64 protein-coding genes and 2 pseudogenes (1 of these 66 running past the window's edge) are annotated in these 55,313 nt (G+C 48.1%); 26 read left to right on the plus strand and 40 right to left on the minus strand.

The annotated features are described in order from the left end of the window. Window positions 1-389, plus strand: partial view of a nicotinate phosphoribosyltransferase gene (locus NWE92_07570; protein MCW4029489.1) — the 3' portion only. Its footprint begins 1,015 nt before the window's first position; only the last 389 of its 1,404 coding nucleotides appear in the window; its start codon lies off the left edge, out of view; its stop codon occupies window positions 387-389. Window positions 390-391: 2 nt separating this feature from the next. On the opposite strand, the gene NWE92_07575 is transcribed toward NWE92_07570, so the two are convergent. Further along, complete coding sequence (locus NWE92_07575) at window positions 392-535, minus strand: hypothetical protein (protein ID MCW4029490.1); 144 nt, start codon at window positions 533-535, stop codon at window positions 392-394. Between the two features lie 134 nt (window positions 536-669). On the opposite strand from NWE92_07575, the gene NWE92_07580 reads away from it, so the two are divergent. Together NWE92_07580 and NWE92_07585 are read left to right on the plus strand one after the other, a co-directional pair. Then, on the plus strand, window positions 670-1,875 hold the full coding sequence (locus tag NWE92_07580) for a thiolase family protein (protein MCW4029491.1): 1,206 nt from the start codon (window positions 670-672) through the stop codon (window positions 1,873-1,875). Continuing rightward, complete coding sequence (locus NWE92_07585) at window positions 1,872-3,380, plus strand: hydroxymethylglutaryl-CoA synthase (GenBank protein MCW4029492.1); 1,509 nt, start codon at window positions 1,872-1,874, stop codon at window positions 3,378-3,380. Before NWE92_07580 ends, NWE92_07585 begins: the two co-directional genes overlap by 4 nt. A 38-nt stretch (window positions 3,381-3,418) precedes the next feature. On the opposite strand, the gene NWE92_07590 is transcribed toward NWE92_07585, so the two are convergent. Then, window positions 3,419-3,949, minus strand: coding sequence for a hypothetical protein (locus tag NWE92_07590; protein MCW4029493.1), 531 nt, complete (start codon window positions 3,947-3,949; stop codon window positions 3,419-3,421). A gap of 258 nt (window positions 3,950-4,207) precedes the next feature. Here NWE92_07590 and NWE92_07595 point away from each other — a divergent pair, with 258 nt between their 5' ends. Then, entirely contained in the window at window positions 4,208-5,275 is a 1,068-nt protein-coding gene (locus NWE92_07595) for a pentapeptide repeat-containing protein (GenBank protein ID MCW4029494.1), read from the plus strand. Between the two features lie 320 nt (window positions 5,276-5,595). Here NWE92_07595 and NWE92_07600 read toward each other — a convergent pair whose 3' ends face one another. From NWE92_07600 to NWE92_07695, 20 genes are all read right to left on the minus strand, one after another. After that, entirely contained in the window at window positions 5,596-5,721 is a 126-nt protein-coding gene (locus NWE92_07600; GenBank protein ID MCW4029495.1) for a hypothetical protein, read from the minus strand. Between the two features lie 436 nt (window positions 5,722-6,157). Continuing rightward, entirely contained in the window at window positions 6,158-6,673 is a 516-nt protein-coding gene (locus tag NWE92_07605) for a hypothetical protein (protein MCW4029496.1), read from the minus strand. 82 nt (window positions 6,674-6,755) lie between these two features. Beyond that, entirely contained in the window at window positions 6,756-7,079 is a 324-nt protein-coding gene (locus NWE92_07610; protein ID MCW4029497.1) for a hypothetical protein, read from the minus strand. Between the two features lie 2 nt (window positions 7,080-7,081). Further along, on the minus strand, window positions 7,082-7,765 hold the full coding sequence (locus NWE92_07615; protein ID MCW4029498.1) for a hypothetical protein: 684 nt from the start codon (window positions 7,763-7,765) through the stop codon (window positions 7,082-7,084). A gap of 99 nt (window positions 7,766-7,864) precedes the next feature. Next, window positions 7,865-8,032 carry a hypothetical protein gene (locus tag NWE92_07620; protein ID MCW4029499.1) on the minus strand — a complete coding sequence of 56 codons (168 nt, stop codon included), beginning with the start codon at window positions 8,030-8,032 and terminating at the stop codon, window positions 7,865-7,867. A gap of 10 nt (window positions 8,033-8,042) precedes the next feature. Further along, entirely contained in the window at window positions 8,043-9,629 is a 1,587-nt protein-coding gene (locus NWE92_07625; GenBank protein ID MCW4029500.1) for a hypothetical protein, read from the minus strand. A 1-nt stretch (window position 9,630) separates the two neighbouring features. Next, window positions 9,631-10,173, minus strand: coding sequence for a hypothetical protein (locus NWE92_07630; GenBank protein ID MCW4029501.1), 543 nt, complete (start codon window positions 10,171-10,173; stop codon window positions 9,631-9,633). Then, the gene (locus NWE92_07635) at window positions 10,170-10,538 is read right to left on the minus strand and encodes an HK97 gp10 family phage protein (protein ID MCW4029502.1); all 369 of its coding nucleotides are present in this window, start codon (window positions 10,536-10,538) and stop codon (window positions 10,170-10,172) included. Before NWE92_07635 ends, NWE92_07630 begins: the two co-directional genes overlap by 4 nt. A 51-nt stretch (window positions 10,539-10,589) precedes the next feature. Continuing rightward, a complete protein-coding gene (locus NWE92_07640; protein ID MCW4029503.1) occupies window positions 10,590-11,063 on the minus strand; it encodes a hypothetical protein in 474 nt (157 codons plus the stop codon). A gap of 9 nt (window positions 11,064-11,072) precedes the next feature. Further along, entirely contained in the window at window positions 11,073-11,930 is an 858-nt protein-coding gene (locus NWE92_07645) for a phage tail tube protein (GenBank protein MCW4029504.1), read from the minus strand. 5 nt (window positions 11,931-11,935) lie between these two features. Then, a complete protein-coding gene (locus NWE92_07650) occupies window positions 11,936-12,907 on the minus strand; it encodes a hypothetical protein (protein MCW4029505.1) in 972 nt (323 codons plus the stop codon). Beyond that, window positions 12,904-14,319, minus strand: coding sequence for a hypothetical protein (locus tag NWE92_07655; protein MCW4029506.1), 1,416 nt, complete (start codon window positions 14,317-14,319; stop codon window positions 12,904-12,906). Before NWE92_07655 ends, NWE92_07650 begins: the two co-directional genes overlap by 4 nt. Before the next feature lie 2 nt (window positions 14,320-14,321). After that, window positions 14,322-14,675, minus strand: coding sequence for a hypothetical protein (locus tag NWE92_07660; GenBank protein MCW4029507.1), 354 nt, complete (start codon window positions 14,673-14,675; stop codon window positions 14,322-14,324). Window positions 14,676-14,904: 229 nt separating this feature from the next. After that, entirely contained in the window at window positions 14,905-16,977 is a 2,073-nt protein-coding gene (locus NWE92_07665) for a hypothetical protein (GenBank protein ID MCW4029508.1), read from the minus strand. A 2-nt stretch (window positions 16,978-16,979) separates the two neighbouring features. Further along, entirely contained in the window at window positions 16,980-17,210 is a 231-nt protein-coding gene (locus tag NWE92_07670) for a hypothetical protein (protein MCW4029509.1), read from the minus strand. Continuing rightward, window positions 17,203-18,420: a hypothetical protein gene (locus tag NWE92_07675; protein MCW4029510.1), complete on the minus strand. Its 1,218-nt coding sequence runs from the start codon at window positions 18,418-18,420 to the stop codon at window positions 17,203-17,205. The genes NWE92_07670 and NWE92_07675 overlap by 8 nt, the downstream gene beginning before the upstream one ends. Beyond that, window positions 18,417-18,638: a hypothetical protein gene (locus NWE92_07680; protein ID MCW4029511.1), complete on the minus strand. Its 222-nt coding sequence runs from the start codon at window positions 18,636-18,638 to the stop codon at window positions 18,417-18,419. The genes NWE92_07675 and NWE92_07680 overlap by 4 nt, the downstream gene beginning before the upstream one ends. Window positions 18,639-18,726: 88 nt before the next feature. After that, window positions 18,727-19,680: a phage major capsid protein gene (locus NWE92_07685; protein MCW4029512.1), complete on the minus strand. Its 954-nt coding sequence runs from the start codon at window positions 19,678-19,680 to the stop codon at window positions 18,727-18,729. Between the two features lie 5 nt (window positions 19,681-19,685). Further along, window positions 19,686-20,117, minus strand: a complete 432-nt coding sequence (locus NWE92_07690) for a DUF2190 family protein (protein ID MCW4029513.1) — start codon at window positions 20,115-20,117, stop codon at window positions 19,686-19,688. Window positions 20,118-20,164: 47 nt separating this feature from the next. Then, window positions 20,165-21,325: a DUF2213 domain-containing protein gene (locus tag NWE92_07695; protein ID MCW4029514.1), complete on the minus strand. Its 1,161-nt coding sequence runs from the start codon at window positions 21,323-21,325 to the stop codon at window positions 20,165-20,167. A gap of 130 nt (window positions 21,326-21,455) precedes the next feature. Between NWE92_07695 and NWE92_07700 the strand changes: the two genes are divergently transcribed. Continuing rightward, window positions 21,456-21,653 carry a hypothetical protein gene (locus NWE92_07700; GenBank protein MCW4029515.1) on the plus strand — a complete coding sequence of 66 codons (198 nt, stop codon included), beginning with the start codon at window positions 21,456-21,458 and terminating at the stop codon, window positions 21,651-21,653. Between the two features lie 228 nt (window positions 21,654-21,881). On the opposite strand, the gene NWE92_07705 is transcribed toward NWE92_07700, so the two are convergent. Together NWE92_07705 and larA are read right to left on the minus strand one after the other, a co-directional pair. Further along, window positions 21,882-22,361: a GNAT family N-acetyltransferase gene (locus NWE92_07705; protein ID MCW4029516.1), complete on the minus strand. Its 480-nt coding sequence runs from the start codon at window positions 22,359-22,361 to the stop codon at window positions 21,882-21,884. A 105-nt stretch (window positions 22,362-22,466) separates the two neighbouring features. Then, window positions 22,467-23,738, minus strand: coding sequence for a nickel-dependent lactate racemase (gene larA, locus NWE92_07710; protein ID MCW4029517.1), 1,272 nt, complete (start codon window positions 23,736-23,738; stop codon window positions 22,467-22,469). Between the two features lie 287 nt (window positions 23,739-24,025). Here larA and NWE92_07715 point away from each other — a divergent pair, with 287 nt between their 5' ends. The 7 genes from NWE92_07715 to NWE92_07745 all read left to right on the plus strand — a co-directional run bounded on the left by NWE92_07715 (window position 24,026) and on the right by NWE92_07745 (window position 34,762). Beyond that, window positions 24,026-25,201 (plus strand): thiolase domain-containing protein, encoded by a 1,176-nt coding sequence (locus NWE92_07715; GenBank protein ID MCW4029518.1) that lies wholly within the window; start codon window positions 24,026-24,028, stop codon window positions 25,199-25,201. Continuing rightward, a complete protein-coding gene (locus NWE92_07720; GenBank protein MCW4029519.1) occupies window positions 25,201-25,602 on the plus strand; it encodes a Zn-ribbon domain-containing OB-fold protein in 402 nt (133 codons plus the stop codon). The genes NWE92_07715 and NWE92_07720 overlap by 1 nt, the downstream gene beginning before the upstream one ends. Before the next feature lie 649 nt (window positions 25,603-26,251). After that, window positions 26,252-27,037 (plus strand): DUF1724 domain-containing protein, encoded by a 786-nt coding sequence (locus NWE92_07725; protein ID MCW4029520.1) that lies wholly within the window; start codon window positions 26,252-26,254, stop codon window positions 27,035-27,037. Window positions 27,038-27,096: 59 nt separating this feature from the next. Further along, window positions 27,097-27,903: a UbiA family prenyltransferase gene (locus tag NWE92_07730; GenBank protein MCW4029521.1), complete on the plus strand. Its 807-nt coding sequence runs from the start codon at window positions 27,097-27,099 to the stop codon at window positions 27,901-27,903. Window positions 27,904-28,028: 125 nt separating this feature from the next. Continuing rightward, window positions 28,029-28,283, plus strand: coding sequence for a hypothetical protein (locus NWE92_07735; GenBank protein ID MCW4029522.1), 255 nt, complete (start codon window positions 28,029-28,031; stop codon window positions 28,281-28,283). A 76-nt stretch (window positions 28,284-28,359) separates the two neighbouring features. Then, the gene (locus tag NWE92_07740; GenBank protein ID MCW4029523.1) at window positions 28,360-28,980 is read left to right on the plus strand and encodes a DUF1638 domain-containing protein; all 621 of its coding nucleotides are present in this window, start codon (window positions 28,360-28,362) and stop codon (window positions 28,978-28,980) included. 130 nt (window positions 28,981-29,110) lie between these two features. Beyond that, entirely contained in the window at window positions 29,111-34,762 is a 5,652-nt protein-coding gene (locus tag NWE92_07745; GenBank protein MCW4029524.1) for a DUF3320 domain-containing protein, read from the plus strand. A 4-nt stretch (window positions 34,763-34,766) separates the two neighbouring features. Here NWE92_07745 and NWE92_07750 read toward each other — a convergent pair whose 3' ends face one another. Together NWE92_07750 and NWE92_07755 are read right to left on the minus strand one after the other, a co-directional pair. Beyond that, entirely contained in the window at window positions 34,767-35,462 is a 696-nt protein-coding gene (locus tag NWE92_07750) for an HAD family hydrolase (GenBank protein ID MCW4029525.1), read from the minus strand. Window positions 35,463-35,580: 118 nt separating this feature from the next. After that, on the minus strand, window positions 35,581-36,552 hold the full coding sequence (locus NWE92_07755) for a zinc-binding dehydrogenase (GenBank protein ID MCW4029526.1): 972 nt from the start codon (window positions 36,550-36,552) through the stop codon (window positions 35,581-35,583). A 106-nt stretch (window positions 36,553-36,658) separates the two neighbouring features. On the opposite strand from NWE92_07755, the gene NWE92_07760 reads away from it, so the two are divergent. Next, a complete protein-coding gene (locus tag NWE92_07760; protein MCW4029527.1) occupies window positions 36,659-36,874 on the plus strand; it encodes a hypothetical protein in 216 nt (71 codons plus the stop codon). Between the two features lie 116 nt (window positions 36,875-36,990). Beyond that, complete coding sequence (locus NWE92_07765; GenBank protein ID MCW4029528.1) at window positions 36,991-37,197, plus strand: TOBE domain-containing protein; 207 nt, start codon at window positions 36,991-36,993, stop codon at window positions 37,195-37,197. A gap of 54 nt (window positions 37,198-37,251) precedes the next feature. Here the strand turns inward: NWE92_07765 and NWE92_07770 are convergent, their stop codons facing one another. The 5 genes and pseudogenes from NWE92_07770 to nrdR form a co-directional block, all read right to left on the minus strand. Beyond that, window positions 37,252-37,530: a DNA-directed RNA polymerase subunit H gene (locus NWE92_07770; GenBank protein ID MCW4029529.1), complete on the minus strand. Its 279-nt coding sequence runs from the start codon at window positions 37,528-37,530 to the stop codon at window positions 37,252-37,254. Beyond that, window positions 37,510-37,791 (minus strand): annotated as a pseudogene (locus NWE92_07775) (hypothetical protein). Before NWE92_07775 ends, NWE92_07770 begins: the two are co-directional and overlap by 21 nt. Window positions 37,792-38,232: 441 nt before the next feature. Further along, window positions 38,233-38,910, minus strand: coding sequence for an anaerobic ribonucleoside-triphosphate reductase activating protein (locus NWE92_07780; protein ID MCW4029530.1), 678 nt, complete (start codon window positions 38,908-38,910; stop codon window positions 38,233-38,235). Between the two features lie 17 nt (window positions 38,911-38,927). Beyond that, window positions 38,928-41,054, minus strand: a complete 2,127-nt coding sequence (locus NWE92_07785; protein ID MCW4029531.1) for a ribonucleoside triphosphate reductase — start codon at window positions 41,052-41,054, stop codon at window positions 38,928-38,930. Further along, complete coding sequence (nrdR, locus tag NWE92_07790) at window positions 41,051-41,500, minus strand: transcriptional regulator NrdR (GenBank protein MCW4029532.1); 450 nt, start codon at window positions 41,498-41,500, stop codon at window positions 41,051-41,053. Before nrdR ends, NWE92_07785 begins: the two co-directional genes overlap by 4 nt. 316 nt (window positions 41,501-41,816) lie before the next feature. Here nrdR and NWE92_07795 point away from each other — a divergent pair, with 316 nt between their 5' ends. Beyond that, complete coding sequence (locus NWE92_07795; protein MCW4029533.1) at window positions 41,817-42,176, plus strand: cupin domain-containing protein; 360 nt, start codon at window positions 41,817-41,819, stop codon at window positions 42,174-42,176. A 112-nt stretch (window positions 42,177-42,288) separates the two neighbouring features. Here NWE92_07795 and NWE92_07800 read toward each other — a convergent pair whose 3' ends face one another. Next, on the minus strand, window positions 42,289-43,251 hold the full coding sequence (locus NWE92_07800) for a 2-oxoacid:ferredoxin oxidoreductase subunit beta (GenBank protein ID MCW4029534.1): 963 nt from the start codon (window positions 43,249-43,251) through the stop codon (window positions 42,289-42,291). A gap of 157 nt (window positions 43,252-43,408) precedes the next feature. Here NWE92_07800 and NWE92_07805 point away from each other — a divergent pair, with 157 nt between their 5' ends. Further along, window positions 43,409-43,717, plus strand: coding sequence for a hypothetical protein (locus NWE92_07805; protein ID MCW4029535.1), 309 nt, complete (start codon window positions 43,409-43,411; stop codon window positions 43,715-43,717). 75 nt (window positions 43,718-43,792) lie between these two features. Here NWE92_07805 and NWE92_07810 read toward each other — a convergent pair whose 3' ends face one another. Together NWE92_07810 and NWE92_07815 are read right to left on the minus strand one after the other, a co-directional pair. Then, window positions 43,793-45,721 carry a 2-oxoacid:ferredoxin oxidoreductase subunit alpha gene (locus tag NWE92_07810; GenBank protein MCW4029536.1) on the minus strand — a complete coding sequence of 643 codons (1,929 nt, stop codon included), beginning with the start codon at window positions 45,719-45,721 and terminating at the stop codon, window positions 43,793-43,795. 38 nt (window positions 45,722-45,759) lie between these two features. Beyond that, on the minus strand, window positions 45,760-45,897 hold the full coding sequence (locus tag NWE92_07815; protein ID MCW4029537.1) for a hypothetical protein: 138 nt from the start codon (window positions 45,895-45,897) through the stop codon (window positions 45,760-45,762). A gap of 390 nt (window positions 45,898-46,287) precedes the next feature. Between NWE92_07815 and eif1A the strand changes: the two genes are divergently transcribed. The 6 genes and pseudogenes from eif1A to NWE92_07845 all read left to right on the plus strand — a co-directional run bounded on the left by eif1A (window position 46,288) and on the right by NWE92_07845 (window position 49,284). Then, window positions 46,288-46,593 carry a translation initiation factor eIF-1A gene (gene eif1A / locus NWE92_07820; protein ID MCW4029538.1) on the plus strand — a complete coding sequence of 102 codons (306 nt, stop codon included), beginning with the start codon at window positions 46,288-46,290 and terminating at the stop codon, window positions 46,591-46,593. 214 nt (window positions 46,594-46,807) lie between these two features. Next, window positions 46,808-47,335, plus strand: a complete 528-nt coding sequence (locus NWE92_07825; protein ID MCW4029539.1) for a hypothetical protein — start codon at window positions 46,808-46,810, stop codon at window positions 47,333-47,335. Between the two features lie 30 nt (window positions 47,336-47,365). After that, complete coding sequence (locus NWE92_07830) at window positions 47,366-48,154, plus strand: translation initiation factor IF-2 subunit alpha (GenBank protein MCW4029540.1); 789 nt, start codon at window positions 47,366-47,368, stop codon at window positions 48,152-48,154. A 115-nt stretch (window positions 48,155-48,269) separates the two neighbouring features. Next, window positions 48,270-48,398, plus strand: a pseudogene (locus NWE92_07835) (hypothetical protein). Window positions 48,399-48,602: 204 nt separating this feature from the next. Then, the gene (locus tag NWE92_07840; GenBank protein ID MCW4029541.1) at window positions 48,603-48,977 is read left to right on the plus strand and encodes a zinc ribbon domain-containing protein; all 375 of its coding nucleotides are present in this window, start codon (window positions 48,603-48,605) and stop codon (window positions 48,975-48,977) included. A 70-nt stretch (window positions 48,978-49,047) separates the two neighbouring features. Then, the gene (locus NWE92_07845; GenBank protein MCW4029542.1) at window positions 49,048-49,284 is read left to right on the plus strand and encodes a cytochrome B5; all 237 of its coding nucleotides are present in this window, start codon (window positions 49,048-49,050) and stop codon (window positions 49,282-49,284) included. Here the strand turns inward: NWE92_07845 and NWE92_07850 are convergent. Further along, window positions 49,276-50,529, minus strand: coding sequence for a class I tRNA ligase family protein (locus NWE92_07850; GenBank protein ID MCW4029543.1), 1,254 nt, complete (start codon window positions 50,527-50,529; stop codon window positions 49,276-49,278). The genes NWE92_07845 and NWE92_07850 overlap by 9 nt on opposite strands. Before the next feature lie 98 nt (window positions 50,530-50,627). On the opposite strand from NWE92_07850, the gene NWE92_07855 reads away from it, so the two are divergent. Continuing rightward, complete coding sequence (locus NWE92_07855; GenBank protein MCW4029544.1) at window positions 50,628-51,230, plus strand: alpha/beta hydrolase; 603 nt, start codon at window positions 50,628-50,630, stop codon at window positions 51,228-51,230. Between the two features lie 3 nt (window positions 51,231-51,233). On the opposite strand, the gene NWE92_07860 is transcribed toward NWE92_07855, so the two are convergent. Together NWE92_07860 and NWE92_07865 are read right to left on the minus strand one after the other, a co-directional pair. Continuing rightward, window positions 51,234-51,791 carry a class I SAM-dependent methyltransferase gene (locus NWE92_07860; GenBank protein ID MCW4029545.1) on the minus strand — a complete coding sequence of 186 codons (558 nt, stop codon included), beginning with the start codon at window positions 51,789-51,791 and terminating at the stop codon, window positions 51,234-51,236. Window positions 51,792-51,795: 4 nt separating this feature from the next. Continuing rightward, on the minus strand, window positions 51,796-52,107 hold the full coding sequence (locus NWE92_07865; protein MCW4029546.1) for a hypothetical protein: 312 nt from the start codon (window positions 52,105-52,107) through the stop codon (window positions 51,796-51,798). A gap of 176 nt (window positions 52,108-52,283) precedes the next feature. On the opposite strand from NWE92_07865, the gene NWE92_07870 reads away from it, so the two are divergent. Further along, window positions 52,284-52,520: a hypothetical protein gene (locus NWE92_07870; GenBank protein MCW4029547.1), complete on the plus strand. Its 237-nt coding sequence runs from the start codon at window positions 52,284-52,286 to the stop codon at window positions 52,518-52,520. A 34-nt stretch (window positions 52,521-52,554) separates the two neighbouring features. Here NWE92_07870 and NWE92_07875 read toward each other — a convergent pair whose 3' ends face one another. Both NWE92_07875 and NWE92_07880 read right to left on the minus strand, forming a co-directional pair. After that, window positions 52,555-52,704 (minus strand): hypothetical protein, encoded by a 150-nt coding sequence (locus NWE92_07875; GenBank protein MCW4029548.1) that lies wholly within the window; start codon window positions 52,702-52,704, stop codon window positions 52,555-52,557. Next, window positions 52,697-52,999, minus strand: coding sequence for a hypothetical protein (locus tag NWE92_07880; GenBank protein ID MCW4029549.1), 303 nt, complete (start codon window positions 52,997-52,999; stop codon window positions 52,697-52,699). Before NWE92_07880 ends, NWE92_07875 begins: the two co-directional genes overlap by 8 nt. A gap of 134 nt (window positions 53,000-53,133) precedes the next feature. Between NWE92_07880 and NWE92_07885 the strand changes: the two genes are divergently transcribed. Further along, window positions 53,134-53,637, plus strand: a complete 504-nt coding sequence (locus tag NWE92_07885; GenBank protein MCW4029550.1) for a uracil-DNA glycosylase — start codon at window positions 53,134-53,136, stop codon at window positions 53,635-53,637. Window positions 53,638-53,669: 32 nt separating this feature from the next. On the opposite strand, the gene NWE92_07890 is transcribed toward NWE92_07885, so the two are convergent. Then, entirely contained in the window at window positions 53,670-54,251 is a 582-nt protein-coding gene (locus tag NWE92_07890; GenBank protein ID MCW4029551.1) for a hypothetical protein, read from the minus strand. A gap of 226 nt (window positions 54,252-54,477) precedes the next feature. On the opposite strand from NWE92_07890, the gene NWE92_07895 reads away from it, so the two are divergent. Beyond that, window positions 54,478-55,197 (plus strand): hypothetical protein, encoded by a 720-nt coding sequence (locus tag NWE92_07895; GenBank protein ID MCW4029552.1) that lies wholly within the window; start codon window positions 54,478-54,480, stop codon window positions 55,195-55,197. The last annotated feature ends 116 nt before the right edge of the window (window positions 55,198-55,313 follow it).

Consider the following 55,313-nt stretch of genomic DNA (forward strand, 5'->3'; position numbering starts at 1 on the left):
CCCAAAACGGCGACGGCAGCTTCAACCCAATAATGAAGCTAAGCAAAGACAAAATCACCCACCCCGGACGCAAACAGGTATATCGATTCTTCTCAAATGATGGAAATTTCCGCAAAGACCACATCGCATTAACCGAAGAGACTGTTGAAGCCAAACCTTTACTGGAGAAAGTTATGGAAAACGGAAAACAAATTAAGGCGACGCCGACCCTGCAAGAAATCCGCGAAACAGCAAAAGCGAACCTTGCCAAGTTGCCAGCCCAATACAAAGTATTAACTAATGCCCCAGCATACCCCGTGGAGCTCAGCATAAAGCTCCAGAAGTTAATAGATAAGGTAAGACGACAAATTACTGAAAACGAAATTAACCACGCAAACGGAAAACAGTAGCGCTATTTTTGTTTAAGGCGTCTTTTGTATTCGCCGCAGTAGCTGTTTCCGCCACAGGTGCATTGAGGCGTGACTTTGTCGCATTCCTTGAGGTATTCGCATTTATAGAAAAACGCGTCAAAACGCTCTTTTAGACCAGTAAACATTAAGGGTCCCCCTTCTCTCTACATAGATATCGGACCACTGAAATATATTAGGTCATCGCTAAAGTGGTCCAGAATTAGCAAACACTTAATAGTCGTTTTTTAAAACCTTTAAGTCTAAAAAAGGGAGCAACATTATGCAAAGTTGTCCAGCCATAGTTGCTGTTGGCCGTACAAAATTTGGAGAACATTACGGCAAAGAACCCGAAAAACTCATCGAGGAAGCGTGGCTTGCCGCATCCAACGAATGCAGCATCGAACGCAAAAACCTCGAAGCCTGCTACATGTCCGACTGTTTCTTACCCATAACCAACAAACTCGGACTAGAAGAGGGCTTCCTCTCGGAACTCACTGAACTCCACGTACCCATGGAAGTCACCCGCAGCTTCAGCGCCGCCCTACAAACCGCCTGCCACGCCATACAAGCAGGAGTCTACAACACAGTACTCGTTGGCGGAATAGAGAAGATGACGGACAGATGGGACAAAATCCGCGACGACCTCATGCTGTTAGATGACCCCTGGTGCTACTATGCAGGCGGAACCCCCGAATCCAATCATGAACTCATGCTCCGCGCCTACATCAAAAAACACGGACTAAACCCCAAAGACCAAGAAACCCTCAACATCGCGTTAGCCGAAGTTGCCGTCAAAAACCATGCAAACGCAACCAAAAACAAATACGCGCAATTCCAAAGAAAAATCACCGTTGACCAAGTCATCAGCGCACGCAAAGCCGCCCAAAAACCCCTTGGACTCTATGACTTCGCGCCCATATCGGATGGCGCAACCGCGTTAATTCTGACCAGCGAAAAAACCGCCCAAACCTACACCGCCAAACCGGTCTATGTGCTGGGTTGCGGTTTAGCTACCGATTACCTCAATTACCCCGCTCGCGAAGACCTCTCACATTTCATAGCGGCTGAGCTTGCAATGGGTAAAGCCTCTGAAATGTCCAAGCTTAGGCCCGAGGATTTGCAGCTTTTAGAACTCTATGACCAATCCACTATGATGGAGATGGTTTCGCTCGAAGACCTTGGCTTTTGTCAGCCCGGAACCGCGTGGAAAGGAATACATGAAGGCTGCAGCACAGGCCAAAACTGCTACGAATTCAACGACAAACCCTACTTTGTTAATACTAATGGCGGATTAAAAGCAGATGGCAACCCGCTGGGTGCAACGGGGGGCGCTCAAGTCTTTGAGGTTTTCCGTCAACTCCGCGGCGAATCAGCTGAACGCCAAGTCCGACTTGAAGAGGGCTTACCTAAAAACGGTTGCGTTGTTGAATTTGAGGGCTTTGGCACAAAAGCCTACGTCAACATTTTAGGAGAGAAAAAACCATGAGCAGTGAACCTATAGAACGCCGCGTATCATACCTTGGTGACCGCCTAAAGGGAAGCAGGTGCCAGATTTGCGGCAAGGAATACTTTGAAGTCCGTGACTACTGCAGTAACTGTGGCAGAAAAAGCTACGGGAAAATGGAAAGCAACGACCTCTTCTTCGAGAAAGGCACCCTTGAACTCGCCACGTTTATCAACGAACCCACCAACAAATTCATGAAGCTCTCGAACTTTGTCTACGGCATCGTTTCCTTTCATGATGGCAAAATCCGTGTTCCCGCACGCCTTACTGATCAACTTGCTTGCAGCGGGAAAGACATTGATTTAGCCAGTCTTGAAGGTCGAGAAGTTATCCCCCGCTTCCGCAGACGCTACTCCGTGGGCAAAAGTGATCTTGTGCCCACGATATCGTTAGCCTTTACCTTGGCTGATGAGTATTATCCGCATCAGGAATACAAGGTTGTGCAGCCCACTAAAAACTACGAGTTACCCGGCATCGTCGGTTACGGCGCTTATTCGTCGCGTTTCCGCATAAAAGACGGCGGCATAGAACGTGCGGTGCCCTTTATTGATGAGGACTCTGTGACTGCCGCTGTTGAAGCAGGCAAATTGGCTCTGATTAACTCAGGGTTGGATAGCGCGTGGATAGGCAAAGTCTACGCAGGTTCCGAATCAAACCCATACGCAGTTAAACCCATAGCCGCCAAGGTTGCGCAAGTCCTCAAACTCGGAGAGGAAGATGGCGATGTACAGGGTGTTGATGCAGTGGACACTGAATTCGCGTGCAAAGCGGCTTCGAGCATGTTCAAAGACGCTTGCGCATTGGTAAGTTATCCCAAGTCAGGCATTAATTACGCGATGGTTATTGGCGCCGACAACTCTCAGGCGGCTCCTCGTGGTTGCCCTGGAGGCGAATTGGACGCTTTTGTGGGATACGGCGGGGCAGCGTACATCTTTGGCAAACGCGATGTAATCGCGGAAGTTGAGGCATGGTATAGCTGTACCTCCGACACCCCAGACTTTTGGCGTCGTGACGGCGAACCCCATCCAAGCCACGGAGGCCGATTCACCGGCGACCCCGCCTATCATAAGCATGTTCGTAAAGCTGCGACCAAGCTTATGGAGAGCAACAACCTCAAAGCCAGCGACCTCAACTACTTCGTGCCGCACCAGCCGAACCCTGCGTTCCCGATGCGAATCGCCAAGGAACTCGGGTTTAAAGATGAGCAGTTTATGCCTGCGATTCAAATGACAAAATTCGGCAACACCTACAGCGGCGCATCCCTGATTGGGTTAGCCGCGGTTCTCGACATCGCAAAACCCGATGAGCGTATCTTGGTGACGAGTTATGGTTCAGGCGCAGGCAGCGACGCATATCTGCTTCGTACGACGAGTCAGTTGCTTGATAAACGCAGCCGCCAACGCATCACAGTCAAGTTCCAAGCCGACAACCCATTCATCGAATACATCGACTACACCACCTATCGACGACTAAAACAGGGCATGTAAGGGCGTTTTTGCCCAAAAATTTTTCTTTCTTTGTTTTTTTAGGTTCCTTCGTCTATGCTTTTCTTATAGAGGGCTTTGTCGATGGTACGTGTGGCGAGGTTGTGTTTGTTGGCGGTTTTGCGTAGGGCAGCGAGGAGTTTTAGGTAATTGGGGGTTTGGTAGAGGTTTGCGGTGGGGTTTCCAAGGATTGGTTTCCAGATACGGGTGTCAAAGACGCCGTAGTCCGCGGGGTCAAAGAAGGCTAAGATGATGCTGGCAAGCACGGGGTTGACGCCTTCAAGCATTGTTAGCGAGTTTAGGCGGTAGGCGTCGTCACAGTTGGGGAGGCTGAGCACTTGGCTTGTGATGCGACTGACTTTTTCGGGGTCGTTGCGAGCGACAAGTTCTTGGAGACGCTCTTTTTTATCGGGTTCATCGCGGTAGCGCCACTCCACCACAGCGGCTAAATCCGCAGGGGTGAGCTGCTTATTTTTGCGGAATTTTGCGCCTAATTCCCGTTCACGCTGCGCCAGCCAACCGTTGGCTTTGTCGTATTTGCGGCTCCAAAGTAAGAAATCAGCTTTATCCAACTAAATCACGCCAAAGATATGGAGGTCGTAGAATTTTTGTGTTTCCCGCCAACCCGACAGTATGAGACCTACCCCTCCCTTATATAAAGGGGGTATTTGACATATTTTGCAACAAATTATTGTGATAAAAATCTGCAAGAGCCAAAAATTGAGATAATAAGAAAAATTCAACAGGTGGTATCGGGTATATTTTTTAGATATCATTGGTTTATAAGCTGAAAACGACTAAAGGGTCTTTAGATAGAAGGGATGGTTTTCTTGGTAAATGAGGAGCATTATGCAGTTATAAAACAAGGGGCAGTAACGTGGAATAATTGGAGAGAAAGCAATTCTTCAGTTCAACCAGATCTTAGCGAAGCAGATCTTAGCAGAGCAAATATTAGCCAAGCAAAACTTAACGAAGTAAAACTAAGCGGAGCGAACCTCAATGAAGCAAACCTCACCGGGGCATACCTTGTAAGAGCAAACTTTGCTGGAGCTGACCTTAGAGACGCGGACCTTAGTGAGGCAAATCTAAGTGAGGCAAATCTTTTCGGAGCAGATCTCAGAGAAGCAAACCTTAGTGCAGCAATCCTCACAGGTGCTAACCTAAGCCGAACAGACCTTAGAGGGGCAGTTCTCAGAGGAGTAAACCTTAGGGGCGCAGATATTAAAGGAGCAGACCTCTCGGGAGCAGACATTTCCGAATCTGAAGTCTACGGGGTTTCAGTTTGGGGTATAAAAGGTTTAGAAAACGCGGTCCAAAGAAATCTCAGGATTACGCCTGATGATGAACCTAAAATTACAATTGACAATCTTGAAGTTGCTCAATTCATTTACCTTATGCTCCATAGCAACAAGATTCGCAGCGTAATTGATACTATAACATCTAAGGTTGTACTCATACTTGGTCGTTTTACTCCTGAGCGAAAGGCTGTTTTGGATGCCATCAGGGGTGAAGCGCGCAGACGTGATTATTTGCCAGTTATATTTGATTTTGACAAACCGATAGGTAAGAGTACTGGCGAGACCCTTTCCACGTTGGCTCATATTGCAAAATTTGTAATAGCTGATTTAACAGATGCAAACTGTATTTCTCAGGAATTGAAAACGATTGTTCCAAATCTTCCTTCTGTTCCAGTTCAACCAATACTTCTCTCATCGGCCAGAGTGTTTGGCATGTATGATACTTTTGAACCATATCCGTGGGTTCTCAATATTTATAGGTATAGTGATTTCGATAATTTACTCGCGAATATTGATGAAAAAGTTATCCTACCAGCAGAAAATTATCTCAAAACAAAAAAGATCAAACAAGAAGACAAAGCGCTTAACTGCACAATCTAAAAAGATAAGATATTGATGTTGATCCAAAATCCTGCGTACACGTATCAGTTATAGGTAATGTCGGTAACTATACGTTGTTGACCTAAAAAACGGGTGTTATTAGCTACTTAAGCACTCATTTTCAGGTATGAATAAGTATTGTCGCGGTTTAAAGTGTTTCATTAGAAAAATGAGACTTTTTCTAATATAGCGCTTTTAGTTGTAACGTAAAGTTTGAATGGTTTTGGAAAACCTTAGAGGTTCAAAATATGTCATCCTCTCTTCAAATCGACCAATAGACCTGTTGAAGGATATATAGGAAAAACAAGGGACAGAATAATTTAGTTTTGGTCGACTAGGTGTGCTGTTCCGTCGGGGCAGTAGACTTTTTCGTCTTTGCTGACGCGTTTGTAGCGTTCGCTGCACATGTGGAGCATTTCGCAGCCGTCGCAGTCTCTACTTAGCATTGTTTCGCCTCCTCCTTGGGACTTGTGGTGTAGAGTTTTTTTGGCTTATAAGAATTTGTAATATGCATGTATATACAACAAGGGGTTGGTTGGGAGCAGGGGAAGGCGAAACGGTTAGTTGCCGCTTGTTTGTTTTTAAGTTACGTTAGCTCGCCGTTGCTCTTAGCGCGTGCCGAAACGCGATACGGACATACCCCATTAGTGTGATGGCGAAGCTAACACGCTTAAAGCCAAAGGTTGCGGTGCACAACCGTTCGCTTGTTTTCCACCAGATTTGTTTTGCTCTACCAGTCTACTGTACACGAGGTTATTTAAAGGGTTTTGAGAATTGTTCATAAAAAGTATGAATACCCCCAACAAACAGCCACAAATCCCAATTATTGCTCTCCATTGACAATAAATGTCGCCAATCAACTGAACAAACGCCCAAACAACCCTAAGCGCAGTCGTCAAGGCGCACCACAGGCTTACCCATAATATCCCGAATCGTATCCGCCACCGCAAACGGCATCTTCACCAACATCAACTTCGTCTCCCGCGCCCCCTGCGAATTCACCGTCAAATTCCCATACCCAAAAATCCTGCCCCCCACCGACTGATAAACCGCCAAATCCCCAAACCCCCCCGGCGTAACACAAAACGAATGCAACCGCACAATGCCCCGCCGAGTCTCCAAACCATTACGCCGCAAAATATAGGTGTTAGACACCCAAAAGAGCAGCAAATCCAAAAGGCACAACGCCCACACAAACACAAACACCAAAAGCGTCCAAACATAGATGGGCAACTCTGCGACTAGAACAAGGGCGACGCCTGTGTAGTACTCGGTCATCAAGATGATGATGGCGATTACGACGGCGGTGGCGGTTCGAATGATGGCTGAGGGCACAATCCAGGGTTTATCCGTCCACACAATAACGCCTTCGCCAACAGGGCTACTATAAGAAGACACACAAAACACGCCTATAAAAAAAATGGGCAAAGACTCATTTAAGGATTAAAAATTGAATCCCAAAAGAAGGGATAGAGGATTTTTAGATCGCGACTACAGTTCGGTGCAGCAGAACACGTTCAACGGTTCGCAACAGTTGGTACCCAAACAGTATAGCCACAAAGTAGGTGGGCCACAGAATCACGGGCCAATTTCCAGGCGTGTAGTCCCACAGTCCCGTGGAGACCGCGAAGAACTCCATAAGCGCCAAAGAAATCATGCCGCCCAACGCGAGCAGCAACTGCTCTTTCACTTCATGGGTAGCGCGCCATTTGCGGCGTAGAACCATCAAGGTTGCCCATCCAGCCAAGAAGCTGAACAGGAGAATATACCAGCTTGCATTAAAATCAAAAAACACATTCATCATGGTTAACCTATTTTTCTAGTTGTTAGATCCTTTTTCGTTTTGGGTTTTCGAGCGGGTTTATGAGTGGCCCAACATTTCTTGCAATAGATGGGTTTGTCAGCTTTAGGTTGGAAAGGCACACGGCATTCGGCTCCGCAGTCACTGCAGACGGCGGCGTAGCTGGCTTGCTGCGTGTGGGCATGGTAGGGTTTGAAGAGTTGATAGTTTTTTAGGCGGGGCCAACCGGTTTTGGCGTACTTTAGCATTTGAGGGTTATCTTTGAGCCAACGCATCATGTGGAAGAAACTTTTGCCTCGCTTCTCTTCGCGTTCCGCCATGGGCTCGTAGCCTAAATTGCGGATTTCATCGAGGTAAGCGACTTCAACTAAGCGCTGAGCTTCACCGTCAACGTGAATGCGTTTAACGCGGTCTTCGCCGTAGACTTTTTGAAGTTCCTCAGCAGCGACATCAAAGATACAGCCTTGACAGATGTGGATTTCCTCGTCGGATTTGAGTTCGAAGCGGGATACCAGTTTGGCGACAACCCGTGAAGACTCCTGCAGGTACTCTTTTTCGCGGAAGATCTCTTGATAGAAGCGCACGTCAATGAGGTCGTATTTGAATTGGTCAGTTTCGGGATGATAGGCGCCGACTACAACGCCGAAAAGTAAATCGCCGCTGCCAGCGTCATCAACAATAAGAGTCAAATGAATCTTTTCCCTCGCTCTTCTGCACCCAAATATACGGACAGATATAAAAAACTGTCTTAACGAAACTAAATAAAAACGGGAAAAACACCCACCAAACTACGCCTTCAGCCGCTTTAGCAACCCCCGAAGACGCTCCTCATCACCCACAGCATCCTCTAAGAGCGCATTCACCAAAACATAGATTTTAAGGTCATTGAGAACCGCAAGCTTACGCAGCTCCTTATGCAAATCCGCCCGCACCTCAACAACCACACGCCTACTCAAAGCTTCCACCTCAGGGTTTGGCGGTTTTTATTCGACTCAACCGGTCAGTTCGGCTGCGCAAGGCATAGACGTAGTCGGCAAGCAGAGGTTTTTCGCGCCCAAGACATAGGGTGACTTGGAGGGTTTGGGTTTTGGCGTCTACTTTGTATTCGGCGCATTCAACGCGGAAGGCGCTGTTTATGGCTTCGTTGGGGAGGGTGATGTGGATTTGGTCGCCTGACAAAACGGGGGTGTAGCCATAGTCGAGCACGCTGCTTTGGATGGTGAGGGTTTCGTTGGGGTCTTTGAGGTTGGCTAAAAGCGCTTTGGCGTGCGATTCGCATTCCACGTCGCTGCCGAGTTCCTCGTTAACTTCGACGAGTTCGCGCAATCCGATGTTGCTTTGGCTGGCGGCATCGTCTTGGATGCTGCTGTATTGGCGTCCCCCAAAAAATAATCCATCAACCCAAAAGTTCCCCGAACCCACATTACTAAACCAACAGGTAACACGAACCTGCTTAACCTTACCCCAGTTGAATTGGCTAACTATCTGCCAGAGGTCAGCGTTTTGGGCACCGACAGAGATTTTGGTTTGGAACCATTTCTCGTCACCCACCGAAATTTCGTGAACTGCAGAGAAACCGTCACTGTCGTAGAGGGTGAGGGTTATGTTGCCGTTGAAGGACGCATCTCGATTTAGCCAGAGATTAAGGGTGGGGTAGAGGTCTGCGTCGACTTCTTTGCCGCTGTCAAGGGTTAGTTGGCAGGCAGCGTAGTAGAGGTTGGTGGCGGATGTTTTGATGCTGTAGGTGCCTTTGACCTTAGAGGCGCTGTCGAGGCTAAGCGTGCCCGATGTAGCAGTCCATGCACCATCAGCGGGGGTTAGACTCTCGGTCCATGCGTCTTTATCTGCGGGGACACTTTTGTCGGCTGCTCCATACACGGAGGCGCGGTTACGGACGCGCAGGATATCCTTTGTGTATTCGCTGCTCTCGATACGCTCACTAAGGCTGACGTTGCTGGTTTTGGTGTTTTTGGGGAAAAACTCAAATTTGCCATCAGGCGCCACACGAAAATCATAACCTATGGTTCCTTGTTTGTCGGAGCTGTCAGCTATAGCTTGGAGAATATCCATAACGGGGGTGTCTTTGTATTCGAGTCGGGTGTAGGTGGTGTCTGTGTTTTCGACGAGTTCAGTGCCGTCTCGGTTGTGGCTTAAACCGATGTAGTAGTCGAGGAGGTCTTTGACTATTTCTTCGCCTTTCTTGTTCTCATAAGTTTTTGATACCACGCGTCGAAAGAGGCGTTCGCCCCAGCAGCGCCCGCTTACGGCGAGGTAGTTTTCGGTTGGTGTGGCTTGATATTTGAGGCTCTCAACGCGGCAGGTCATCATTAGCGGGCAGGTGGCGCCTCTGCCGACACTTAAGCTCCCGTCAGAGCCGACCGTGATTGGGTAGGTTCCGTTGGGACTGTATTTGCCATTCCAATTCTGCAACACCACCTCAAAACTACTCACCTCCTTGGTGCAGCCGAAATGGATAGTTAATTCGATTACGTCGCCTTGAGGCGGAGTGACATAGCCAAACACTATTGCCACTGCAGGGGGGTTGATGCTCATGTTATTCGACTCCTCGGCGGTAGAGTTCGTCTTCGCCTGCTCGGGTGATGCTTCGGGTTCGCGTGGTGGTTTCGGCAGTTTGGGCGTTGAAGTTCTGGACGCTGGCGGTTGCGGTGTTCATGCTGTTTGCAAAGCTGTACATGGCTGCGGCTGCCGCAACAATCACTGCAACCCCGACTCCAGTTAGGGCGAGAAACGTGGCGAAGCTTATGTTTAGACTGTTCTGCACAGCTGTAGCAAAAGCTGTTGCGGCGGCATACACTTTTTGAGCCACTGCAACGCCTACGCTGGTTCGCATAAAGGTACCCATAACCGTGACCATCATCATCGCAGACGTGAAAGCCTTGGTTTGTGCATCGTCAAGTATGCCAAATTGGTTAGCGATGTAGCCAACAGCCATCCCCGCCGCGCCGATGCCGATGATTGCGGAAGATAGACTTCTTATTCGGGCTGCAAGGTTTTCGGCGTCGGTTTGGATACGGTAGAATTCGTTGCTCGCGCGGTTTACAGCTTGGACTGTGATAGAGATTTCGCTAAAACTCATACTTTTGCCTCCGCTTTGGATGCTTCTATGGCATCTTTAAAGATGCGTTCTAAGCTGGATGTGTGGGCTTTGACCGCGGGCACAAGATAGGGACGGGCTGGGACGTAGAGAGTTCCAAATTCGACCGCAGCTGCATAACTGGCTTCAGCACCGACTTGAACCTGCCAATTCTGGACCTTGACAAAGATGGAGCGTTGCAGATGCCCCGTCCGAACAGGCACCAACCGATCAGCATATGTCTTCACGTTTTGCGCCCAGCTGGTTAGTTGCTGTTGGATGCGGTTCTGCATGGCTGAATCAAATCTGCTCATCGCCGCCTTGAATTCCTCGGCGCCCGAGACGTTAACGTTAATGGATACGCTCATGTTGTTTTGCCTCTTTTTCTATTCGTTGTTTTTCTTCTTCGGCTTGGCGGTCTATTTCGTTGAGGATGATGACGTATTGGTGGATGACTCTGCTGGGTTGTTGGGCGAGTTGGGTTGGGGTCCAGCCGAATTCTTTACAGAGGCGAAAGTCTGTGATGGCGGGGTGGGGTTTTTGGCGTCGGAGGGCTCGGATAAAAAAGAGGTTTCTTCCCTCGTCAAAGCACATAACCCGTTGGCGACCTGCGAGAATAATTCGCCCAAGGGGATGGGGACGCCGTTTTCTTCGCCCAGCAGCTTCTCCAAAGTTACCGGGTTGCTTGGGGGTTGAGCTTTCAGCGCTGCCCAGATGGTTTCGGCTTGGATGGCGATGAAGTCGCTGCTCTGTACCTGTCCTGAGAGGGGGTGGTATTTGGTGTGTTTTTGGATGATACGGCTGCGTTTAGCCCACGTCAGCTCTTGGAAGATGTAGGTGCCTACGTATTCTGCGCCGTATTCGGGTCCTATGGTTAGGGTTTGTCTCCGCATCGGTTTCACCTATGTGAGGGTTAGGGTTTTGGCTACGAATTGGGCTTTTAGGCTGACGAGTTCCTCGATTTGTGTAGGCGTAGAAGCGGTTTCCCATTTGCAGTCGCCAAACACGGCTTTGCAGGAGCCCCCTAAGCCAAATTCCAGGTCAAATTCGGTGTCGTTTATGATGTTGTCGTATTCTTCTTTGCTTTCAAACTCAAACACGACTTCGCCGGTTAGGTCACGTTGCCTGCTGGGGAGGTACTTTAGGAGGTGACCGTTGCTGCTGCGGATGACGGGGATGGCTTTGAGGTTGTTTGCGATGGTGAATTTCCAGTCGGTTACGCGGTCAAGTGCCGCGGCGTCTTTTTTGATGTAGCTCTCATAAAAGGGCACGGCACCAGCGTAGTCGGCGTAGGTTGCACCCGAAATTTTAGCTGTAGAAACCACCATGTCCTGAGCCAAAATATCAACAGTTGCCTTCACAACGTCTTCTACGCTGCATTCCACGGTGGCGCTGTTGAATTTGCAGCCCGTGTAGAGCAGCGAGATGATGTCGGTTGCGGTTGACCAGGAGCCTTTGTGGTAGATGGTTTGGATGCTCAGGGATTTGTCGAGTTCAGCTTTGGTGTATTGAAGGAAGTTGATGGGGGAATCGCTGGGCAATGGAAAGTTGATTTTTAGGGTGGCTGCGCGTAGGCCCCGTTTTATGACTTGCAGATCGATGGAGCCGACGCCTCGGAGTTTGATGTTGTTGGGGTTGATTTGAGGTTCAATGCTCTGTGCGGGAACGCTAAGCATCGCTGGGTTTTGGGGGGTTTGACCGAAAGTGGCTTCTTCAATGTAGAAGAGGCGGCTTTCATGAGAACCATAGGTTTGTGGCAAATTGTTTACACTCCAATATTTTTAATAAACCATGATTTCACCGAGAATTCGGTGCGATAAATTGGGGGTTTGAGGTCGACTCGGTCGAGGTTTCGGTAGCCAGCGACGTCACAGTAGGTTACGCCATTAACTTGGGCGGTGCAGGAGGCGTAGTCGCAGAAGAGGCTGGCGGCTGTTTGACCATCGCTTGCATGGACGGTAGCGACAAGCAGCCACACATGACCGTCAGAATCAATGAGGTCGGGCAAATCGGCCTGCACAGCCACGGTAACAGACGAGTCGGCTGCAGTTGCCGCTGAAGTCTGGTTGTGCTGCCACGCCTCCGCCGCATTGTTCCAAACTTGGACTACGAAACCGTCGCCGCCAGGAGCCGTGCCATAACCCTCAAAAGATAACACTAACTGCTTCACAGTGTCGGGGGCGCTGTCAATTTTGAATCCTAGCAGCAAAACCGCCGACTTGTCTGCCTCTGAAATGCTGATTTGGTAACGTGAGTCGTCGCTATACCACAATTCTTGATATTCACTGTCGGAGAGTTCAGCCCATCCAGATGTAGGGGGGTTTTCTGTGTCGCCATAAAATGCTTTTGAGCCCTCTTTTCCGACGCCTGCTCCGACAAAGCTATAGAGGGTCTCGTGGGGTTTGTTGCGGTTCTCGCAGATAACGCGGTTAACTTCATCCACAAGCTTGGCTCGAAGGCTTTTTCCGCCTTCAGCGGCGTTTAGCATGTCGGCTGCCCAAACATTAACCCGCAAAGCCGCGGTGCGCTGTCGGATTTTACCAGTTAAATCAATTTTCTTATCCAAGCAATCCGCCAAAGCCACCGTAACCTGCCCATCGCCGCTGCGCAGCGCGTCGCTGTTTTGCCATTCACCCGACACGGTAACTGTCGCTAAACTGCCATTATCCTTTACCACATGCAGATTATTCCGCAGTAGCCGCATTATGGTGACGGCGGGGTCTTCAGTTTGGCTCATTGATGTAGCCTCCGCAGCGTCGCTTTGCGGAACAGGACTTGGTCTTTTAGGGTGAAGTCTTGGGTGGTGGTGACTTCGTAGTCGAGTCCGTTGCGGGTGACTTTGTCATGTCGACGGAGCGGTGCGTAGACGTGTAGGGTGAGGTAGTCGGTGGTGAGGTAGCCGGGTTCGAGGAGGAGTTCTTCAGTTTTCTGGGGCAACACGATGGCTTTTATTGTGGTGGCTTCGCCGTAGACTGGGCTGTCGCCTGTTTGGATTTGAGGGTGAAGGGTGAGGTTTTCGCCTTTGCTTCCCAGCACCTGCACAAACCTTGTCAGGGGCGCCTCATAATCCGCAAACATTATTCCAAGCCAGCACACCGTCGCCATGGCCTGCTTAACCTCAACGGGCGCGTAATCAGCGTGTCTGGGACCCCAAAACATGAACGCCTCCGCGTGGGCACTGATGGTCTGCGCGCTATGGGCGTAGGAGGGTTGGTCGTGGCGTTGGCGGATTTTTCCAAGGATGCCCGCAGTGACGGCGTCGTAGTAGTTGCAGGCGGGGGTTTTGGTTTTGACGTTTAGGTAACCTGCCCAGCAGACCGCGGGGTTGTAGGCGGGGTATAGAGGCGATTCAGCAATGGCGCCTAATGCTTCATAGACGTTTTTGACGGTTCCGCTGTAGCCTTCGTAATCGTTGAGACCCAAGAGGGCATAGGCGATGGAGTCATCGTAGACTGTGTCGTCGCCTAAGCCTACCCTGTGCCATCCACCGTCGCCGGCTGGTTGGGGATCAAAAAATAGGGCTAATGCTTCTATGCCGGGGCGGTAAAAGTTGGCGGCATCTTGGACCATAACCTGATAAGCTGCCTTGTTTGCGGGGTCAGCTTCCGTTAGCAAGCCCAACGCAACCAAATTGTAGAGAGATTCCACATCCATCTGAGGCTGCCACACACCCGAATCGTCAACGGCGCGGGCAAATCCACCGTGATAACGGTCATGCACTCCTTGCTCGGAGGGGCGATGTTGCATGTTGTAGAGAAAAGTGCCCACGGCAAGTTTAGCCGCATCCAAATAGGCACCATCCGAGGTCAACTCGTACGCTTTCAGCAAGGCAGGAACCACGCGGCCCACGTCCACGCTGTAGCAGGCGACGCCGTTTTCGGTGCATACAAACCCGCCAAACGTCGCTTTCTGGCGGTCTTGTACTTGTTGGGTGAGCAGCCAGTCGGCGAGTTCCACGATTTTAGCTTCAATTTCACTGCTGCGGTCTTCAAACTGCAAGTTAAAGTAGGCTTCATAGAGAAAATCCACCCCAAACCCAGCGGCAAATGCTGCTTTGCCCCACGTCAAATCGGGCCCCGTTTGGGGGTCTACATAGAGGTAGGGGGCGTTGTCCATGACAAATTGGTAGTAGACTTCGGGAACCTGCATGACTATGCGCTCCGGAGGCTGGGCTTTTTTAGGCTGCAGAGGAGACGTTCGACTTCAGCTTGGAGGACGGCGAGGGGCGGCGTGTTGCCTGCTACGCTGATGTTTTGGTCGCCAACGCTGAAGTTTAACCCGACTGCGGAGCCGCCTGTTAAGTAGCAGATTGCGTAGACTGCGGAGAGCAGGGTTATGAATTCTTTTTCTGCGTCAGTGCAGCCTGTGGGGTCGACGGGTTTGTTTAGTTCTAGTGCGAGTGTGGTTGCGGCGCGGTTGACCATTTTTTGCAGCTTATCGTCGGGGATGTCGCTGCTGGTCAGATTGATGGTGTCGCGTACGTCGCTAAAGGTTACGTTTGCCATTTTGGGTTTACCTCAAGCTGACAACAGGCGAATAAGCGCGATTTAAAGAATTTTGAGGTTATAAAGGCAGAAAAATACCTATTTTCAACAATAAGCTAATTTTTAAAGGTATTTCATAAAAATGCTTTTTTGAAATAGATTAAAAAACCAGCCATTACCCAAGCAAAAAGCTTGCCAGCCCAAAAACCAACAAAAAAAGAAAACAAAAAAGCAGGGATAAACACTCAGTCTATACTTCACTCTTCACCTTAGCCAAATACTTATTCACCAAACCCGAACCCGAAACCGCAACATTCACCAACCCACCAGAAATCAACGCTAAGCGAAGGAACCCACTTAACGTGCCGAAATTCAAAGTTGCAGGCAAAGATGTCCAAGTAATTTTTCGGTTGCCAACATAAAGCGTCCCCGTAGCACCAGAACTTGTTGTACCCGTCGAATAAGGCGAGACTGCGGGGATCTCAAGGCTTGTTGCATCAGGATAGGCATATAGTCCGAAAGCACAAACAGTAATCTGCAGAGGCATACCAGCATCAATTGTATATGCGGAGGAACTGCCAGAAGAAATAAAGTTGTACTTGACGTTGACAAGTTGCTGCACCGGATTCACAAAACTAAGAGTCAAAAGCCTAAAGTTTCCTACATAATACTCGTTTAGGTAGGCGCCATGGGAACCCAAATCAACACCACTATGCGTAGCATACAATGAGTGCCTAAGATGAGGATATACTCCAGTATTGATTTTAACCCAACAGAATGCAACGTATGTTCCAGCAGGCAAATTATTATAGCCTTGATACAGGTAGGCGTTGCTGCCGTAGCCCGTCAAAGTCGCCATAATACTGTGACTACCCAAAATACCCGCACCGCCATCGCTAAACGTGACTGAACCACTCGTCCACACAGAACCCATAGCAGTCCAACCCGAAGGCGTAGACACATAAGGCCCCGAATTAAAGTTCGGATTTACCAGCAAATTAGTAACCGATGCCGAGGTAACGGTGATTATAGCGTCTAAAAGCGTTCGCGATGAAACTGCTATGCCGCCGGCTCCAAAAGTGGAGCAACTAAATTTGTCAGCCCCATCGATTATATAGTTGGCTTCAGCACGAGTTAAACGCTTAAACCTTCCCAACGGATAAGTTGCGCCTGCATTTCTATCAGCGAAATATATGTAGTCGCCAAATAAGCATAGGTCAACGCTTGCACTTGTATGGTCAGCAGTAGCTTTTAGGCGTGTCAGCACCTTCCAACTGTTACCTAAATCAAAAGACACAATAATCGATTGGTACGTGTCATAGCCGCCTGCTGCAGGGTTAGGCGAATTGTCTGTTCCTGCGTATAGAACGCCGTTTTCCGAGTCAAAAACGATATGTTTGAAAATTACGTTTGCAGAGCAGATACCGACTAGGGGATTAAAAACGGGTGCCCATGTGTTGGTTACATGAGTGTACTTTATCGCGGGTGTCCAACCGTCACCGAAGTAAATTGTGTAGTCGCCCATGTTGATGAATGCACAGTATCCGTTGTGGCCACACACATTTGTCCAGTTAGCGGCATTCGTTGGGTCGGTTGCGTCGGTTGAATCCGCTGGGTTGCCTGCATACTTCCACATGCTATGTCCCGAATCGCCTATGGCAACAATTAACGTGTGGGTTTCAGGAATCCAATTCATGCTGTGAATATGCCGCATGTCGTAAAAGTTAGTCGGGCTAAGCGGCGAGGGAACCGCATAGAGCGGAAACATTGTCGTAAAGTTTGTCCAAACGCTCCAAGTTGCGCCGTAGTCGGTAGAGATATAGATTAGGGGGGCCGTAAAATCGCACCATTCACCGAGCAAGTGCCTGCCGTTACCTAAGTCCACAAAGTTAAAGGTCGGCACAGACCCGTTGTTTTGTGTGGTTGAGTCAGGTTTAGTCGAAGAAAGCGTTAAGACACTTGTCCAAGTCGCACCTTGATTGGTGCTTCGCCACACTTTCCCATCCGTATTTGAACCTGAAGCGATACTAACAAACAAATGCCCTGATGAGCTCTTGTGCACAAAAGTTGAGCCAGAGGATGGGCTCCCGTCGAATATTTTCTCAAAGTAAAGACCGCTACCGCACCTAATCGCCTTAAACACTTTAGCGTCAGTAGTACCAATCAGCATAGTGTTCTCGTCGTATTTGAGCAGGGTATATGGCGTATAGGAAAATGCTTCTATAGGCTCTATGTTGAGACTTGTTCGTGGAGGAAATAGACTCTTCCCAGCATCGCCTAAAGGCAGAATAACTCCACCCAAGTCAAAAGAAGGCACACTCATCGTTAAGACCTCACAATCTGCTGCAGAGTCCCATCAGCGTTCCAAGTGAAAGTCAACGTAAACATCAGGTATGTACCATCATATGCGGAGAGGGTGGCAACTGTTCCGGTAGTGTTCCAAGTGAAACCGAGTTTGGTAAGTTTACGCCCTGGCGGTGGACACGTCAAACCCATCAAGGCACTGTGGATAGCTCTGTAAGCTTCCTCGTAATGCCCGTAGGGTACCTCAGTCATCTGCGGTCACCTCAAGTGGAGGGGTAGGTTCCCAGAGTTGCCAACCGAATTTGGCGGCGTTTTTGCGAAATTCCTCTTGGCGAATGAGGCCTTGGCTTGCGGCTTGTAGAAGGTCAGTGAGGCTTGGTTGCTGGGTTTTGTAGGGACTCCAATGTAGGCGTGCTTGAGCTTGCGAAGGACTCAACCCTGCCTGCAAAAGTATGGTATCGAAGAGTTCACGTTCTACTTGGCGTTTAATGTAGCGTTGGATGGGCTGAATTAGCATGTTTTGAAGTTCCAGCGCGGCGTTAGCGGAGGCTTCTGTGAAACCCGGTGTACTAAAGAGGCGGGGCAACGGAGTTTCGCAGCCAAGATAGAATTGGTTGATAATATGGTCAACGTAGTATTCGAAGCGGGCACGAGGGTCAATCGAGACAGGTTGGATGCTGCCTTTGCCGTTGTAGAAAAGCCAGGCGCCTTCTTCGCTACGGGTTTTGATGGCTTGCTGAAACTTGGCGATTGTGTCATCGTCAGCACGTTCTAGAAGCGCCAAAACGTCTGGTCCAGCATATTTCTCAAAAATCTTGGGCATAATACGCTCGATTCTGGCTTTCATAGCGGCGTAGGCGGGGCGTTTGTCGCCATGGAAAGTTAACGAGTGCAAAAGCACCTGTAACACGCCCGTGCCGTAGCCCGAGTAATCAAGGCAGTTAATACGCCAATGGACTAACGCGTCTTGGGATAGGGTTTCGCCACCGTAGGTTTGCCTAAGCTTATAGCCCTCAATCTTGTAGGGCACTTTGAGGACTTTATCGTCAAGGTAGCTTTGCTGAATGCGCTCTACAGCGTCCACGGGTAGGCGGTGGAGGTTCTGGGTGTTTTGGGGGGTAAGTTTGAGCCAGAAATCATTACCGCATGCAATAAGCATCCGCGCCATGTCTCCGAGCAAAGCGTCCAGGTTCACGTTTTCGTTAAAGTTATCTATGACTTGTTTGGCTTGGGCGGCTTTTTCGTAATCATCGTTTATGGTGGTGTAGAAGCCGGAGCCAACTGCGGATGCCGCTAAGAGGTCTACGCTTGATTTGCAGGAAGGATCCCGCTCGTAGAGTTTAATCACATCCGCTAGGGGGATAGAGGGCGTCTCGTAGACGAGGGCAGTTTGGGGGGATGCGTAGCCGCTTTTAGCCTTAACCGCAAACGACTCCAAAAGGCGACGAAGCGTGCTGCTCATGTGATGGCCTCCAAGAGTTTGCTGCCCTTCTCAGTTATGATGTAGTCGGAGCGGTGTTTGGGTTCACTTTTCTGCACGTAACTACCTTCAATGAGATAGCGGAATATGCCTTCAAAGGAGGCATGCGTACCTGCTTTGCGGATGGTTCGCTGTTCAAGTGCGGTTCGGGAAAGCGGCTGTCGACTAAGTTCATGCAATACGGTTTTTGCCAGGTTCATTCTTTCATTTAATCTTCTCATATGTTTCGACCTCGAGTTTTAGATTACAAAAAAATTGGGGAAATGGAGTGGTCATGATGTTGCCTGCCTATGTGAGGGTGGTGGCTATGTTGGTGAGTTTGGCGATGGCGTTGCTGCGCAGCACGCCTAATCCGAAGCGGGTGGTGGCGCGGACGCCATATTTGCCGTTTTTGATGTCTTCCCAGTCGTCCACGGTTATGTCTCGGCGTAGCAGCATGACAGAGGCGACTCGGGTGTCAAGGGCATATGCGGTGCCGTTGGGGACAAGTGTGCTGGCTTGGACGCGCATGCCAAGCACGCTGGTAACGGTTCCGTCGTCGAGGTTGGTCTGCGCGGAGGGCAAATATTGGGCGTGAATGAATTTGTCATCACTCAAGAGTTGGTGAAGTTGAATTTCGTTGACGGCGAGTACAGTGGGTTTCCAGTTTGCAGCGCGTAGAGCATTGTGCATTTTTAGAAGCCCAGCCCAGTTCATGGCGGCGTTGCCTTGGTTTATGGGGGCTCCGCCCGCTAAGTCTGCGTCTGCAACTGAACCGTAGAGGGCGATGATGCGGTTGGTTTCGTCTTCTCCTAGTGCGCGGCCTACTTTTTCGACCATGCTGTTCATGACGTTCCAGCTTGCATCCTCCAAAAACTCTCGGGTCCATTCCTCTGAAGATTCAGCCAAGATGTTGGTGTAGACATCAACAGTGCTGTTTTTTGTTCCGCTCAGACGGGTGGCGGCTCCTTCGGCATATCGATAGGCTACTGCTTTTTGGTCAATTGGGAACCGTTCCATAGGGACTGTGGTGGGCATTACTGTGATTATGTCTCTGCCGATTAATTCGGGGTAGGCAGCTTGCACAAGCGTGTCATGCAAACGACCCAAAGCAGAGATGGAGTCACTGAATAAGCCTTCTTTTATGCCTACTTCGCAGTAGCGTTTAAGGAAGGGGTGGACATTGGTTTTGTGACGTTGGGTTTCGAGGTGTTCTTTGAATTCAGCGTTTTGCTGGAGAGATTCAAACAAGTGGGGTTTCATGGCGGTCACCGTTCAACTTTTATGAAGAGTAAGTCGTCTGCTGCGGCGGTGGTTTCTTGGGCGGTTCCAAGGCGACGGTTATAGTAGATGGTGTAGCTTGCGGTGCCTGCCTCGTTTACGGCTTGTTCAGTCAATTCAAGGACGCGTTTGGAGGCGTCTGCTGCGTAAACGGCTTTGCCGCGGGTTATGACGCCGCCAGCTTTGACTTTGACTCTGCCATGGGTCAAAACGGGGCATTGCTCGCCTGTGGAGACGCTTTTTAGCGCGATGCCGATGCAGGTTTGAGCGGCGGCTGCAGAGGAGACTTTGTGGTCGCTGCTGTAATAGACTGGGTCACCTTTGGTTATGGCTGCTTCAGCTTCGATTGATTCTATGGCTGCGTGGGGGTCGTCGGTTTCGCCTATACTCATCCAGCTTTTAGAGGTAAAATCAGTCATTTTGTGTTACTCCCTTTTTAGTGCGTGTTCTCCGAGTTCGTCCTCAGTTACTTACGGTCAACTTTGTGACTATCCTGCATTGCTTTGAGCTTGAAGAGTACACGGGAGAGCTCTTGGCACATGCGTTGGGGACCTAAACTCCAACTCCGCTGAACCAGATGGCTGGGTAACACTGCCTCAAGGAGGCGTATGGCTTGGCTTACGGGTATGGTGGGTTCGGCGGGTTTTTTGAAGAAGCCCTCCGCGAGTGTTGCAGCCTGGGCACCTGAGAGGGGGGTCAGGTAGCTGGGGTGTAGTTGGAGCCAGTCGCGGATTTTGTTTTGATCCCACCTTTTTTCTTGCGAGAAATAGATGGCTTGGGTACGTTGAAGTTCGGGTTGGCTGCGGGGTTTACCCATTATCGCCAATATTCCGTTTTCTCGGTTCAGCCATACCGTGCTATAGTGTTCGGGCATAAACAGGGCGATATCTTGATAGAAACCCAGCGTGTATTCGCCGACTATAATGGGCAGGGTTTCTTGTTCTTTTAGGTGGAGTTTTTCGATGATTTCAATGTTAGTTTGGGGGACGCCGGGGACGGCGACGAGGCTCATCTCTGCGTTGTAGAGGCCATGTGGCACTTTGCCGTTGACTAAATCGATGGTTTCATAGTCTGCGCCGACACTCACGTGCTTGATTAAGCCGTTGCGGATTTTCGATGCGGTTTCTTCATCGTATATTTCCGCGGTGTAGAGAAGGCTTTTGCCGTCCCATTGGGTCTTTGTTACTTTGCCCACGGCGTCTTGGGCAGTGACGTGTTCAAGGTATACAGGTGCTTCGAGTAGTTTGCTGGCAAATGCCTCTAGCTCCTCGGGGGTGTAGATGTTGAAGTTGCGACTCATCCCCGCTGCTAGGGCGATGCCTTGGATACGAAGGGGCTTATCGAGAACTTTTTCGGCAATCACAAAGGGCAGAACCGCGCAAACATGCTCTTTGGCGCCTGTGAAATGCTTCTCAAACCATTCCTGCGCAGCTTGCAGCGTCCAACCCTTGTCTTTGCTAAATAGGTAGCTTTGGATTTCTTGGGTATCCTTGTCTAGTGGTTTGCCGACGACGGCTTGGATTCCTTCGGCCTCGTTTAAGTTGATTGTTTTTAGGGTTTGGGGCTGGAAGTTTTGGGGGTTTTTATGCCCGCTTTGTATCGTTTTTGATGTTTCTTCCCATGGCATTTTGCTATACCTCACACGACTAATACCAAGCATATATGGCGTCAAAGTGAAAAGGCGAGTTGTACCGTGCTTTAGCCCATGCGGGGGGTCACCTGTGGTCCCTTCGGCGGGGTGAAACTAGGGAGAGAAAATGGATATGGTTAGAAAATGTGTAGTTAAAGTCGTGTTAAGTAAAGAACAGCGAGAAATCCTCTGCGAATTGTCCACTCGGCTGGGAACCAGTGAGAGCGAAGCGATGAGGATGGCGCTTATGGATTATGTTAAGCAGTTGAGTTTGATGTCGGAGGCGTTGCATCGCAAGAAAACTTTCAAAACCGACCAGACCTGAGGTCTACGGTGGATATTTGGGTTAATTGTTTGGTTGGTTGTTGCATCATACTGTAATCACATTATTTTATATCCGATTCGTTTCTAACTCGACTATAGAAGAACAGCCTCCCAGTTGGGCAGGCCTGCGCCAAAACGGTAAGGCGCTTTCCTTTTCCTTTCGTCCTTATCAAAAAAGCGTGGAACCTGCCCAATCCCCATCGATTAACCAAAAAAGGATAAAAACTGTTTAGGCTAATTTTTTGGTCATGACGTAGGCGTCTTCGCCGTCACTATAGTACCCGTTGATGGTTCGGGTAATTTCGAAACCAAGTTTCTTGTAGAGCGAAATCGCCGCTTCATTGGTTACGCGGACTTCCAAGAAGCCCTGTTTAGCCTTATAATACTCCATACCTTGGAGCGCCTTGTTGATTATTGCTTGGGCGACGCCTTTGCGTCTACTCTGAGGCATAACCGCGATGGAAACCACATGTCCCTTGCGGACTAAACCGCCAAAGCCATAGTTTGATAATCCAACTTCAATACGGCACATTATGTAGCCGATTATGTGTCCGTTTTCTTCGGCAACAACGAATGTTTCAGGGAATCTCTGATGGAGATCCACGAAGAAGAAGTCAGTGTAGTTTTCGGGGAGACATACACGGTTAATCTGCATGACATTTTGTAAGTCGTCGGGAACAAATTTGCGGAGTGTGAAAGCTTGCTGCATCGTTTCGCCTTGCTAACAGGATTTCACCATCCCAACATAAAGGTTACGCTTAAAACAGTTACTGTCGCTTCAAAGTAGCCGCCGCAAAGGGCATTATAATTTGGTTTATTCAAGCGACTTATACACTGGCAAAGTGTAGTTGCCCTGTGGCATAGCCCAAACTCTTGAAGCTGAACCGGCAAGCTTGAGCGCCTCGTTGAGGGCATCGTTGACGGCTCGGGCAGTTTTTAGTTTGAATATGCTAGTGGCGTAGTAATCGGGCATGGATGAAACTAAGATTATTGGGTGATTTTGCAACGCTCTCAGGAGATAGTAGACTTTGTGTCCGCCCATCACGAAGTTGCGCCGCACTTCACGTTCTGCGCTTTTTATGTCGCTGAGTCGCGTCATCCAATCGTAAAACACTTGATTTCCAACGCCCTCTGTACATTCCGCTACTAGAATGATTACGCCGTTTCGCTTTACGACATCTAAAACGTTTTCAACGCTTTTGAGTGCCTGATATAGGTTGATGTCCGCGGGGTATCCGCCTGCACTAAGGACCACTATGTCAGCACGGCGGTCCACAGTGACTCGGTACAATTCATCAACTAATTTTACGCCTTCCATAAATGCGGCTTCTAAATCGCCTGCGAACGCTTTTACGATTTCGCCCTTTTTGTTTTCGACTACGTTGAGGATAAAATCTACTTTTGCCAGCCGCGCTGCCTCCATCATGTCGATGTGGACGGGGTTGTCTTGCAGGTTGCCTGTGAAGGCGTTGGAGTTGACCATTAGGGCATGGTTGACTTTTATTGTTTCTTCGCCAGCCACAGCGGGCAAGACGCTTTTTCTGCCTCCGCCGTATCCAGCATAGTAGTGAAGGTTCACATCGCCAAGCAGCACACGGACATCGGCTTCGGCGAATACACGGTTAACCAGGACTTTGTTACCTTGCGTCTTAGTGGTTCCAATATTGACTAAGTCGGGGGCGCGGCAATCATGGCTAATGGCTTTTACGCGTTTGAGCACTTCTTCGCCGAGTAACTCTTTGGCTTCTTCAGGCTTAGCTGCCCGATGGGTTCCACAGCCAAAAATTACCGTGATGTTCTCGTCTTTTACCCCTGCAGCGCCGAGTTCCGCTAACACGGGCAATATTAGGGTTTGACTGGGAGATTTTCGGGTGGCGTCGTCTACGACTATGGCGACTTTGCTTTCTGGCTTGGCTATTTCACGTAGAAGTTTGGTTCCTATGGGTTCTTTGAGGGCACGTTCCACTTCGGCTTTTGGGTCCGCTACGCCTTGGCGCTCCGCAGGTTCAATTGTGCCTAGCAGGTTTCGGGCGGGAATCCGGACACAAACATCGGTTTTTCCGTAAGGTAACCAAACATCAACCATGGCTAGTCACGCATATTATCATCTACTCACCTTAAGAAACTATTAAGCCTTATTAAACCCCCACAACCTCTGGGCGGCTTGACCTTTTTGCTTTTTTAACAGTTACTAACGATTACCCAATTTCAAAAAGAAGGCTATGTAAAGCGAATCGGAAACGCAACAAAACACACCTACACTCGAAAGGGGGCCCGTCACACTTTGTGTTCTGTTGAGTTTGCGTTTGGCTGATATGGTTTTTATTGCGCCGTGGCATTTTCATATTGAATTAGAGGAGAGGTACACAGGGTTTGAATGGTAAACCACTCGTCAGCATAATCAGCGCCGGCATGTCAAAATTTGGAAAACGCGACGGCTTATTAACTCGTGAACTATTCAGCGAAGCCGCCAAAGAAGCCTTTGACCGCTGCCCCAAACTGCAGCCTAAAAGCGACATAAAAGCCCTCTTCGTGGGGCACATGGGCGAAGCCTACGAACACCAAGGCCACACGGGAAGCACCATAGCAGATTGGGCAGGTCTCGCAGGCGTTCCAGCCACCCGCACCGAAGCCGCATGCGGCTCATCAGGCGCCGCCCTACGCTCAGGCGTCTATGCAGTTCTCTCTGGCTTAGCAGACGTGGTGGTAGTCGGGGGAGTTGAGAAGATGACTCATCGCACCACCGCCGAAGTCACCGAATACCTCGCCATGGCATCTGATTATCCCTTTGAACAATTCCACGGCATCACCTTCCCCGGACTCTTCGCGTTGATGGCAACCGCGCACATGCATGCTTACGGGACTACCGAGGAACAAATTAGTACAGTAGCCGTCAAAAACCACTATCACGGTAGCCTCAACCCCAAAGCACATATGCAAAAAGAAGTAAGTCTCCAAACCGTTATGGCTTCCAAGTATGTGGCGTGGCCCCTTAAACTCTATGACTGCTCGCTTATCTCTGACGGCGCCAGTTGCATCATCCTTTCAAAGCCTGAGCTTGCCAAAAAATACAGTGACCAAACCGTCCAAATCGTTGGCAGCGGTCAAGCAACCGATACCATTGGGCTCTATCAACGCAAAAGTTTCACCTCGCTTAACTCTACTAAACTCGCCGCTAAAGAAGCCTATCAGATGGCTCAAATCACGCCCGAACAGGTGAATTTAGCAGAAGTCCATGACTGCTTCACCATCGCAGAATTGATACATTACGAGGACCTTGGCTTCTGCAAAGTAGGAGAAGCAGGCAAATACGTTGAAAGCGGCGCAACCCGCCTCGGCGGCATCTTACCAGTCAACACCAGCGGCGGCTTAAAATCCAAAGGTCACCCCGTCGGCGCAACAGGCACCGCACAGGCATACGAGATGTATCTGCAACTCACAGACCAAGCCGACCGGCGCCAAGTACAAGACGCCCAAATCGGGTTAACCCAAAACATCGGCGGTTCAGGCGCTACCGCGTCTGTGCACATATACAGGAGAGACCAATAATGAGTAACCCAACCGACCCCTTTACGATTGAGCAATTCTACAAGTTCCTATCCCAAGGCAAACTGATGGCTGGCAAATGCTTAACTTGCGGCAAAATCCACCTCCCCCCGCGCCCCCTATGCGACAACTGTTATAGTCAACAATTCCAGTGGCTACCTATCAACGGCAAAGGCAAACTACTCACATACACCGTAATTCATGTTGCGCCTCAGCAATTCCAAAGCCTAACGCCTTACGCCGTCGGCATCGTTGAACTTGAGACCGGCCTTAAAATTCCCGGCATGATTCAGGGTCTCGGGCAGGAGCAGCTTAAAATCGGCATGGAACTCACGCTGGACTTCGGTACCTGCAGTTCGCCGCAGCAGTGGCCTCAATGGCCCCGTTACTGCTTCAAACCGTAAGCCTAAAATTCATTATTTTTTTAAGGCGGGAGTTATCGACAAGATATAGGGCGCCGGAGTCTATTTTTTAAAAAATATCATTGTTAACTTGGTGAGAACATGATGCCGGAAAAAATCTCAAATTCAGGAAGAGAGAAAACTCCCAACATCCGCAGTCCTCACCAAGGGATATAGTGCTAGCTCGTTTGATTTATGTGTAACGCCGTGAAAACCGTAGCGAGCGCGGTCACTAAACTTGAATGATTTTTTCAAAAAGCGCCTTGAAGAGATGGTCATGTATTTGTTTAGCTACTGTTGAACGTTGGAGGGGGTCTTTGCAGAGCCTTCGGTGTTCTTCAATGTGGGCATCTATGGCGCCTCCCACTGCTTCAACATTTGGGATAATTGGAATTTCGAACCCGCATGTGCATTTTATGACGGCGCCTTTTTTTGGAAGCGTAGTGTCCGTTGTTGTTTACCTCCCAGCCCTGTCTAATTTGCTGCTTTAGCATATAAATTTTGCCAAAACATAGCAAAATTGCTTGGTTAAAGCAATAATAAAAGCGGGTACAGCATTCGTCGGCTCGCCGTTAAGCCTCTAGTAAACTTAATTGTCTTAACGCTTAAATACAGTATTGAACGAATATTTTCCAATTTGGGGGGAACTTGTATGGAGTACCGAGCGTTACTCAGGTCGGAACTCAAACAGAAAATTCTACTCAGCTTGCTAAAAAGTGACAAAAGACTTTCAGATTTAAAAGCTGAAGTTGAAAGCACCGAAACAACCATACTCCATGTCCTCAAAGAATTTGAGAAACTTGATCTAACCACAAAAAACGCAGGCACATATAGCCTCTCGCCATTAGGGCTCATAGAAGCCCAACTCTGTGATGCGTGTTACAGCACGACAGAAGCAATGGATAAATTCAAAGCGTTCTGGTTAACTCATGACACACACCAGATACCACCCGATTTAATGCTTAAAATTGGCATGCTCAAAGAATCCACGATAGTAAGAAGCGAACGAAGCGAATTATCAAAAGTCCACGAGAACTTTTTGAAATTGATGACGAATACTAAAAAAGTGCAGGGGACCTCTTCGATATTTCACCCCGACTTCGTTGGCATCTTTAAAGACATCCTGAACTCAGGCGGCTCTATTGACCTGATAATAACCGAAGAAGTCTTCAGCAGAACCTTTGAAAGCGCAATATCCACCGGCGATGGAGAATTATTCCAGAAATTTATGCTTGAAGGACGACTGAACCTTTACTTGCTTGACGAAATAAAAACCGCATTAACCGTAACAGAAAACGTTTTTTCAATGGGGCTTTTCCATTTGGACGGCCAATACGACTACAGCATGGACTTAGTCTCCACGGATGCGAATGCTTTGCAATGGGGCGAAGAGTTATTCCAAAGTATCCTCAAGCAAGCTAAGAAGGTGAGCTTATAGTTGGAATAAACCATAAAGCAAACGCATGCACCTTATTGGAAAAAGTCCTAAAATTAACTTTGTCAAACTCGATTTTCCTAGCTTTGAACGGCACCCTAGTTTTCGTCTTCGCAAGCCTACTCTATGAAATCCCTATTTCACTAACTCTAGCAATCGCGGCTTTTTTGATTACATATTCCGTTTACAGTTTAAACATGGCCACAGACACCAAAGAAGACACTATAAACCAAACTGAGGCTGCCCCAAACAAAACACTGTTTTACCTCGTTCCTTCAATAATCTGTTTGATTCTCAGCATTGCCATAGGCGCTCTTTCAGGCTTTAGTGTGTTACTTATCTTGCTTGCACCTCTAATCATAGGTTTCATTTACAGCATAAAATTAAACAAATCAATACCACGCCTAAAGGAAGTCTTAGGCGTCAAAAGCATAATTGTGGCATTAAGTTGGGCAATCACGGGAGCGCTTCTACCGGCGACAATGCAATCTGTTGCTGTTTACAAAGAAATCATGGTATTCTTCTACATTTTCATTCAAATCCTCGTGAACACCATAATCTTTGACGCTTTAGACACTCGGGGAGACCGCGAATCAGGTATACTTACGATACCATTAGCATTAGGATTAAAAAATACCAAAAAACTGCTCTTGGGCTTCAACGGGATACTTGTCATATGGTTTATCTGCTGCCTAATTACGGGCGTTTTCACCGAATACTCACTTACTTTAGGCATCGGAATAGTCTACGAAGTCTTGCTTATCTGGTACTTCTTTAAGACTGCGCGCCCAAGACTACAAGCCGCTGTAATAGTGGATGGTGAATGGTTACCGCTTGTATTATTGCTAAAAATGCTCATCCTTAGGTGACTTTGCTTATTTTTTAGGGTGCTTTAGAAGTTGCAGGTTCGGGGAACTGCCGACATTTATTTATTTTCGGTTATATATAGGAGTACTGTAACATATTGTATATCTTAAGAGAGGACACAGCCATATTGAAACGGACGAAACTGGAAGATTATTTGGCGATTTTGCAAATTCTATTAATCAATAAGCGGCCACTTGAACTCTTAGAAATCCAGAATGCCACTCGTATAGACTCCACCGAATTGGAAGAACAGTTAGTGTTTTTGCAAGAACAAAACGCCCTCAAAAAAGAGTTTTCAGGCTCAGCGCAAGCCTTTTTCCTTCTGCCCTTAGGCGTTAAGCTTGTGCGATACTTCAACTCGAAGCTACTCTACGAGCAGTAGTTACATCTGCTTTTTTGACGAACCTCCAATAATGATTGGTTAAACGAAAAACTTACTCCTATTGTTTCCCTTTCCTTTGAAGGTCAATAAATTGGGCTCCGCTCCAAAAACTTGTCTAGTCGCCTGCAGCGTGCTTAAGCAGGAACTCCAACAACTCATCAAAGAAGGCAAACTCAACGCCGACTTAGTGTTGGTCAGTAAAAACTTCCACATAGACTACGCCCTGCTGGAAAGTAACCTCCGCAAAATGCTTCAACACACCAAACAGCGCTATGGTAAAATCGTGTTGGTCTACGGTGACCTCTGTTTGGGGCCGGATGGAGAAATGAAGAAACTCGCCGACGAGTTTAGCGTTGTAAAAGTGGATGCGCTCAACTGTATTGATTGTCAATTGGGGGGCGGTGGCAAATCAGCGGAGGCGGACCCTGAGCATAATTTGATGTTTATGGGTCCGGGGATGATAGAGTTTTTTGCAGTTATGAAGGCGAATTTGAAGCAGCAGGGCATGGATGAGGCGGCGTTTTCAGCGATGTATAGCGGCATCAAAGGCATGGTTTTGCTTGATACCTGTGGTGATGCGGAGCGGCACCGAAAAGAGTTGGAGCGGTTAGGCATCGGATTAGAGGTTCTTGAGGTAAGAAAAGTCGGGTTAGACAACGTTTGCAAGGTTGTTTTAGACGCCATTAGCCGCGCATAAGCCCTCGAAGGCGGCGTTGAACTGTTATTGTAGCTGTGTTCTGCTTGTTTGAGTGTTATGGCGTCTACCGTAAGTATTAAAGAATGATACAGACATTATGCTAGCTGTACCGCTTTGGAGTTGGCATTTGATGACTGAAACCCTTACGTCCGCACCTATGAAGCGTGTTGAAGATTGGAAAGCCCGACTAATTGATTTATCAAAAAGAAATAATCTGCTCCATTTCAAGAAAGGCAAACGAGGCAGCCTCACCATAACCCAACCTGACGCTCAAAAAATCTTTGAGAACCTCGTTATAAAAAAGGCGCATATGGATTTTTGGTCTCCACCCCAAGAAACCCAACCCGCCAAACAGGCAAAAACCAAAACAAAAAGTGCTAAAGCGGAGGCTCAAGCAAAAGCCACAAAACTGCCAGTCCAAACCGTCACGCTCCCTGAGGAACCTAAACGCCCCAGCGCCAACCAACTCGTCTGCGGTAAACTATCCGCCGAAGAACTGGAACGGAGCCTCAAAGGGCTAGAGCGCCGCTCCCTTCAGGATTACCGTGAACGCGGTGTACGTATCCTGTATGCAGCATTTGGTACCCTTAATTGGGTGGATGCGGAAACCAAAGAAAAAGTCCAATCCCCGTTGGTTTTGGTGCCGCTGGAGTTGACAAGGGAAACGTTCCGTCAACCCTACAATATAGCGTTGCCCCCTGTCGAGGACGAAGTTGTTCTTAACCCCGCGTTGGCGGCTAAGCTCAAAAACGACTACAAAATTGACTTGCCGCCTCTACCCGATGAATGGGAAGAACAGAAACTCTCCGACTACTATACAATGGTTTCGCAGGCTGTCGCGCAGGAAAAAACATGGACAATCGAGTCTACAGTGGATTTAGGGTTGTTCTCATTCCAGAAACTAGTCATCTACAAAGACCTCGAATCCAACGCGCAACTAGTTACCCAGCATCCATTTATCCGTGCCATTGCGGGAATCAAAGAAGACAGCTTAATCCAAACGGGATTACCCGACGAGAAAGACGTGGATAAAATCGAGCCGCCAGCCAAAACCTATCAGGTTCTTGACGCTGACAGCAGCCAACGCGTCAGCATCGAATACGCCCTTCATGGACAAAGCTTCGTTATGAAAGGACCGCCTGGCACTGGAAAGAGCCAAACCATCGCCAACATCATTGCCGAATGCATTGCCAACGGCAAAAGCGTACTTTTTGTGAGCGACAAAATGGCGGCGCTTGAAGTTGTGTATAAGCGGCTAAGCGAAGTGGGGCTGGCGCATTTCTGTCTACAAATGCACAGCAGCAAAGCTAACAAACAAGAAGTCGTCGCTGAACTCAAACGGAGCCTCGACGAAACCCTCGTGCCGCGCAAGTTGCCCTCCGAGCATGAGTTTGAACGCCTCACCATGTATCGTGAAGAGCTTAACGGTTACGTGACAGCGATTCATGAAAAACGCCCCTACCTACAGCGTAGCGTCTATGACGTTTTAAGCATCATATCCAGCCTAGAAAGGGTGCCTTTTGTGCCTGTGGGCTTAGCGGATGTGGGGACGCTGACACCACAGAAGATGCTGGAGCTTGAGCAGTTGGTCTCGCAGCTCAGCAAAGTCTGGCAGGTAGTGGAGGAAACCGATTTTCCCTGGGTAGGTTACCTCGCTGACAGATACAACCTTGAAGTCCGAAGCGAACTCCTCACAACCCTCGAGGCTATTGATGATACTCTTCGCTCGCTTGAGGCGGAGGCTGAAGATTTTTCCTCGAAACTGGGGGTTTTTCCGCCTGAAACATTTTCGCGCATACAGTGGCTATTAGATGTGAGCAAATATCTTTCCGAGAGCTCCAAACCTGAAGCCTACTGGTTAACTAACCCTGCCCTTGACGGGCTCCTTGCTGAGGCTAAAGCTTACCTTGAAACCAGCCACTGGATAAAACAAACCCGTCTAGACCTAAACGAACGGTACCACCCACGCCTTTTTGAGTTGCCACTCAACCGCTCCGCCGAACTATCACTGGCATTAGCGGCTTTAAACAATCAGTTACCCGCGGTTAACGTGTCTGAGAGCGATTTTCTGTCTAAACGTGAAAAAATCTACTCTTTCCTGAAATCTTCATCGCTGACGGCACATAAATGGCGAGACACCGCCCAAGCTCTAGCCTCCACGTTGGGACTCGACGGCGCCAACCTAACCATTAAACAACTCAAACAACTCGCCCGCATTGCGTACCTATGTTTCGCGGCTGATAAGCCTGAGCCGCAGTGGTTTGACGCAAAGTACCTTGAGCAAGTCCAAGAAACCGTAACCAAGGCTAGACAAATCTACCAAGAACATCACCTGCTAAAAAGCCGCTTAGATGAAACTTACAGCGACGGCATATACAAACTGCCGCTTGACGAATTCATAGCCAACTACAGCGGCCCTTACCAAGGCGGAATCAAATTATTCAACAGCAAATACCGAAACGACCAAAAAACCCTCGCCGCACTCACCAATGACGGCAAAGTCCCCAAAGACGTCCTCAAAGACCTCATTGATGCCCGCAAGGTTAACTGGCTGCAGGGAAAGATTGAGGCATCCGCCGAAACCGTGCAAACCTTGATGGGACATTATTATCATAAATCCCGCACAGACTTCTCTGGCGCCGAAAAAGCTCTCTCTTTAACGGATGAAATTCGCAAACTAAATTGGGCAACCACTATTCCCGAACCGTTGCTTAAACTGCTAACTAGCCCTGCTGCGCCTTCGCCGATGATAAAGAACCTCGGTGAAGAGTTGCAGGCGACATTGACCAAGTGGGAAGCCCAAGCTAAAGAGGTTGAGGCGTTTTTGCCCATTAAACTGCCTAAATTGGATTTGCCCTTTGCCGAATCCTCCTTGATTCTGCTTGAGGAATGGGCATCTGAAACCGAAAAGCTGCTCCTTTACCTCTGCAACCAAACCAAAGGTATCCTTGCAACCGCCAAAAAAGAACCCGCCAGCTTCAAGCAGCTCCTCGACGACCTCCAAAACGCCGAAACCATCCGCAAAAAAGAAGCCCAAATCATCGGCGAAAAAGTCCAACTTCAACAAAAATACGGCAGCCGCTTCCAAGAACTCCAAACCGACTGGCAAAACATCGTGTCGATGCTGGAATGGTGTAAAACCGTGCAAACAGCCTTTGGAGACATTCCGGTACCGCAGGCGTTTGCTGACCTCGCAGCCCAAGGACCAGACGCAGCCCCCTCCACCGCGGAGCTAGTACAGCAACGCGACATGGCGCAGAAAGCGTTGGCGGATTTCCAAACACGCTTTGACTCAGAGTTGCGCTATCAAAATCAACCCCTTGTAGCCCTCGAAATCGCAATTATACGTGAACGTATCCAAGGACTCCGCGAACGTGTAGATGATGTGCAGGTCTGGATTGACTTTAAAGATACCAAAAACCGCTTTGCGTTGCGTGGTTTGGATGGTTTCTTTGGTCGGTTGGTGGAGCAGAAGATTCCAGCTGAAGATTTACTTGCAGTCTTCCGCAAAGGCGTCTATCAGGAATGGATGAACAACCTCTACGACGAGGATCAAAAGATGGGGCGTTTCCGCCGTGAGAACCATGAGCAGCTTATTGCGGATTTCAAGAAACTCGACCTTGACCTCCTTCACCAAACTTCAAGCATGGTTATTGACGCGGCCAATAGCCGAAAACCCCAAGACATACTCATCCAAGCCGCCGACACCGAAGCCAGCATCCTCCAAAAAGAAGCAGCCAAAAAACGCCGCCTCATGCCCATCCGCACCCTAATGCAGAAAATCCCCAACCTACTCGTCAAACTCAAACCCTGCCTACTCATGAGCCCCATATCGGTAAGCCAGTTTCTGCCACCAGACATGAAATTCGATTTAGTCCTCTTTGATGAGGCTTCCCAGCTTGTCCCCGAAGACGCCATAGGAGCTATCTACCGCGGCAAAACCATCGTGGTTGCAGGCGACAACAAACAGTTGCCACCCACAAGCTTCTTCCAAAAGAACCTCCTCGACGACGTCGATTGGGATGAACTAAGCGACGAAGACGTCGAAGTATTTGACAGCATCCTTGACGAATGCCTCGGCATCGGCTTGCCAGTTAAAACTCTGCGTTGGCATTACCGTAGCAAACATGAAGAACTCATTGCATTCTCAAACCACCGCTTCTACGACGACGGGCTCATCACTTTCCCCGCAGCCAAAGCCCAAACCGACGCTTTAGGAGTCAAACTTGCCCATGTCCCAGACGGCATCTATGACCGCGGAGGCAACCGTGACAACCCCAATGAAGCAAAAAAAGTCGCAGACCTCGTCTTTGAACACTTCAAGAATTACCCCAAAAAGACGCTTGGCGTGGTCACCTTTAGCATTGCACAAATGAATGCTGTCGAAGAAGCAGTTGAAGCGAAACTCCAAGAAAACCCCGAGTTTGAACACTTCTTTAAAGAAGACCGCCTCGAGGGCTTCTTTGTTAAAAACCTTGAGAACGTACAAGGAGACGAACGCGACGTTATCTTCTTTAGCGTAGGCTACGGCTACGACGCAGCGGGACAGATAACAATGAATTTTGGTCCCCTCAACAAACCCGGCGGCGAACGACGCCTCAATGTCGCTGTTACAAGGGCACGCGAAAAAGTCATCTTAATTACCTCCATAAAAGCCGCAGATATCGACGCAGACGTCAAAGCCCTTGGTGTGCAAACCCTTCGCACTTACCTAGACTATGCTGAGCACGGTCCTGAAGCAGCCAATGGCTCAAAAAAAGCCGTTTTCGATTCAGCACTTGACGAGGATGTTTCAGCGGAAATCAAAAAACTCGGCTACAACATCACCGCGCAGGTTGGCTGTAGCGGCTACCGAATTGACATAGGCGTTGTAGACCCCACTAACCCCGGCTCCTATTTGCTCGGTGTAGAATGTGACGGCGCAACCTACCAGTATAGTAATAGCGCAAGGGACCGCGACCGCCTCCGCGAGCAGGTCCTGCGCCAACTGGGTTGGCGTATCCACCGCATCTGGTCACCTGCATGGGTTTCCCGACGTGACAGCGAAATCCGCCGACTCAAAGAAGCCATAGAGCAAGCCCAAAAACAGCAGCTTGACCGAGACGCCCAAAAACCAATCGCCGACGCCTCCGCCCCCCAAACCGACGTGCAGAAAAACACGTATGCGGGCATTGAAAAAATCGGTGTCCCATACAAGGTGTACCCCCTAAAAGCCACCTATAACCCCTACATAAAAGCCGCCCGCGGCAAAGCCAGCGTGGACACTAAAATCAAAAACGAGTTCCATTTCCCCGAAAACCGAGAAAACCAAACAAAACTCCTATCCGAACTAATCACCAACGAAGGCCCCGTCCACTTTGATTATGCTGTAGAGCGATTGGCTGATTCGTGGGGGATTAAGAAGGTTACGCCGAAGATGTCGCATGCCGTCAAAGAAGCCCTCAACAATCTGCTCCGCGAACAGAAAGTCACCCTAAAAGGCAGCTTCCTTTGGTCACCCACACAAAAAGAGACCCCCATCCGCGTGCCCATACCCGGCGTCCCCGAATCCAAACGCAAACCCCAATACATCTCGCCCGAAGAAGTAGAGGCAACAATGAAGCTAATCGCCCAATACGCTCTGGGCATAAGTGATGAATCATTGATTGCAGAAACCGCCAAGGTCTTCGGCGTCAATCACGGCGGCGACGAAGCCAAAACCGTTTTTGCAGAAGCTCTCAAACGGTTGGTTCGGGAGAGAAAACTAGTCTGTAGAGAAGACGGCATTATCTCCGCCGCCTAACCCCCTAATTTTGGTTTAATTTTTTTATTAGCAGGGGCAAATCGGTTAGGGACGTTATGATATAGTTTGCGCCGCTTGTCATAAGTTGCTCTTTGGTGGAAAAGCCCGTAGGGTACCCGACGGATAGGGCTTTCAATTCTTTAGCGCTCTGCATATCTACTGTGCTGTCGCCGACTATGACTGTGGCTTCTTTGGCTGCCTTGAGCGTGTTTAATGCAACCTCAAACTGTTCAATGTGGGGTTTAACGTCTTTTACTTTGTCTCGTGCAACCAAAACCTGGAAGTATTCTGCTATTTTGAATCGGTTGAGGATGTAAGCGGCTGCTTTTTCACTGTTAGAAGTGCATAAGCCAATTTTGAGGTTCAACCGTTGAAGCTCCTTGAGCGTTTCTGCAACGCCTGGAAGCAAACTGGTGGTTTCGGCGGCTTCTAACTCGTATTTTTCGGCAAGCGCCAAAGAGTGAGTGCGGAGTTCCTCGAAGATTTCGGGGTTTTTGGCTTTTCTTGTGTATAGCTGGGTTTTTTTGAGCATCTCAAAGATGCTTTCGTTAACTTTAAGCACGGAGGGTGGGATATTTTTTTGTATGAGGTAGCTGCGGACTTCGCCTCGGAGGGCTTTGTAGTCTAAGTTAAAGGTGGCAAGTGTTCCGTCTAAATCAAATATTACCGCTTCGATGGGCATCTTGGTCTGCTGCTCCATTATGGGTCGTTATAGAACGGGGGGTTAGACGTGCGTGACAAGAGATATACTTTGTGGTAAAACCGCCTTTCGACTCAGCGAACGCTTGTTTGCAGCATTCAAAAAGATGGCTGGGCGGCTACTTGGTTACAATCACTTTTATGGGCTTCTCTTGGGGGTTCTCCACCGCCGCCAAAGCTTTCTCAAAGTCTTCAAGCTTAAACCGATGCGTAATGAGTCCCTTGACGTCGACGAGTTTGCGTGCAATCAACTCAACCGCCAAAGGATACTCCACAGGCGAAATGTACATCGTGAAGAAATGGGCTTCGTCAGCGTCTTCTAAGTTCAAGTAGCCCTTGGATTCCCCGATTAACGCCACTTTGCCTGCTTTACGCACCAGAAAAGGCGTTTGCTCCACAGTTTTTTGGGTGCCTGCTGCTTCAATGACAAAATCTGAGCCCAGTTTGGTGACTTTGCGCACCGTTTTGATAACGTCTTCATTGGCAGCGTTTACGACCACGTCGGCTCCATACTTTTCAGAGAGCTCTAAGCGGTAATCCTCTAAATCCACAGCGATGACTCGGCAGCCATTCATCAAAGCCACTTGTGTCATTAGCAGCCCAATGGCACCCTGTCCAAGCACTGTAACCCAATCACCCAAGTTCGGCTGCAAACTGTTAAGCACCCGAAGCGCTAATGCCACGGGCTCCACCACAGCGGCTTCCTCATCGGAAACCTCTTGGGGGATAGGGATGATGCTTCGGGGCAGCATTGCTTTGGATTCAGCGAAGAAACCGTCGCGGGTTAACCCGTAGAATTTGCCTCGAACACAATAAGTCGGCAAACCGCGCAGACAAAAGAAGCAGTGTCCGCAGTTTACGATGGGCACCATGACTACCCGTTCGCCGTTGTCGGTTCGATTTCCGCAGGCGTCGTGTCCTATGATGCGGCCTTTGCGCATCCATTTCCAGTCGCCACGGTAGATGTGCATGTCGGTTCCGCAGATTCCGCCTGCCTTAAAATTTACCAGCACTTGGTTGGCTTTGACTTTGGGTTCAGCTACATCTTCGATGTGAATTTTTTGTGTTCCGCGATAAACTGCAGCTTTCAAAACCTCGCCTCACCTCTATGTAAGTTGTTTCGCGTATTAAGATTGTTATAGTGTGCTGTGGCAATAGACTAATAACAGTCTTAGAGCTTAGTGGCTGTGATGCGCCTTGAATTTAGATGAATACACAAAAGAGCAGCTTTGGCAGTTGATTGTTGAGTCAGTGCACGCTTCAGTGATGTATCCCACCCATAAAGCCTACACCCGAGACAGCATCTTGCCCCAGAATCCAGCGTTGACGCCACTAGAGCTTGCGGAGCAGTTAGGGATGCCCCTCGGCGAGGCGCTGGTGATTTTAAGTGAGTTAGCGCAGGACAAGAAATAGCTTCAGAGTACGGGTTTTGTTTCGATTAGCTTATATGCCCATTAATCTTTAGATTCAAATGCAGCAGTGAGTGAGAGGCTGCTTTGTTTGTGTTTGTCTGTTTGGAGGTGAATTGCTTGAAGCTTAGTGCACGTAATCAGTTTCGTGGAAAAGTGGTTGAAGTCAAAAAAGGCGTCATTACCGCAGAAATCAAAGTCGAAATCACCATGCCCGTAACAATAACTTCCGTGATTACTAAAGAATCCGCGGATGAATTAGACTTAAAAGTCGGCGACGAAGTGGCTGCAATCGTTAAATCTACTGAGGTTATGATTTCTAAATAATTTTTTCTTTATTTTTTGTCGAAAGAAGGTAAAATAGGAAAAAGAAAGATTGGCTTATTCTACAACGTAACGGTAAGTTACGTGTTCGCCTGCCGTGGTGCTTCTTCGGGTAATCTTGAGGACGTCGCCGGGTTGTGCGCCGATGGCTTTAACTGCGGGGTCGCCAGAGCGGATCTGGGGCATCTGGTAGGGCTGGACTTTGAATTGACCGAGGAGTTGATTCTTTTCTTTTTCGCTTAGAATTTCATGATAGGGAACAAGGGCATGTTCAAAGATGTCGAAAACTGGGAATGATTTTGGTAAGAGTTCAACGTTTTTCTTTTTTGCGCCCAATTTTACGGCGTGGGTGTAGCGGCCTTCGGTGACGACTATGGCTCGTTCTAGCTCTTTTTCTTTCATCACCTTATAGAGGGTGTTCATTGCTGCGATGCCCACGGTGGCTTCGCCAAGGATACACCAAACGATGGCGCGTTCCTTGTCTTGGGGTATGTCAATTATGTAGGCGTAGGCGCCTTCGTATTGTTGCTTCTCGACAAGCTTGTATTTTCTGAGTTTAATCAGAACTTCTGCCTTGCGTTCCTCAATCGTTAACATATTAGTACTCAAGCCACAAACCTCAAAGTGAGAATACTCGCATCCTAAAACAAACCATTTACCCTTAAACTTTTCTCTTCAAAGAGCGGGCGAACCCAACAAAAACACATTTTTTTCGCCTAATTTTTCTTTTTCTGTAGCGCGTTGAATCTAAAAAACGTCTTTGAAGCATATTGCGATTGCATTTGACCTATTAGTAGACCTAGCGCGCTCCCTATTGTAAAGTGTAAATAGACACGGGATTTCTACTGGTTTTCAATATGCTAATGGGCTGGTTTTGCGTCAATAGGACCTACCCCTCTTAGGTTTCTGCATAGAACCACTAATAGGATCCAAATAGGCTGCAAATAGGTTCGTTGAGAGCAAAGAAAGCAGTGAACAACACAATGCAATCGTAGTATGCTAAAACAGTATAAACATTAAAGAAAAGAAGAAAAAAGATTAGACTCTTAGGATAACTTTTTGGGTGAATTGCCCTAATGTTTTGGCGAATTCCTCGATAACCTCAGGCGCGTAGGGCTTGAGTTGTTGGCACTTCTTATCCATCGTATCATCGGGGACGAACTGTTGAAGCGCATGAACTTTCGAGCCTTTAACCAACTCGCCGATGCTCTTTATGTCCTCAAGGGTAACGATTTCTGGAACCAGAGTTGTGCGGAACTCGTAGGCTACAGTGCCGTTTTTGAGTAACTCTATAGAACGGAGCAGGGGTGCTGTGTCAGTAGCGCCGAGTTGGCGGTATTTTTCGAGGCTGGTTTTCACGTCCATCGCAATGTAATCTACGTAGGGCAGGCATTCTTCGAGTACGTCGGGGAAGAAGCCGTTGGTGTCGAGTTTTACGTTGAAGCCGCGTTCTTTGAGTTTAGCCAAGAATTTGGGGAGTTCCTTGTGCATACAGGGTTCCCCGCCTGTTACGACGACGGAGTCGACGTATTTTTTGCGGGTCTCAAGGATTTTTAGTGCTGCGCCTTCGGAAAGAAAGGGAGGCTGGGGGTCCACTGCGATGCGCCAGTTGTGGCAGAAGGGGCAGCGGAGATTGCAGCCTGGAGTGAACAGCACAGTTGCAACATGGTCGGGGTAATCGACTAGGCTAGTTTTTTGTAATCCACTGAACTTCATGAGGGCGTATTCACCTATCACGCAATTAGAGGTGCCGTGTTTTGAATTACTGAACGCTCAAAGGTGTTTCGGATTTTGAATTCGGCTTGTTTTCCGTCGTTCCATTGATCCACAGGTCGCAGGTACCCCACTACGCGGCTGTAAACTTCGCTTTTTGCGCCGCAGACGGGGCAGTTACGGTGTTCGCCAGAGGTGTATCCATGAGTTGGGCAGACGCTAAAGGTCGGAGTCAAGGTGAAGTAGGGCAGTTTAGAGTTCCAGCTGACTTTTTTGATGAGTTCCGCAGCAGCTTTCCATGAATGGATACGTTCGCCTAAGAATATGTGGAATACGGTTCCGCCTGTGTAGAGAGATTGGAGTGTCTCTTGGTGTTCTAGGGCTTCGAAGAGGTCGCCTGAGAAATCAACGGGGAGCTGAGAGCTGTTGGTGTAGAAGGGTTCGGCGTGTTCAGAGACAATTTGTTTTTGGTTGGCAAAGACTATGTCGCGGTAGCGTTTTCGGTCGAGACGTGCGAGGCGGTAGCTGGTGCCTTCGGCGGGGGTGGCTTCGAGGTTGTAGATGCTGCCAGTTTCTTCTTGATAGTCAGCTAGGCGTTTACGCATGAAGTTTAGCATCTTAACTGCGAAAGCTTGACCGTCACGTGTGGAGATGTTTTGTCCCAGAAGGTTTAGTACGGCTTCGTTGACGCCGACTATGCCGATGGTTGAGAAGTGGTTCTTCCAGTATCGGTCATGTCCTTCTTTTACGTGACGCAAGTAGCGGCGGCTGTAGGGATACAAACCGCTCTCGGTGAATGACTCCAGCACTTTGCGTTTGAGTTCTAAGCTGTCTTTTGCGGTATCCATTAAGGTGCTTAAGCGCTCATAGAAGTCATCTTCGTCTTTGGCGAGGTACCCGATGCGGGGGATGTTGAGGGTGACAACGCCGATGCTGCCTGTTAAGGGGTTGGCGCCAAAGAAGCCGCCTCCGCGTTTGCGAAGTTCACGGTTGTCGATTCGGAGTCGACAGCACATGCTGCGGACGTCTTCGGGTTTCATGTCGCTGTTGACAAAGTTGCTGAAGTAGGGGACGCCGTATTTGGCGGTGACTTCAAAGATTGCTTGTGAGACGGGGGAGTCCCAGTCGAAGTCTTTGGTGACATTGTAGGTTGGGATGGGGAAGGTAAAGACGCGTCCTTTGGCGTCGCCTTGCGCCATGACTTTGGCGAAGGCCATGTTGAACATTTCCATCTCTTTGGTCATGCTGCCATAGGTGTCGCCGGTGACTTTGCCGTTGAAGAGGATTGCTTCATCCTTCATGAAGTCAGGGACGGTTAAGTCCAAGGTGAGGTTCGTGAACGGGGTCTGGAAGCCTACACGGGTCGGCACGTTCATGTTGAAGAAGAATTCTTGAAGCGCCTGATCAACGTCTTTTTGGGATAGGTTATCATACTTTATGAAGGGAGCGAGGTAAGTGTCAAAGTTGCTAAACGCCTGTGCACCCGCAGCTTCTCCTTGCAGGGTGTAGAAGAAGTTGACAACTTGACCTAGAGCGGTGCGGAAATGTTTAGCAGGTTTACTCTCGATTTTGCCAGGAACACCGCCGAAGCCCGATAGCAGCAAATCGCTGAGGTCCCAGCCGACGCAGTAGGGTCCTAAGACGCCTAAGTCGTGGATGTGGATGTCTCCTGAGAAGTGAGACGCAGCGATGTCTTCGGGGTAGATGCGGGCTATCCAGTATTTGGCGATAACCGCTGAAGAAAGATAGTTGTTTAGTCCTTGCAGGGAGTAGCTCATGTTGCTGTTTTCTTTGACGCGCCAGTCCGCTAACTCTAGGTATTGGTCCACCATGTCGGAGGAGCTAAGCAGCGCGGCTAATTCGCGCATGTCGTTGTGTTGTTTGCGGTAGAGGATGTAGGCTTTAGCGGTTTGGGCGTGTCCGTTTTCGATGAGGCGTTTTTCGACGATGTCTTGGATTTCTTCGACTGTGGGTACGCCGTCGTCGCCGTAGGTTTTTTGGAGTTCAGCCATTACTTCGTCGCTTATGCGTTTGGCTGTTTCTTTGTCTTTTCCGCCTACAGCACGTGCGGCTTTGTAAATGGCTGTTGTGATTCTTTCTTGATCGAATGGTTCTAATTTACTATCACGTTTTAGGACAAACTTCATGGTTTTTTCACTTCCGAGAGTACTCGCCTGAAATCTTCAGGCTCTTCAAACTGTTTGTATACTGAAGCGAAGCGGATGTAGGCGATACGGTCAACGGTTTTGAGGCGTTTCATGATGGCGTCGCCGATGTCTCTGGAGGGGACTTCTTCGGTTCCTTTGAGCATGAGGTCTTGGCGGACTTGTTCCGCTAACTGGTTGATTTGGGTCATGGAGACGGGCCTTTTTTCGCAGGCTTTCTGTAGGCCGCGGATGATTTTGTTGACGTCGAAGCGTTGAAGGCTGTTGTCTTTTTTGCGGACCATGAGTTCGACGGTTTCGACGTATTCGTAGGTGGTGAAGCGTTTGCCGCAGCTTGTGCATTCCCTGCGTCTGCGTGTGGTGTTTTCGGGGGAGTCTCGGGTTTCGAGGGTTTTTGATTCTTGGGCGTTGCAGTAGGGGCATCTCATATTATATACATGCTCATTGAGTTTATTATTCGTAGTGCCGACAAGCTTACAATAGACACTACATTTAGCGGATATTTAAGTCGTTTTTACATTAAAACGCCAAAACAACCCATAACCCCCAAAGCAGATACCATAAAAAATAAACAAAAAACTAAACATAAAAAAAACCCAAAACGCCCTCAATTCGTAAAAAAACCCGAATCTGCCTAAATAATACTCCAGTTAAGCCTTACGCAAATAATATTAAATAAGAAACCCTTCACAAGACCCCGAAAAACAAACATTTCCAATCTGCCCCCCACAAAAAGGTGAAAGAATGAATCCAAAAATCATCAAACCCAGCATCCTACATGAGTATTTAACCCCCGAACACTGCTATATAGCCGAAAACTACAGTTGCCCAGACGTATCCATCGCACGCGCCACCGTAGAACCCGGCGTCACCACTGTGCCTCACCACCTCAAAGGCGTGCAAGAAATCTACCTCATCGCCTCAGGACAAGGAACCGTAACCGTCGGAGACCTCAAACCCACACCTGTAACGGCTGGCGATGTGGTAGTTATTCCACCCGAAACTTCTCAAAAAATCACCAACACTGGCACCGTCGATTTAGTTTTTCATTGTATCTGCACGCCCCGCTTTACCGAAGAATGCTACGTAAGCGAAGGCGAATAGCCGCCTTGCAGTTGACATATATCAGAATAGGAACTACGCCTTATATGCTAAATTTACCGAGTAGTGTTTGAGAAGAAAGGAGAAGCTTCTCATCCCCCCTACCCTTTACTGCTCAACTTGTTTTAAGGTCATCCATAAAAGGGCTTAAATCCACTGTGGATGTGCCGTTTTGGTCTTTTAGCTGCTGTTTTGCAGGGGGATTTTGGGGGTAGAAGGGTATACGGTGTGTGAATCGGTCCTCGAAGGTAGCTTCAAGCGGGTTCTGATAGAATATGCCTATGGGAATTTTGTCGGGGCCTTCTTGAGCTTTGGTGATGGCAGCGAGTTTCTTTTGGAGCACCTCAGACTCGTCCTTTACCAGAGGGTCAAAGCCTGTGTCAGCGAGTTTATAGAGGCGCGACTGCGATTTGCCCTCGGAGTCTTTGCGGTCTTCACCCGCGTACCAAGCCTTCGTGTTAATATCATTGTAAGTGGGACAGGGCTGCAGACACTCAACAAACGCCAACCCCTTATGTTGAATGGCCTGTTTTATGGTGTCTTTGAGGTGCATAACATCAAAAGCGTAGGCGCGAGCAACAAAAGTGTAACCTGCAATCACAGCCAAAGCAACGGGGTTGATGGCGGCGTTAATGTTGGGTTGAGGCAGACTCTTAGTTTTTAAGCCCAGTTGAAGCGTTGGGGAAGCTTGTCCCTTAGTTAAGCCGTAGACGCCGTTGTTATAGAGCAAATAGGTCATGTCGATGTTGCGTCTTCCCGCGTTTACGAAGTGCCCTGCGCCAATGCCTAGTCCGTCTCCGTCGCCTCCTACGCCTATGACTTCAAGGTGGGGGTTAGCGACTTTGATGCCCATCGCGAAGGGAAGCATTCGTCCATGTAGGGTGTGGACGCCGTTGGCTTTTATGAAATGTGGAGTTTTTGAGGAGTTCCCTACGCCGGAGACGACCACTACGTTGTGGGGTTCGAGCGCTAACTCTGCTAGGGCCATCTCGAGTGCTGTGAGGATGCCGAAGTCGCCGCAGCCGGGGCACCAATCGGCGTAGACATCGGTTTTGTATTCGGAAGGTTTATGCGCCATAGTTTTAGCACCTGCTGAGAAAATTATTGTACATTGTATTGTGCTTGTGGTACTTCTTTTGTGTTTCGGAGCCTACAGACAACCAAGAACATCACTGTGATTTGGGAATAGTCAATATTTATTAATCATGATAGCGCTAAGCCCCTTGTGAAAAAAAATGGTTGCTGTAACAGCATATCATATTTTGATCTACGGAAGCGCCGAAGGATACCAGACAAACAGAGCTCAAATAGCACTTTATAACGGAAACCAAACAGTGGCATACGTTAGATTCAATGACCCCGGCATGGCTTTTGAAAGTGACAGCGAGGTCAACGGCATAATAAAAATGCACCTGCCTTCTACGATGTTCCAAAGCGTAATTGACATTCTACGCAACGAGAAACCCATAAACATCTACTTTGCTCAAGGCCGCGGCTTCTTTGGAACCGCAAGCACAGAACAAGTAGGCGAAGGAGAAGCGTAAAATCGTTTAACGAGGCAAACCAAACCTCGTTTTTTTCTATAAGGTGGAAAGGTAGAGAAGTAGGTGGGGGATTTTTTAAGCCCCGTGGGTAAGCACTTGTCGTTCTTCTGCCTTGTTTTCTAGAATGTTTTTGAGCGCATCGTAGACTTCGGTTGTGGTCATGGGTCGTCCCGTGTATTTGAGGATGTAGTGGCTGGGTTTTATGCAGGTTTGTTCCGTTATGACGCCACCGAGTTGCGCGGTCCAGTTGTCTTCGATGTCGATGACGCGTTTTTTGTTTCGGAGGGCTTCTTTTAGGTAGGCAGAGGGAAGCGGATGAATCATCCGAACCTGTATGAAACCTAAGCTGTAGCCTTCAGTTTTGAGTTGATTGATGGCTTCGATGATGGCGCCTTTGGGTGCACCCCAGCTGACGATGATGTTTTCCGCGTGGGGGTCGCCGAACACTTTTACTTTCAAATCCAGCGGCACTTCCTTATCGATTAACGCCAGCTTGTTGAGACGTTTATCCATCATTTTTCGGCGTATGAACGGCTCCTCGTTAATGTTGCCCATCTCGTTGTGTTCGTCACCGGTGTACCATTGAACCGCGTTTTTTGTCCCCAGAAACGCTCTGGGAGAAACACCGTTTTCGATGAATTGAAAACGTTTGTACTGTTTGCCTTCAAGGTCTTTTTCTGTGACTATTTTGCCGCGGTCTATGGTTACTTTGCGGTAATCGAACTCAGGGTAAGTTTGTGAAGCGTTAGCTGTGCCTTTATCTATTAAGTGAACAACGGGCACTTGATATCTTTCAGCTAAATTGAAAACTTCTGCCGCATCAAAGAAACATTCCTCTATATCACCAGAGGCAAGCAATATTCGGGCAAATTCGCCGTGTGCCGCATGCATCGCAAAACGGAGGTCCTGTTGACTGTGATGTGTGGGCTGCCCTGTAGCTGGTCCACCCCGCTGATAAAGGGTGACTACTACGGGGACTTCGTTGTTACCTGCCCAACCTAAGCCTTCAGCCATCAAAGAAAAACCGGGACCTGAAGTGCTGGTCGCCGCCCGCGCGCCTGTTAAACATGCGCCTGAAGCTGAATTTATAGCTGCTAACTCGTCCTCTGTCTGTAGCACGATGATGGCTTCTTGGGTGTTGTTGCGGGTTTTGAGGATTTCGTGGGCTTCTAAATATTCGCTTTCGTCCGATGCGGGCGTTATGGGGTAGTAGCATTGGACTCTGCAGCCGCCAAGAACTTTGCCCATCGCGACGGCTTGGTTTCCCGATAAAAAGATACGGGGCTCCGTGATGGGCTGTTTTTCAAGTTTGTATTTGAAGTTGTTTACGTCGAAGTTCTGTTCCGCGTAGGTGTAGGCTTGGTTTACTGCTACGATGTTCATTTCGGCGATTTTCTCGTGGAAGGTGGCGCGTATGGCGTCTTCGACGAGTTTTCGGTCATACTTTAGTAACGCAAAAGATACGCCGATGGTTAAGACATTAATCATTTTTTGTAGCGTGCTGAGTTTTTCTATGTGGAGTTTCTCGCCTATGTCTTTTAGCAAGTTAGTGTAGGGAACAGGATAGACGTTGATGTTTTGTTTCTTTGCATAAGTTAAGAAGTCGCTAATCGTTTCGCCGATACCATTGAGCTGCATAAACTCTCGGACATGGGTTTTGTATTCTTCGCTAAAAGTAGCAATACCAGCTAAAACGTTGACATCTAAGTCGCGTGAATCAACGATTACGCCGCCTTCACTCACAACGTCGCCGATGTGTCGCACAACGGTCTCTGCGTCAAACGCCGCCAACAAATCCACATCGCTTATGTTAGCTAATGTGGGGGTTTTGGAGACACGTTGATGGAAGTAGCTGTGCATGGTTTTGATGTTGGAGTGGTATTCTCTGCGTCCATAGACGTATAATCCGCCGTATCCGCAGGCTCTGCCAAATATGGTGGAAGCTGTGTCAACGCCGCTTCCTTGTGGTCCACCGGCCATCCAGTTTATGCTTTCAATTGCCATGTCGCATTTTCCGCCCTGAAAATCTGTGGTTGAGACGTTTATCCTCCGCCAGATGCTTTATCGGTGCCTACACAGCAGGTACAGGATGCGGTTTCGCCGCAGTAGGGGCACACACATTTGCAGTCGTCGATAAAGTTTCCGCAGTTGATGCAACGAGGCTGATCTTGTTTACTCATCCTCTTCGCCTCTGCCCACATAACCTTGTATTACCTTAAGGTTTTAAGGTTTCGGAAAAAAGCAATAATCCACAAAACTGTCGTATGAGCAGTTTCTTGTTTGATTGAGCTCCAGGGAAAAAAGCAGAGCTGACAGATACACAAAACAGAATTTGAAAAAACCCTCATTTTTCGAATAGAAAAATAAAAACGGCGTTTAAGCCAAAAAGACCTCGATTTTTTTTCTTAGTTACTTTTTGGGGCAAAACAGGCCTTTTTGTTCCATAGCCTAATATAGTCCCGTAAACCTTTTTCTTAGTTTGTGGGAATTCTTTAGAGGAAGAGTCTTAGAAAAAACAGTCGCTTTTTCTCCAATTTATTCTAAACGGTGGTTATTTGAGGTTATAGAATTTGGGTAAACGAAAAATAACAAATGAGGGCAGCTTGGAAAGCATGATTCTGCCTACTTCTAATGATGTTTTGGGTATAGCAGTAAAAATGTTAGGTGCAGACAGAATTATGGTGAAATGCCAAGATGGCAAAGAACGTCTATGCAGAGTCAGAGGCAAACTTAAAAGGCGCGTCTGGATACGCGACGGCGATATCGTTTTGGTTTCTCCGTGGGATTTTCAAAGTGACAGTAGAGGCGACATATTTTGGCGTTATAGGAAAAATCAGTGTGACTGGCTTAGAAGCCACAGCTACCTGACCATGTAGGAGGATACGCTCGATTATTATAAAGTGCACTGAATGTGGGAATAAGTTCACAAAAGAAACCCCATCTGATGGAGAAGTTGGAGAAGTGGTATGTTGCCCAATCTGTGAAGCTCAATACAAAGTAATAGTTACTGATGGGAAATTGCGTTTAGAAGAGTCGATATGGGACGAAAATGACCGTGGAGAACTCTGAAAATAAAAGTTAGGTGAAAAAATGAGTGAAAATAAGATAAATTTCATAATAGCGGTACGTGGCTATAAAAACGTGAAAAAACAAACAAACGGTAAATTCACGGACTTTTCGGCTGCAGATCAATTGAACCAAAAAGTGCTCATGCGGATTATTGAGCCTCAAGGAAATGAACTGATAGGCGTCACTGAGGTCAAAACCTTATCAGTTTTCATGAAACTCGAAAGCTATGCTTCCGCGGTTCTATTTGGCAGAAAATTCACAGAAGATGCTATTACAGAAATGAGCGAGCATAACATTCAGTATGTTTCTGAAGACTACCTGCCACCATTCGACACTAAACAATTATACTTAGCAATTATGGACTACATCAACATTCAATGCGACAAAAGATGCGGAAGAACCTTACATGCAATATCTGAATGCGAAGAAAAAAATAAGGACTTCTGCAAAATAAAAAACCTTGCCAAAAGCGCAAAAGAACATTTTAAAGATGGAACAGTTGGATTACTGAAAAACGACTTAAAAATGGCTTTGGCGCTGAGTCGCTAAAGATTTTAAAAACAAAAGTGGAATCAAATTATGTCTGAACAAAACATAGAATGGCCTGAAATCGGCGACTTAGTTATCGCAACCATCAAAACAGTGATGGACTACGGCGTGTATGCTAACCTTGATGAATATAACAAGAAGGGTTTTCTTCACATCTCAGAGATTTCAAGCGCCCGTATACGAAACATCCGAGATTTTGTCCGTGAAAACCAAAAAATGGTCTTAAAAGTTCTTCGAGTAGACTTAGAAAAAGGTCACATAGACTTATCGTTGAGGCGAGTCACCAAACGGGAACGTATCGAAAAAGTCAAGTCGTGGAAAAAAGGGAAAAAAGGAGACGCATTACTCTACGTAGTTGGTGAACGGGCGGGTTTATCAAAGGAGGAAATACAGCAGAAAGTCGGCGCTATTCTGGAAGAAAAAATCGGCATCTATGAAGGCTTCGAGAATGCCGTAAAAGAAGGCCCTGATAGTCTGGTCAAATATGGAATCCCTGAAGATTTGGCAAAGGTTATCGCGCAAGTTGCAGATGAACGCATTAAAATTAAATCAGTCAAATTAAGAGGCGTCTTGGAGGTGCGGTGCATGCAGCCCAACGGCGTCAGATGCATCCAAGAAGCATTCCGTAATGCAAAAAAAACTAACTCTTCAAAAAATTCTAAAATCGAGTTCGCAGTCATAGCTGCACCAAAATATCGCGTTGAAGTTTCTGCCGATAACTGGAAAGCCGCAGAAGCACTTCTTAAGAAAGTAGCTGACAGTGTGGTTGAAAACATCACAAGCTTAGGCGGACATGGCGACTTTAAGGCAGAGAAATAAACGGGGAATAATGTCGGAATACGCTGCAAACGTTTAAGTGAAGGGAAATGAGTATTGCTCGGGTTAATTCCACCGCTATTTTTCATAGCTTAAAATTAACAGGATCAACATGTAAATGCCTCAAGATATTGTAACAGAAGTAATATGTACTGACTGCGGAAAATCTACAAAAGTTCCCTTTAAACCAACAGCGGGTAAACCCGTCTATTGCCAAGAATGTTTAATTAAACACAGACCCCCCAGACGTCCCGACCCAAAAAATAACCGTGGACCAACAAAACCACAGGTTATGGAAAACGAAAAACAAGCCTGGTCCCGACGCCGCGGTAACTGGAAATAACAACGCGGCAACCATTTTAAACAACTTTTCATTTTCTTTGTAACATCAAACGCATGTTTTGGTAATGCTTAAATCGTGTCGAGCCTTCCCGTTGTTGGATGATTTAGCATGCGTTACTGTCACAAGTGTGGAGCCCCTCTAGAGGAGGAGGCACGTTTCTGCCCAAAGTGCGGCACACCAGTCGCCGCTGGCTATGTTGCAGTTCCACCTCCACCCCCGCCAGTTGCACCAAAGCCGCCTGCTCGCGCATCATCCCCTGAATCACCAACCCGCAACGACACACCCATAATCATAGCCGCCGTATGCGTTATCATGATTGTTGTGGCGGTGGTTGCAATTGCTGTGTACCTTGCCACACAGTTCACATTTGATTTTTCTTCGTCTAATCCTAACAATTACAATCAGCTTGGCTTCTTTGGCAGGCTCCAAGATACGCAGGCAGCTATCGGCGGGTTAATGACTGCTTTGAAGCTACCCATTTGAGTTGGGGCTAGTTAGCCCTAAATGTTTAAAGCTTGAGGTGAGGATTTTAGTTTGAGGTATGGTGAATTTTTTGGGAGAACAAAAAATATCGCGTAAACAGCTTGAAGAAAATAATGGCAAGGGCGGTAAGCCTGCCTACGTTGCTTATCAGGGTAAGGTTTATGATGTTACGGACAGTCCGTTTTGGGTAGATGGCGCTCATATGGGTATGCATGATGCGGGCAGAGATTTGACTGAGGATTTGGAGATGGCGCCGCATCAAGCAGACAACTTGACACGTGTCAAGTACGTGGGAGAGTTAGAATAAACAACCCAAAACCAAATCCACACGCAACAACCCATCCAACACCCTTTTTACAGCAACCCCACTCAAAGAACCCCGCAGCTCAAAAATTCTGCCAAGATTCTTCGTGAGACTATCGAAGGCGCCCCGCACATCCAAATCATCACTCATACATTTCTCAAAATCAGCAAACAACCCAGCCACCAAATCCTCCGCATCCCGCGTACCCGTCGCAGAGACGCTCTGCAACTCCGCAATCAACCTCCGAACAACTCTTAGCTTCTCGCTCGTCTCCGCAAGTCGCTCAAAGGTAAAGTTCAGTTTCTCTCGATAAGGACCATAAATTAGGAAAAACCGTATCTCTGCGCCGCTGTAGCCCTTCGCGGTGAGGTCGCGTGGGTAGTAGACGTTGCCCTTGCTCTTGGACATTTTTTCGCCATCCACAAGCAGATGACCGCCATGCAGCCAAAACCGCGAAAACTGCTTCCCAGAGGCAGCTTCAGCGATGGCTATAGTGTAGTCATGGTGACGAACCAAATTATCGATGCCGCCGCATGCAAGGTCGATGCTAAAGCCCAAGTGCTGCGTGATTATGGCGGCGTCTTGGATGTTCCATGCGGGACGCCCTCTGCCAATGGGTGTGTCGTAGCAGACGTCTCTGGTTTGGCAGCCATGCCACAGCACGAAGTCACCCATGTTCCAGGGGGTGCCGGGGTAAGTGTCCTTGTGAAAACGCCGATGCCTCTTAGGCCATTTTGACATGTCCAGATGCGCCAACTTACCAAACCCCTTAAACTTAAAAGGCTCGAAGTAGGCGTTTTTGGCGCCCCGATAAGTGTACCAGTAGGCATAGCCGCCGCGGACAAGCAGGTTAATGAGGGCTACAGCTTGGTCTACCGCGTTGGATGCTTTGATGGGGTAGGTGGGGCATTTGATTTTTAGCAACTCAAAATCCGAAAAGAGCACCGAGAGGTTTCGGTCTGTTAAGGCGTCGAGGGGGAGGTTTTCTTTTTTTGCCTGCGCCACCGCCTTATCCTCCACATCGGTTAAGGTCATGACGCGGGTGACTTGGTAGCCCAGATATTCTAAGTACCGTTGGAGGATGTCTTCGTAGAGGAAGGTGCGGTAGTTGCCTATGTGGGCATGTTGATAGGTGGAGGGGCCGCAGCTCGCCATTTTCACGTGGCGGTTGTCGATGGGGTGGAAGGTTTCTTTTTGTCGGGTTAGGGTGTTGTATAGTTGCAGCTTGTCGCCGACGTTTAGGGCCAAAAAATCACCTATCCTAAACTGTTGGGTAGGCTATTATGGGTTTCTAAGCCTACGCAGAGTTCATAAGAAACAAAAACATACCAGACAAGGCGAAACCAATGGAAAAAACCCTCAACCTCTCAGGCGCCAAATGCCCCGCCCTCGTCTTTAATGCCCCCGGAGTTCCCATAGTCTTCTTCCACGGATTATCCTACAACACCGACATCTGGCAACAAATCGGCATAGCCGAAGCCCTAATGGAAAAACGCATCCCCTTCCTCGCACTTGACATGCCGTATGGAATAAAAAGCCGATGCCAACCCAAAAGCCGCGACCCCCAAAAAAACATCGACTTCGCCCACGAAGCACTCAAAACTGCCCTTGGCGATGTGGCACCTGTTGTGGTGGGCGCAAGCATCGGGGGCAACATGGCGCTCCGATATGCGGTGCAGTATCCTGTGAAGGGGTTGTTGCTGGTTGCGCCTGCCCGCTCGTTAGAGCCAGACTTGGCGGCGTCTTATGGCAAATTCAAGTTTCCCTCTACCATCATCTGGGGCACCGAAGACACCATTATCCCCAGCGAGGACATGAGGGTTTTAGCCGATAAACTCCCCAACTCAAAACTCATAATCTACAACGGCTGTGGTCACTCCGCCTACAAGGAACAGCCCGACAGATTCAGACATGACCTGCTTGAATTGTATGCCCACGCCGAAACATAGCGGTTAGGCGGGTTTAGCGGTGACCACGTAATGGAAGGGTCCTGCTGCCTTGACGGATTCAACCCTAAACCCTGCCGCCGTGATTAGCTCTGTGGCTTTTTCTTTGCTGAAACGAATGGCTTCGGGCGGACCAAAAGGCATCTGCTGTTTTTCCCAATCCAAATCAATCAACTGCCCCGTTGGCTTAATCATTTCACGCGCGTTTTTTAGCACCTGTGCGGCGTCGTTGAAGTCGTGAAGGTCCATACTGTAAAAGACTACATCTATGCAGCCTTTGCAGAATACTGTGTCTTCGGCGCGTCCTGCCTTGGCAACTATGTTGGTTAAGCCTTGCTCGGCGGCTTTAGCGCGTAGTTTCTTTACGCCTTGGGGGTCAACGTCAACTGCGTAGATTTTGCCGTTTGCGCCGACTTTTTTGGCTGCTAGAATGCTAAAGTAGCCGTCTCCGCAGCCGATGTCTGCAAAGGTCATGCCAGCTTGTAGGTCTTGGATGATGGCGTCTGGGTTGTACCAGGCGCGTCTTTTTGCTTCGTCGAGGCTAAATCCGCCGTGACATACCATAAAGTCACATACCTAAATCATTTGGCTGGAGCAGTTCGCGGATTTGCTGCTCATGCGTCTGTCTTGTGGTTAGGGGGTAGATTTCGCGGTCGCAGTCAAAGAACAGGGGGTCTTGACCGATGACGCGTGAGAGTTGCTCGTCTGTTTCAGCGTTCACGATGAGCATGCTGCCCTGTTGACCAATGAGGTGATAGTAAAGCTCCAATGTTTTGTTCTGTGTTAATTGTTCAAAATATTTGAATTGCATCGGAAGCATCTTTGCCCACTTCTCCAGCGGTACTTCACGTTTAACTTTTTGGATGATTAAAAACTTCATGGTTATCCCATCTTGTGTGTTGTTTAACTTGTGTAAAAAGTCTTTCTTATATAGCGCTTGCTTGCTAAGTTTTCGGGAAATTTTTTTTGTGCTTGAAATATACATTGGTAGTGAATAACACATTTATAGAGTATTAATTCTTGTAAAAGGGAATAGCTAATAGCAGGGTGACGAGAATGCCAAATCATGTTCTGGGAGAAAAAACTGGCGACAAAAAGGGTCTTCCAATGATTAGGTGCCACTGTGGAAAAGAAATTCTAGTAGTCCCCGACGTAAAATTGATGAGTGAAGCCATCGACGCGCATGCAGAAGAACATAAAAAAAGAATAAAAGACCCCAAACAAGCCGAAGAAGAAGCTGAACACATCCGCGACGAGTTAATAGCGCAATTGTTCGATAAAGCATCTGAATAACAAAAAAGAGAAAACGGGCAAAACTGCCGCAAATTTATTGTTTGTTTTCGTTGCCCCGTTTCATAAGTTCGGGAAGTCGACTTGACGCTTTAGACATCGCATCTTTCACGACCTCCATCAACTCCTCGTTGACCTCTAACTCCATCGTTACTTTTAGGCGACCTTTCTTTTCTCCTTCAGTCATGGAACCACCTCCTTAATCCGCTTAATTGATTAGGAAAAATGTTACCTAACAAATGCATAGCCTGCCTGCCCGTCAAATCTAAATCGATAATTACACGATAATGATATTTGCCTAAACGTTTGGTGTGTGTTTTGTAGTCGCCGATTATGTTGCCTTCTTTGTATCGATGCAGCTGCTGATTCACAAGAACGGTGATTGCGGTTGGGGCTAAGGGTTCAAAGACAAAAGCAACCCTAAGCAACACTTTAGTAACACTGCTGATGAGTGATTCGGAAACGGATTCTTTTTGAGTCATATTTGCGCCCCAGTTGAGGTTTTGATGCAGAAGTGTCGTTCAGGCTTTGAGGGACAAGAACTGGATTATATATTGTGGTGGGGATTTTTTTAAGTTTGTGTGCCTTTAACTATACAATAACAAGGGAGCAAGCAATGAGCATTGAACAGTTAAATCTACAAATCAATGAATGCAAAAAATGCCGCCTCTACCAAACCGCCAAGCACGCTGTCCCCGGTGAAGGACCCCTAAACGCCCAAGTCATGGTGATAGGGCAAAACCCCGGCGCCGAAGAAGACGAGCAGGGTCGCCCTTTTGTGGGACGTGCAGGCAAATACTTAACCAAAACCCTCGCCGAATACGGCATAAACCGCCAAGACCTATACATAACCAACATCGTCAAACACACTTCGCCCCAGAACCGTAAACCCTACCCTGACGAAGTCGAAGCCTGCCTACCCTACCTGACCCAGCAAATCCAAACCATAAAACCAAAAATAATCGTGCTCCTCGGCGCTTCAGCCAAGGAAACTCCCCGAGTCGAAGGTATAGAATACTTTGAAATTGTGCATCCCTCGGCAGCCATGCGCTTTACAAAGATGCGTGAAAAATTCAGGGGACAAATCGCTGAGTTAGCAGGGCGCCTCAAACAAAACTAATGGGAGCTCCCTACCGCTTAGATTGTGTTTGTTCAGAGGCTTTTTCTTTTAAAAAGCTTGATAGCCACTATAGGCGTTGCAACGACCAATGGCAGGATGCTCAAGATGGGAAATTCTGGAACCGTCGGGGTTGGAGTAGCTGAGGCGGTTATTGAAAAGGTGATAGAAGCGGAATTCTTTATTGTAAAAGTATAGTATTGCAATATGCCGTTTCCGCTGTAAGTACCTGTTGCTACTGCATAAATTGTTATTTTGTGGGTACCTGCAGGGATGTCCGTTAAATTTAATGCTTTGGAAATATCATGGAAGTTAGGAATCATAGATTTCTCATCATAAGCAAATACACTGACGTTTTTAGCTAACCAATCTGCTTGTAGCCAACAGTATTTTATCATGGTATGAGGTGCACTTTTTGATTCTCCGTCGGTGACTGTAAAATTGAGGCAGACGTTAGAGTTGCCATAGGTCTTATTTTGGGGGCTAAATATTGTGATACACGGAGGGCTTGTATCGGCGTCTGGGGGAACTTCACCAAGCCAGACAGGGTTTGCAGTTGCAGAGCCGACAAAACAAACGCAAACAAGCATTAAAACCGCAAATATTATTGTCTTCATTTTTACCCAGTTTAGCCAATAGGGTAAAGTTGTAAATTTTTGTTATATAATTTACTTAGATAGTGACGGTTCTCTGAGTATAATAGATTGAAAGAGTTTAGTTTTCAGTCGGCGGCTACACTTGTTGTTTTGTTTTCAATATTTCTTTTAACCTCAGAATCAATTTCGCTGCGCTACAGTAAATTATATAACGAAATCACATCAACAGTGCCTCAGGGATAAACGCTTGAATAAGAACGCCATGGTCGTAGCTGTGGTCTTAACTTGTGCTATCGTCGCTTCTGCCTCAGCAGTGCTTGTCCTCTATGACCCATTTGCGGGTGTTTTTGCCTCTGACCAGTCGTCTAGGGTATTTGACGCTGACTTGACTTATGTCTCTACAGGTCTAACAAACGCTACTGGAGAAGGACATGACCACTTTGGCTGGGGCATACAAACCTATCCAACAACATACTACCCCGTCAACGCCATACTCACCTTAACTTATCGAGGCAACCCCGAAAACCAACCCTACGACATAATCGCCGAGGGCTACTTGGTGAACCTTACTGCTAACACGGGCGCCAAGGTTTCAGTTACGGGTTGGTTAGGCACCAACTACAATGTCTCCTGCCACTCACCCCCAATTCCGCCTCTAAATTCACCATGGGGACACTTTTCAAGTATGTATTGCAGATTCAACATGTCAACTACCGATGAATACTACCTAAGAGCAACAAACGGGGGGACATTTTCAAGCATAAATGGCACTTTAGGCCTTTGGAGCAATGGGGCACCCAACACTGTGACGGTGACTGTTCAACGAGTTGGCTGGCTTATCGTCCAAGGAAACCAAAGCGAATACGTCATCAACCCAGCCGCGAATGAAATCATACAGCAAATACAGCTTGAAAAGATGGGCGACGAATTCGGTTTTGGCACTTACCCCGCTGGAAAAGTGTATTAGCAAGGCAACTGGCTTGTGCCCTCTGGACAAGTTCGCTATTTGGCTGTTTTTTGTTTGGCTTTAAAATGTGGGGCATTCCGCATGTGTGTGCTTGCACAAACAAACAGTGTAGCAAA

The organism is Candidatus Bathyarchaeota archaeon (assembly GCA_026014745.1).
Classification (GTDB): domain Archaea; phylum Thermoproteota; class Bathyarchaeia; order Bathyarchaeales; family Bathycorpusculaceae; genus Bathycorpusculum.

What these genes read in the sequence shown, in the direction of transcription:
- NWE92_07830 (MCW4029540.1), top strand. Translation starts at nt 47,366, where the DNA reads ATGTCTGAACAAAACATAGAATGGCCTGAAATCGGCGACTTAGTTATC.
- NWE92_07675 (MCW4029510.1), bottom strand. Translation starts at nt 18,420, where the DNA reads ATGAGCAGCACGCTTCGTCGCCTTTTGGAGTCGTTTGCGGTTAAGGCT.
- NWE92_07720 (MCW4029519.1), top strand. Translation starts at nt 25,201, where the DNA reads ATGAGTAACCCAACCGACCCCTTTACGATTGAGCAATTCTACAAGTTC.
- larA (MCW4029517.1), bottom strand. Translation starts at nt 23,738, where the DNA reads ATGGTTGATGTTTGGTTACCTTACGGAAAAACCGATGTTTGTGTCCGG.
- NWE92_07785 (MCW4029531.1), bottom strand. Translation starts at nt 41,054, where the DNA reads ATGAAGTTTGTCCTAAAACGTGATAGTAAATTAGAACCATTCGATCAA.
- NWE92_07810 (MCW4029536.1), bottom strand. Translation starts at nt 45,721, where the DNA reads ATGGCAATTGAAAGCATAAACTGGATGGCCGGTGGACCACAAGGAAGC.
- NWE92_07670 (MCW4029509.1), bottom strand. Translation starts at nt 17,210, where the DNA reads ATGACTGAGGTACCCTACGGGCATTACGAGGAAGCTTACAGAGCTATC.
- NWE92_07725 (MCW4029520.1), top strand. Translation starts at nt 26,252, where the DNA reads ATGGAGTACCGAGCGTTACTCAGGTCGGAACTCAAACAGAAAATTCTA.
- NWE92_07630 (MCW4029501.1), bottom strand. Translation starts at nt 10,173, where the DNA reads ATGAGTTTTAGCGAAATCTCTATCACAGTCCAAGCTGTAAACCGCGCG.
- NWE92_07625 (MCW4029500.1), bottom strand. Translation starts at nt 9,629, where the DNA reads ATGAGCATCAACCCCCCTGCAGTGGCAATAGTGTTTGGCTATGTCACT.
- NWE92_07745 (MCW4029524.1), top strand. Translation starts at nt 29,111, where the DNA reads ATGACTGAAACCCTTACGTCCGCACCTATGAAGCGTGTTGAAGATTGG.
- NWE92_07600 (MCW4029495.1), bottom strand. Translation starts at nt 5,721, where the DNA reads ATGCTAAGTAGAGACTGCGACGGCTGCGAAATGCTCCACATGTGCAGC.
- NWE92_07750 (MCW4029525.1), bottom strand. Translation starts at nt 35,462, where the DNA reads ATGGAGCAGCAGACCAAGATGCCCATCGAAGCGGTAATATTTGATTTA.
- NWE92_07660 (MCW4029507.1), bottom strand. Translation starts at nt 14,675, where the DNA reads ATGGCAAACGTAACCTTTAGCGACGTACGCGACACCATCAATCTGACC.
- NWE92_07695 (MCW4029514.1), bottom strand. Translation starts at nt 21,325, where the DNA reads ATGCCATGGGAAGAAACATCAAAAACGATACAAAGCGGGCATAAAAAC.
- NWE92_07800 (MCW4029534.1), bottom strand. Translation starts at nt 43,251, where the DNA reads ATGGCGCATAAACCTTCCGAATACAAAACCGATGTCTACGCCGATTGG.
- NWE92_07685 (MCW4029512.1), bottom strand. Translation starts at nt 19,680, where the DNA reads ATGAAACCCCACTTGTTTGAATCTCTCCAGCAAAACGCTGAATTCAAA.
- NWE92_07575 (MCW4029490.1), bottom strand. Translation starts at nt 535, where the DNA reads ATGTTTACTGGTCTAAAAGAGCGTTTTGACGCGTTTTTCTATAAATGC.
- NWE92_07805 (MCW4029535.1), top strand. Translation starts at nt 43,409, where the DNA reads ATGGTTGCTGTAACAGCATATCATATTTTGATCTACGGAAGCGCCGAA.
- NWE92_07860 (MCW4029545.1), bottom strand. Translation starts at nt 51,791, where the DNA reads ATGGTATGTCACGGCGGATTTAGCCTCGACGAAGCAAAAAGACGCGCC.
- NWE92_07610 (MCW4029497.1), bottom strand. Translation starts at nt 7,079, where the DNA reads ATGATGAATGTGTTTTTTGATTTTAATGCAAGCTGGTATATTCTCCTG.
- NWE92_07635 (MCW4029502.1), bottom strand. Translation starts at nt 10,538, where the DNA reads ATGAGCGTATCCATTAACGTTAACGTCTCGGGCGCCGAGGAATTCAAG.
- NWE92_07865 (MCW4029546.1), bottom strand. Translation starts at nt 52,107, where the DNA reads ATGAAGTTTTTAATCATCCAAAAAGTTAAACGTGAAGTACCGCTGGAG.
- NWE92_07780 (MCW4029530.1), bottom strand. Translation starts at nt 38,910, where the DNA reads ATGAAGTTCAGTGGATTACAAAAAACTAGCCTAGTCGATTACCCCGAC.
- NWE92_07855 (MCW4029544.1), top strand. Translation starts at nt 50,628, where the DNA reads ATGGAAAAAACCCTCAACCTCTCAGGCGCCAAATGCCCCGCCCTCGTC.
- NWE92_07880 (MCW4029549.1), bottom strand. Translation starts at nt 52,999, where the DNA reads ATGACTCAAAAAGAATCCGTTTCCGAATCACTCATCAGCAGTGTTACT.
- NWE92_07875 (MCW4029548.1), bottom strand. Translation starts at nt 52,704, where the DNA reads ATGACTGAAGGAGAAAAGAAAGGTCGCCTAAAAGTAACGATGGAGTTA.
- NWE92_07815 (MCW4029537.1), bottom strand. Translation starts at nt 45,897, where the DNA reads ATGAGTAAACAAGATCAGCCTCGTTGCATCAACTGCGGAAACTTTATC.
- NWE92_07825 (MCW4029539.1), top strand. Translation starts at nt 46,808, where the DNA reads ATGAGTGAAAATAAGATAAATTTCATAATAGCGGTACGTGGCTATAAA.
- NWE92_07585 (MCW4029492.1), top strand. Translation starts at nt 1,872, where the DNA reads ATGAGCAGTGAACCTATAGAACGCCGCGTATCATACCTTGGTGACCGC.
- NWE92_07580 (MCW4029491.1), top strand. Translation starts at nt 670, where the DNA reads ATGCAAAGTTGTCCAGCCATAGTTGCTGTTGGCCGTACAAAATTTGGA.
- NWE92_07705 (MCW4029516.1), bottom strand. Translation starts at nt 22,361, where the DNA reads ATGCAGCAAGCTTTCACACTCCGCAAATTTGTTCCCGACGACTTACAA.
- nrdR (MCW4029532.1), bottom strand. Translation starts at nt 41,500, where the DNA reads ATGAGATGCCCCTACTGCAACGCCCAAGAATCAAAAACCCTCGAAACC.
- NWE92_07665 (MCW4029508.1), bottom strand. Translation starts at nt 16,977, where the DNA reads ATGAGTGTGCCTTCTTTTGACTTGGGTGGAGTTATTCTGCCTTTAGGC.
- NWE92_07680 (MCW4029511.1), bottom strand. Translation starts at nt 18,638, where the DNA reads ATGAACCTGGCAAAAACCGTATTGCATGAACTTAGTCGACAGCCGCTT.
- NWE92_07640 (MCW4029503.1), bottom strand. Translation starts at nt 11,063, where the DNA reads ATGCGGAGACAAACCCTAACCATAGGACCCGAATACGGCGCAGAATAC.
- NWE92_07795 (MCW4029533.1), top strand. Translation starts at nt 41,817, where the DNA reads ATGAATCCAAAAATCATCAAACCCAGCATCCTACATGAGTATTTAACC.
- NWE92_07700 (MCW4029515.1), top strand. Translation starts at nt 21,456, where the DNA reads ATGGATATGGTTAGAAAATGTGTAGTTAAAGTCGTGTTAAGTAAAGAA.
- NWE92_07655 (MCW4029506.1), bottom strand. Translation starts at nt 14,319, where the DNA reads ATGCAGGTTCCCGAAGTCTACTACCAATTTGTCATGGACAACGCCCCC.
- NWE92_07650 (MCW4029505.1), bottom strand. Translation starts at nt 12,907, where the DNA reads ATGAGCCAAACTGAAGACCCCGCCGTCACCATAATGCGGCTACTGCGG.
- NWE92_07885 (MCW4029550.1), top strand. Translation starts at nt 53,134, where the DNA reads ATGAGCATTGAACAGTTAAATCTACAAATCAATGAATGCAAAAAATGC.
- NWE92_07840 (MCW4029541.1), top strand. Translation starts at nt 48,603, where the DNA reads ATGCGTTACTGTCACAAGTGTGGAGCCCCTCTAGAGGAGGAGGCACGT.
- NWE92_07690 (MCW4029513.1), bottom strand. Translation starts at nt 20,117, where the DNA reads ATGACTGATTTTACCTCTAAAAGCTGGATGAGTATAGGCGAAACCGAC.
- NWE92_07890 (MCW4029551.1), bottom strand. Translation starts at nt 54,251, where the DNA reads ATGAAGACAATAATATTTGCGGTTTTAATGCTTGTTTGCGTTTGTTTT.
- NWE92_07870 (MCW4029547.1), top strand. Translation starts at nt 52,284, where the DNA reads ATGCCAAATCATGTTCTGGGAGAAAAAACTGGCGACAAAAAGGGTCTT.